At 52.8% G+C, this 55,758-nt stretch carries 56 protein-coding genes, 4 tRNA genes and 4 pseudogenes (2 of these 64 cut by a window edge); 31 read left to right on the forward strand and 33 right to left on the reverse strand.

The window, feature by feature from the left end; genetic code table 11:
- On the reverse strand, window positions 1-213 hold the 5' portion of the coding sequence (locus NP77_RS02040; protein ID WP_003850863.1) for a DNA polymerase III subunit psi. Its footprint begins 198 nt before the window's first position; 213 of the gene's 411 nt are visible here — the first part of the coding sequence; it begins with the start codon at window positions 211-213; its stop codon lies beyond the left edge, outside the window.
- Between the two features lie 106 nt (window positions 214-319).
- Here NP77_RS02040 and rsmC point away from each other — a divergent pair, with 106 nt between their 5' ends.
- The 4 genes from rsmC (at window position 320) to NP77_RS02060 (ending at window position 1,821) form a co-directional block, all read left to right on the forward strand.
- Window positions 320-1,351, forward strand: coding sequence for a 16S rRNA (guanine(1207)-N(2))-methyltransferase RsmC (rsmC, locus tag NP77_RS02045; protein WP_008925528.1), 1,032 nt, complete (start codon window positions 320-322; stop codon window positions 1,349-1,351).
- Between the two features lie 151 nt (window positions 1,352-1,502).
- Window positions 1,503-1,589 (forward strand) — tRNA-Leu (locus NP77_RS02050).
- Between the two features lie 30 nt (window positions 1,590-1,619).
- A tRNA-Leu gene (locus tag NP77_RS02055) sits at window positions 1,620-1,706 on the forward strand.
- Between the two features lie 28 nt (window positions 1,707-1,734).
- Window positions 1,735-1,821: transfer RNA gene (locus NP77_RS02060), tRNA-Leu, on the forward strand.
- 137 nt (window positions 1,822-1,958) lie between these two features.
- Here the strand turns inward: NP77_RS02060 and NP77_RS02065 are convergent.
- On the reverse strand, window positions 1,959-2,243 hold the full coding sequence (locus NP77_RS02065; protein WP_003850867.1) for a DUF1435 domain-containing protein: 285 nt from the start codon (window positions 2,241-2,243) through the stop codon (window positions 1,959-1,961).
- Between the two features lie 231 nt (window positions 2,244-2,474).
- Here NP77_RS02065 and NP77_RS02070 point away from each other — a divergent pair, with 231 nt between their 5' ends.
- The 3 genes from NP77_RS02070 to NP77_RS02080 all read left to right on the forward strand — a co-directional run bounded on the left by NP77_RS02070 (window position 2,475) and on the right by NP77_RS02080 (window position 5,120).
- Window positions 2,475-3,572 (forward strand): diguanylate cyclase, encoded by a 1,098-nt coding sequence (locus tag NP77_RS02070; RefSeq protein ID WP_039658831.1) that lies wholly within the window; start codon window positions 2,475-2,477, stop codon window positions 3,570-3,572.
- Between the two features lie 194 nt (window positions 3,573-3,766).
- Window positions 3,767-4,561 (forward strand): siderophore-iron reductase FhuF, encoded by a 795-nt coding sequence (fhuF, locus tag NP77_RS02075; RefSeq protein WP_039658832.1) that lies wholly within the window; start codon window positions 3,767-3,769, stop codon window positions 4,559-4,561.
- 94 nt (window positions 4,562-4,655) lie between these two features.
- Window positions 4,656-5,120, forward strand: a complete 465-nt coding sequence (locus NP77_RS02080; protein WP_039658833.1) for a YbaK/EbsC family protein — start codon at window positions 4,656-4,658, stop codon at window positions 5,118-5,120.
- Between the two features lie 117 nt (window positions 5,121-5,237).
- Here NP77_RS02080 and NP77_RS02085 read toward each other — a convergent pair whose 3' ends face one another.
- The 3 genes from NP77_RS02085 to NP77_RS02095 all read right to left on the reverse strand — a co-directional run bounded on the left by NP77_RS02085 (window position 5,238) and on the right by NP77_RS02095 (window position 8,741).
- Window positions 5,238-6,233 carry a nucleoside hydrolase gene (locus NP77_RS02085; RefSeq protein WP_039658835.1) on the reverse strand — a complete coding sequence of 332 codons (996 nt, stop codon included), beginning with the start codon at window positions 6,231-6,233 and terminating at the stop codon, window positions 5,238-5,240.
- 12 nt (window positions 6,234-6,245) lie between these two features.
- Window positions 6,246-7,268, reverse strand: coding sequence for a LacI family DNA-binding transcriptional regulator (locus NP77_RS02090; protein WP_003850877.1), 1,023 nt, complete (start codon window positions 7,266-7,268; stop codon window positions 6,246-6,248).
- An 84-nt stretch (window positions 7,269-7,352) separates the two neighbouring features.
- A complete protein-coding gene (locus tag NP77_RS02095; RefSeq protein ID WP_003850878.1) occupies window positions 7,353-8,741 on the reverse strand; it encodes an MFS transporter in 1,389 nt (462 codons plus the stop codon).
- 582 nt (window positions 8,742-9,323) lie between these two features.
- On the opposite strand from NP77_RS02095, the gene NP77_RS02100 reads away from it, so the two are divergent.
- Complete coding sequence (locus tag NP77_RS02100; RefSeq protein ID WP_003850883.1) at window positions 9,324-9,878, forward strand: histidine phosphatase family protein; 555 nt, start codon at window positions 9,324-9,326, stop codon at window positions 9,876-9,878.
- Here the strand turns inward: NP77_RS02100 and NP77_RS02105 are convergent.
- The gene (locus NP77_RS02105) at window positions 9,860-10,825 is read right to left on the reverse strand and encodes a hypothetical protein (protein ID WP_003850884.1); all 966 of its coding nucleotides are present in this window, start codon (window positions 10,823-10,825) and stop codon (window positions 9,860-9,862) included. The genes NP77_RS02100 and NP77_RS02105 overlap by 19 nt on opposite strands.
- Before the next feature lie 503 nt (window positions 10,826-11,328).
- Here NP77_RS02105 and NP77_RS02110 point away from each other — a divergent pair.
- Window positions 11,329-12,342, forward strand: coding sequence for a glycosyltransferase family 32 protein (locus NP77_RS02110; RefSeq protein ID WP_003850889.1), 1,014 nt, complete (start codon window positions 11,329-11,331; stop codon window positions 12,340-12,342).
- On the opposite strand, the gene NP77_RS02115 is transcribed toward NP77_RS02110, so the two are convergent.
- Entirely contained in the window at window positions 12,319-13,236 is a 918-nt protein-coding gene (locus tag NP77_RS02115) for a LysR family transcriptional regulator (protein ID WP_039658836.1), read from the reverse strand. The genes NP77_RS02110 and NP77_RS02115 overlap by 24 nt on opposite strands.
- Window positions 13,237-13,338: 102 nt before the next feature.
- Here NP77_RS02115 and NP77_RS02120 point away from each other — a divergent pair, with 102 nt between their 5' ends.
- The gene (locus NP77_RS02120; protein WP_003850893.1) at window positions 13,339-13,728 is read left to right on the forward strand and encodes a tautomerase family protein; all 390 of its coding nucleotides are present in this window, start codon (window positions 13,339-13,341) and stop codon (window positions 13,726-13,728) included.
- Window positions 13,729-13,949: 221 nt separating this feature from the next.
- Complete coding sequence (opgB, locus tag NP77_RS02125; RefSeq protein ID WP_039658838.1) at window positions 13,950-16,241, forward strand: phosphatidylglycerol--membrane-oligosaccharide glycerophosphotransferase; 2,292 nt, start codon at window positions 13,950-13,952, stop codon at window positions 16,239-16,241.
- An 88-nt stretch (window positions 16,242-16,329) separates the two neighbouring features.
- Here opgB and NP77_RS02130 read toward each other — a convergent pair whose 3' ends face one another.
- Window positions 16,330-17,043 carry a GNAT family N-acetyltransferase gene (locus NP77_RS02130; protein WP_039658841.1) on the reverse strand — a complete coding sequence of 238 codons (714 nt, stop codon included), beginning with the start codon at window positions 17,041-17,043 and terminating at the stop codon, window positions 16,330-16,332.
- A gap of 100 nt (window positions 17,044-17,143) precedes the next feature.
- On the opposite strand from NP77_RS02130, the gene NP77_RS02135 reads away from it, so the two are divergent.
- Window positions 17,144-18,592: a PLP-dependent aminotransferase family protein gene (locus NP77_RS02135; RefSeq protein ID WP_039658842.1), complete on the forward strand. Its 1,449-nt coding sequence runs from the start codon at window positions 17,144-17,146 to the stop codon at window positions 18,590-18,592.
- Between the two features lie 5 nt (window positions 18,593-18,597).
- On the opposite strand, the gene NP77_RS02140 is transcribed toward NP77_RS02135, so the two are convergent.
- On the reverse strand, window positions 18,598-19,683 hold the full coding sequence (locus tag NP77_RS02140; protein ID WP_039658844.1) for a LacI family DNA-binding transcriptional regulator: 1,086 nt from the start codon (window positions 19,681-19,683) through the stop codon (window positions 18,598-18,600).
- 193 nt (window positions 19,684-19,876) lie between these two features.
- Between NP77_RS02140 and NP77_RS02145 the strand changes: the two genes are divergently transcribed.
- From NP77_RS02145 to NP77_RS02160, 4 genes are all read left to right on the forward strand, one after another.
- Window positions 19,877-20,689: an ABC transporter substrate-binding protein gene (locus tag NP77_RS02145; protein WP_039658846.1), complete on the forward strand. Its 813-nt coding sequence runs from the start codon at window positions 19,877-19,879 to the stop codon at window positions 20,687-20,689.
- A 61-nt stretch (window positions 20,690-20,750) separates the two neighbouring features.
- Window positions 20,751-21,557: an amino acid ABC transporter permease gene (locus NP77_RS02150; RefSeq protein ID WP_039658848.1), complete on the forward strand. Its 807-nt coding sequence runs from the start codon at window positions 20,751-20,753 to the stop codon at window positions 21,555-21,557.
- Entirely contained in the window at window positions 21,550-22,311 is a 762-nt protein-coding gene (locus NP77_RS02155; protein WP_039658849.1) for an amino acid ABC transporter ATP-binding protein, read from the forward strand. Before NP77_RS02150 ends, NP77_RS02155 begins: the two co-directional genes overlap by 8 nt.
- Window positions 22,312-22,330: 19 nt before the next feature.
- On the forward strand, window positions 22,331-23,443 hold the full coding sequence (locus NP77_RS02160; protein ID WP_039658850.1) for an FAD-binding oxidoreductase: 1,113 nt from the start codon (window positions 22,331-22,333) through the stop codon (window positions 23,441-23,443).
- 33 nt (window positions 23,444-23,476) lie between these two features.
- On the opposite strand, the gene NP77_RS02165 is transcribed toward NP77_RS02160, so the two are convergent.
- Window positions 23,477-23,992, reverse strand: coding sequence for an RcnB family protein (locus NP77_RS02165; RefSeq protein ID WP_039658853.1), 516 nt, complete (start codon window positions 23,990-23,992; stop codon window positions 23,477-23,479).
- Between the two features lie 126 nt (window positions 23,993-24,118).
- Window positions 24,119-25,372, reverse strand: a complete 1,254-nt coding sequence (locus tag NP77_RS02170) for a serine hydrolase (RefSeq protein ID WP_039658855.1) — start codon at window positions 25,370-25,372, stop codon at window positions 24,119-24,121.
- 241 nt (window positions 25,373-25,613) lie between these two features.
- Between NP77_RS02170 and NP77_RS02175 the strand changes: the two genes are divergently transcribed.
- Complete coding sequence (locus NP77_RS02175; RefSeq protein ID WP_003850904.1) at window positions 25,614-26,282, forward strand: YecA family protein; 669 nt, start codon at window positions 25,614-25,616, stop codon at window positions 26,280-26,282.
- A gap of 211 nt (window positions 26,283-26,493) precedes the next feature.
- Here NP77_RS02175 and NP77_RS02180 read toward each other — a convergent pair whose 3' ends face one another.
- From NP77_RS02180 to NP77_RS02190, 3 genes are read right to left on the reverse strand one after another with little or no spacing between them, the layout of a single operon-like run.
- Complete coding sequence (locus NP77_RS02180; RefSeq protein ID WP_039658857.1) at window positions 26,494-26,985, reverse strand: type VI secretion system tube protein Hcp; 492 nt, start codon at window positions 26,983-26,985, stop codon at window positions 26,494-26,496.
- 20 nt (window positions 26,986-27,005) lie between these two features.
- Window positions 27,006-27,332, reverse strand: a complete 327-nt coding sequence (locus tag NP77_RS02185) for a DUF1493 family protein (protein WP_039658858.1) — start codon at window positions 27,330-27,332, stop codon at window positions 27,006-27,008.
- Window positions 27,326-27,784: an STM2901 family protein gene (locus NP77_RS02190; RefSeq protein ID WP_039658860.1), complete on the reverse strand. Its 459-nt coding sequence runs from the start codon at window positions 27,782-27,784 to the stop codon at window positions 27,326-27,328. Before NP77_RS02190 ends, NP77_RS02185 begins: the two co-directional genes overlap by 7 nt.
- A gap of 531 nt (window positions 27,785-28,315) precedes the next feature.
- On the opposite strand from NP77_RS02190, the gene NP77_RS02200 reads away from it, so the two are divergent.
- From NP77_RS02200 to NP77_RS02215, 4 genes are all read left to right on the forward strand, one after another.
- Window positions 28,316-29,794, forward strand: coding sequence for a transcription antiterminator (locus NP77_RS02200; protein WP_231572313.1), 1,479 nt, complete (start codon window positions 28,316-28,318; stop codon window positions 29,792-29,794).
- A 15-nt stretch (window positions 29,795-29,809) separates the two neighbouring features.
- The gene (locus NP77_RS02205; RefSeq protein WP_050556834.1) at window positions 29,810-30,283 is read left to right on the forward strand and encodes a PTS sugar transporter subunit IIA; all 474 of its coding nucleotides are present in this window, start codon (window positions 29,810-29,812) and stop codon (window positions 30,281-30,283) included.
- Between the two features lie 108 nt (window positions 30,284-30,391).
- On the forward strand, window positions 30,392-31,816 hold the full coding sequence (locus NP77_RS02210) for a PTS fructose transporter subunit IIC (RefSeq protein WP_039658864.1): 1,425 nt from the start codon (window positions 30,392-30,394) through the stop codon (window positions 31,814-31,816).
- Window positions 31,817-31,821: 5 nt separating this feature from the next.
- The gene (locus NP77_RS02215; protein ID WP_039658865.1) at window positions 31,822-32,682 is read left to right on the forward strand and encodes a ketose-bisphosphate aldolase; all 861 of its coding nucleotides are present in this window, start codon (window positions 31,822-31,824) and stop codon (window positions 32,680-32,682) included.
- A 122-nt stretch (window positions 32,683-32,804) separates the two neighbouring features.
- Here the strand turns inward: NP77_RS02215 and NP77_RS02220 are convergent, their stop codons facing one another.
- The 8 genes and pseudogenes from NP77_RS02220 to NP77_RS23260 form a co-directional block, all read right to left on the reverse strand.
- Entirely contained in the window at window positions 32,805-33,389 is a 585-nt protein-coding gene (locus NP77_RS02220; RefSeq protein ID WP_039658867.1) for a DJ-1/PfpI family protein, read from the reverse strand.
- A 290-nt stretch (window positions 33,390-33,679) separates the two neighbouring features.
- Complete coding sequence (locus NP77_RS02225; RefSeq protein ID WP_082040825.1) at window positions 33,680-34,498, reverse strand: CDP-diacylglycerol diphosphatase; 819 nt, start codon at window positions 34,496-34,498, stop codon at window positions 33,680-33,682.
- A gap of 60 nt (window positions 34,499-34,558) precedes the next feature.
- On the reverse strand, window positions 34,559-34,867 hold the full coding sequence (locus NP77_RS02230) for a contact-dependent growth inhibition system immunity protein (RefSeq protein ID WP_003850923.1): 309 nt from the start codon (window positions 34,865-34,867) through the stop codon (window positions 34,559-34,561).
- Window positions 34,868-34,885: 18 nt separating this feature from the next.
- Window positions 34,886-35,311, reverse strand: a complete 426-nt coding sequence (locus NP77_RS02235; RefSeq protein ID WP_039658869.1) for a hypothetical protein — start codon at window positions 35,309-35,311, stop codon at window positions 34,886-34,888.
- Complete coding sequence (locus tag NP77_RS02240; RefSeq protein ID WP_039658871.1) at window positions 35,308-36,009, reverse strand: hypothetical protein; 702 nt, start codon at window positions 36,007-36,009, stop codon at window positions 35,308-35,310. Before NP77_RS02240 ends, NP77_RS02235 begins: the two co-directional genes overlap by 4 nt.
- Before the next feature lie 154 nt (window positions 36,010-36,163).
- Window positions 36,164-36,520, reverse strand: a complete 357-nt coding sequence (locus tag NP77_RS02245; RefSeq protein ID WP_039658872.1) for a putative T6SS immunity periplasmic lipoprotein — start codon at window positions 36,518-36,520, stop codon at window positions 36,164-36,166.
- 566 nt (window positions 36,521-37,086) lie between these two features.
- A complete protein-coding gene (gene symE, locus NP77_RS02250) occupies window positions 37,087-37,416 on the reverse strand; it encodes an endoribonuclease SymE (protein ID WP_039658875.1) in 330 nt (109 codons plus the stop codon).
- A 259-nt stretch (window positions 37,417-37,675) separates the two neighbouring features.
- Window positions 37,676-37,806, reverse strand: a pseudogene (locus tag NP77_RS23260) (restriction endonuclease subunit S); the annotation flags it as partial.
- Between the two features lie 389 nt (window positions 37,807-38,195).
- Here NP77_RS23260 and NP77_RS02255 point away from each other — a divergent pair.
- Together NP77_RS02255 and NP77_RS02260 are read left to right on the forward strand one after the other, a co-directional pair.
- A complete protein-coding gene (locus NP77_RS02255) occupies window positions 38,196-38,969 on the forward strand; it encodes a type IV toxin-antitoxin system AbiEi family antitoxin (protein WP_039658878.1) in 774 nt (257 codons plus the stop codon).
- Window positions 38,962-39,878 (forward strand): annotated as a pseudogene (locus NP77_RS02260) (nucleotidyl transferase AbiEii/AbiGii toxin family protein). The gene NP77_RS02255 and the pseudogene NP77_RS02260 overlap by 8 nt, the downstream one beginning before the upstream one ends.
- Before the next feature lie 330 nt (window positions 39,879-40,208).
- Here NP77_RS02260 and NP77_RS02265 read toward each other — a convergent pair.
- From NP77_RS02265 to NP77_RS02300, 7 genes and pseudogenes are all read right to left on the reverse strand, one after another.
- On the reverse strand, window positions 40,209-40,871 hold the full coding sequence (locus NP77_RS02265; RefSeq protein WP_039658881.1) for a hypothetical protein: 663 nt from the start codon (window positions 40,869-40,871) through the stop codon (window positions 40,209-40,211).
- 297 nt (window positions 40,872-41,168) lie between these two features.
- Window positions 41,169-41,471, reverse strand: a complete 303-nt coding sequence (locus NP77_RS24035) for a transposase (RefSeq protein WP_369700121.1) — start codon at window positions 41,469-41,471, stop codon at window positions 41,169-41,171.
- 72 nt (window positions 41,472-41,543) lie between these two features.
- A pseudogene (locus tag NP77_RS22725) lies at window positions 41,544-42,477 on the reverse strand (tyrosine-type recombinase/integrase); the annotation flags it as partial.
- Window positions 42,478-42,677: 200 nt separating this feature from the next.
- A tRNA-Leu gene (locus NP77_RS02285) sits at window positions 42,678-42,762 on the reverse strand.
- Window positions 42,763-42,968: 206 nt separating this feature from the next.
- A complete protein-coding gene (locus NP77_RS02290) occupies window positions 42,969-44,000 on the reverse strand; it encodes a DUF1176 domain-containing protein (protein ID WP_039658988.1) in 1,032 nt (343 codons plus the stop codon).
- Between the two features lie 150 nt (window positions 44,001-44,150).
- Window positions 44,151-44,537: a hypothetical protein gene (locus NP77_RS02295; protein WP_003850945.1), complete on the reverse strand. Its 387-nt coding sequence runs from the start codon at window positions 44,535-44,537 to the stop codon at window positions 44,151-44,153.
- Between the two features lie 29 nt (window positions 44,538-44,566).
- Complete coding sequence (locus NP77_RS02300) at window positions 44,567-45,028, reverse strand: hypothetical protein (RefSeq protein WP_033762272.1); 462 nt, start codon at window positions 45,026-45,028, stop codon at window positions 44,567-44,569.
- Window positions 45,029-45,405: 377 nt separating this feature from the next.
- On the opposite strand from NP77_RS02300, the gene NP77_RS02305 reads away from it, so the two are divergent.
- From NP77_RS02305 to NP77_RS22735, 5 genes and pseudogenes are all read left to right on the forward strand, one after another.
- A complete protein-coding gene (locus NP77_RS02305; RefSeq protein ID WP_039658887.1) occupies window positions 45,406-46,419 on the forward strand; it encodes an HNH endonuclease domain-containing protein in 1,014 nt (337 codons plus the stop codon).
- Complete coding sequence (locus NP77_RS02310) at window positions 46,416-47,090, forward strand: bifunctional 2-polyprenyl-6-hydroxyphenol methylase/3-demethylubiquinol 3-O-methyltransferase UbiG (RefSeq protein ID WP_003850952.1); 675 nt, start codon at window positions 46,416-46,418, stop codon at window positions 47,088-47,090. The genes NP77_RS02305 and NP77_RS02310 overlap by 4 nt, the downstream gene beginning before the upstream one ends.
- A 381-nt stretch (window positions 47,091-47,471) precedes the next feature.
- Entirely contained in the window at window positions 47,472-47,750 is a 279-nt protein-coding gene (locus NP77_RS22730; RefSeq protein ID WP_231001619.1) for a hypothetical protein, read from the forward strand.
- Complete coding sequence (locus tag NP77_RS02320) at window positions 47,731-47,940, forward strand: hypothetical protein (RefSeq protein WP_033762275.1); 210 nt, start codon at window positions 47,731-47,733, stop codon at window positions 47,938-47,940. The genes NP77_RS22730 and NP77_RS02320 overlap by 20 nt, the downstream gene beginning before the upstream one ends.
- Window positions 47,941-48,499: 559 nt before the next feature.
- Window positions 48,500-48,688, forward strand: a pseudogene (locus NP77_RS22735) (hypothetical protein); the annotation flags it as partial.
- Between the two features lie 381 nt (window positions 48,689-49,069).
- Here NP77_RS22735 and NP77_RS02330 read toward each other — a convergent pair.
- On the reverse strand, window positions 49,070-50,062 hold the full coding sequence (locus NP77_RS02330; protein ID WP_039658890.1) for a YsnF/AvaK domain-containing protein: 993 nt from the start codon (window positions 50,060-50,062) through the stop codon (window positions 49,070-49,072).
- A 16-nt stretch (window positions 50,063-50,078) separates the two neighbouring features.
- Complete coding sequence (locus tag NP77_RS02335; RefSeq protein WP_003850961.1) at window positions 50,079-50,480, reverse strand: YsnF/AvaK domain-containing protein; 402 nt, start codon at window positions 50,478-50,480, stop codon at window positions 50,079-50,081.
- 544 nt (window positions 50,481-51,024) lie between these two features.
- Here NP77_RS02335 and NP77_RS02340 point away from each other — a divergent pair.
- From NP77_RS02340 to NP77_RS02350, 3 genes are all read left to right on the forward strand, one after another.
- Window positions 51,025-51,534 (forward strand): DUF2501 domain-containing protein, encoded by a 510-nt coding sequence (locus NP77_RS02340; protein WP_039658892.1) that lies wholly within the window; start codon window positions 51,025-51,027, stop codon window positions 51,532-51,534.
- 130 nt (window positions 51,535-51,664) lie between these two features.
- A complete protein-coding gene (locus NP77_RS02345; RefSeq protein ID WP_003850964.1) occupies window positions 51,665-52,300 on the forward strand; it encodes a hypothetical protein in 636 nt (211 codons plus the stop codon).
- Window positions 52,301-52,315: 15 nt separating this feature from the next.
- Complete coding sequence (locus NP77_RS02350; RefSeq protein WP_003850965.1) at window positions 52,316-52,984, forward strand: MarC family NAAT transporter; 669 nt, start codon at window positions 52,316-52,318, stop codon at window positions 52,982-52,984.
- Window positions 52,985-53,027: 43 nt separating this feature from the next.
- Here the strand turns inward: NP77_RS02350 and NP77_RS02355 are convergent, their stop codons facing one another.
- Entirely contained in the window at window positions 53,028-54,290 is a 1,263-nt protein-coding gene (locus NP77_RS02355) for a cytochrome c (RefSeq protein WP_039658895.1), read from the reverse strand.
- A gap of 4 nt (window positions 54,291-54,294) precedes the next feature.
- Window positions 54,295-55,758: the 3' portion of a GMC family oxidoreductase gene (locus NP77_RS02360; RefSeq protein ID WP_033762281.1), read on the reverse strand. 306 nt of this gene lie beyond the right edge of the window; only the last 1,464 of its 1,770 coding nucleotides appear in the window; its start codon lies off the right edge, out of view; the stop codon is at window positions 54,295-54,297.

A 55,758-nucleotide genomic window follows, 5' to 3' on the forward strand; every position in this document is an offset into this window, starting at 1 on the left:
CACGGTCATTACCTGAGCGGGTTGCAGATTGAGGGTATGCAGCACATCGCGCATCAGCGGTTCATGCAGACCGGGTGGCGCGTCAGCGACAATAATTAACTGCGTGTCCGGTGCCAGCGTGACGGCAATTTCGCCCTGAAGCACGCGCGGGCGGCGCAGCTGATACTGCGTAATTCCCATTTGCTGTAAAAGCCAGTCGCGCCTGGACGTCATGGTGTTACCTGTTCTGCTAGCTGAATGCGACGCTATGCTAGCAAACCCATCGAACATGCGCCAACAAACCACTATAATCCCCGCTCAGATCTTACAGGAGCCCTACATGTCTGCTTTTACCCCGGCCAGCGAAGTCATTCTGCGCCACAGTGATGAATTTACCGCCCGCCATGTTTTATTTGCTGGCGATCTGCAGGATGACCTGCCCGCTCAGCTGGAAACCGCCTCATCGCGCGTTCACACCCAGCAATATCATCACTGGCAAAACCTGAGCCGCCGTATGGGCGAGCAGGCGCGTTACGGAATGGTTGCGCAGCCGGAAGATGTGCAGGGATGCGATACCCTGGTCTACTTCTGGACCAAAAATAAGCCGGAAGTACAGTTCCAGCTGGAGAACCTGCTCTCGATGCTGCCAGTGGGCTGCGACGTGTTCGTGGTGGGTGAAAACCGCAGCGGCGTCCGCAGTGCCGAAGGCATGCTGGAGTCGTGGGTGAAGCTGGAGAAGATCGACAGCGCGCGTCGCTGTGGTCTCTATCATGGTCGCCTCGACAAACAGCCTGCATTCGATGCCAGCACCTTTGGTCATCAGTATCAGCTGGATGGTCTGACCATTCACACTCTGCCTGGCGTCTTCAGCCGTGACGGTCTGGATAGCGGCAGCGCCCTGCTGCTGTCGACCTTTACCCCGCACACTAAAGGTAAAGTGCTGGATATGGGATGTGGCGCAGGCGTGATTGCCGCCTCACTGCCTGCCCGTTCGCCTAAAGTACGCCTGTGGCTGTGCGACGTGCATGCCGCAGCCATTGAAGCGAGTAAATTGACGCTGGCCGCCAATGGCATCGAGGGCGAAGTTTTCGCCAGCAACGTCTTCTCTGACGTGACCGGCCGTTTCGACATGATTATCTCTAACCCGCCGTTCCATGAAGGCACCCAGACCAGCCTCGACGCCGCACAGGCGCTGATCCGGGGAGCAGTAAAGCACCTGAACACCGGTGGCGAACTGCGTATTGTTGCGAACACGTTCCTGCCTTATCCGCAGGTGCTGGATGAAGCTTTCGGCAGCCACGAAGTCATCGCACAGACCGGCCGCTTTAAAGTTTATCGCGCCGTCTATGGTCGTGGTGCCAAAACACGATAAGGGCTTTTAACGTCATTAATCGCGTTGCCGGGCTGAAAACGTTGCTTTTTACAGCAATCGTTTCAGCCCGACGAAATAGTTGTTGACGCAAAGAGTAAAATCTCTAGAATGCGCCTCCGTGGTTGTAACATTCTCAGGATGTTACGGGTATGCGAAGGTGGCGGAATTGGTAGACGCGCTAGCTTCAGGTGTTAGTGTCCTAACGGACGTGAGGGTTCAAGTCCCTCTCTTCGCACCAAAATCACATGTTTCATATCGCGAGCACTGCGCGAAGGTGGCGGAATTGGTAGACGCGCTAGCTTCAGGTGTTAGTGTCTTAACGGACGTGAGGGTTCAAGTCCCTCTCTTCGCACCATTGCGGTGATATGAACAGACAACTCGATGCGAAGGTGGCGGAATTGGTAGACGCGCTAGCTTCAGGTGTTAGTGTCTTAACGGACGTGAGGGTTCAAGTCCCTCTCTTCGCACCAACGTTGTCATCCTCTGGCTTTCTGCTCGTTTCAGCTGCCTAGTTGCAGTGTCGCTTTATCCCTTTCCTGTTTTGTTTTTTTCGCGTGGCATTCACTTTCCCGGTCGCGACACCCTGAACACCCGCTTTACGCCTGTATTAACTCAGATGAAAATTCACAGAGACTGCCGCCAGTCCGCCCGCTAACGCCAGGCACGAAGGCAATAACAGATAGTGACGCAGACGCTGGTTAAATAGCATGACGACAGTCAGCAGCAGCGCAACTGTCATCACCAGTCGCCACTGGCTGAAGCTGGGTTCCCATAATGCGAACAGCGGCAGCGCGATGCAGGGCAGCAATACGCCCCACGCACTATCCAGTTTTTTACCCAGCGCCCAACTGACGCCCCACAAACCGCAGGCCGCAATAATCGCTATTCCCATGACGCAAACCTCAAATGATAAGCATTCCCATTATCATATGTCAGTTTTGCTTTGCTTGCAGCCTGTTTTTGTCACGCCTGGCAACGAAGATGACAGACCAGTTGGAAAATGCTAGATTGCGACCGATAACACCTTTAATAACAGCACCAGCAATAATTTGCTCACTGTCTGGCACAACCTGTTTATGCCGGCTTGCGCTTTGGTATTTCAGGGTCGTCACGAGTATTTATAATGAAATTACAATCATATGAAAAACTGAAACAGAGTAAATACCGGCTTTCAGTGATGCTTTTTCTGTTTTTAAATATCGCCGTTTCGCTATTTTATCTGCTGCCAATAATGAGCAATGAGAAAATCGATACCACGTTGCCGGTAATTTGTGTCGCGTCTTTTAGCGGCATAATGTTAATTACCCATTTAATATGGTCTAAAGTAAAACTTCCCCTTTTAAATCCTGTCGCGCTGGTGCTGGGCGCGCTCTGGGCCTGGCACATTAATTATCGTTTTCATCAGGTATTCTATTTTGATGGCGGCTTTCTTATTATCAGTTTGATCAGTGTGTTATTTATTAGTGCCATCGCCCTGAGCGATTATCTGGGGGCTTTTTGTCTTCATGTCGCGCCACCGGTGCTCACCGTATTACTGCTTGATAATGGGCAGCATCTGCCGCTGATTCTGCTGACCATTATGCTGCCGCTGATTGGTTTCTCACTCCAGCATCTTATGCGTCGCCGTGCCGACAACTTTACCCTGCGGCTGATGCACCAACTCTATGAAGAGAAAGAGACCTTCAGTGACCTCAGCATGCTCGACCCACTGACCGGACTGTATAACCGTCGTGGCCTGAAGAACCGACTGGACAATATTCTGGAAAACCATGCTGGCAGCCACTATGTGCTGCTGCTGGATATCGATCATTTCAAAGCCTACAACGATAATTATGGGCATGCGATGGGTGATCAGGCACTGGCGCGGGTCTCTGTGGCTATTCGGGATGCAGTCCGTTCACGCGATGTCGTCACCCGCTATGGCGGCGAAGAGTTTCTGGTGTTAATGACCAATGTGAACAGCTCCATCGCCATGAAACTGGCAGAGCGCATCCGTCAGTATGTGCTGGATTTAGAAATACCCCATCTTTTTAATGAGACTGTTTCAACCCACGTCACCATCAGCGCCGGCATTGCGCCTATCTACGATAATGATTTTGATCAGGCGGTAGCCAATGCTGACAGCGCATTATATGTGGCTAAGAATCAGGGCCGGAATACTATTCTTGCCTGGGAAGATCTTCCGCGAAAACAGCATGAGACCTTAAGTGAACCAGCCTGATTAAGCACAACTCGGCTGGTAATAACCCTGACATTGCCACGCTATGGCCGGTTCTGCACTGCGCAGACGGGTTTGTTCGCTGATCGCATTCCCCACCCAATCCCCGATGGCAGCGACGTTTTTTTACGCGACTTGTAGAGTTAATCAATAACGATTATCATTTGCTTTCTTATCTACACTTTTCGCGAGTCGTCATGGCAACCGTTTCAGCTCAGGAACAGCGTTTCAACGCTCAGTCGATGATCTTTCGGCAGAATGACCGTCCACTGGCGGAAAGTCTGCACGAGCGGCTGCAGCAACAGCGTAGTTATCTTCTTGATTCTGTTAAATTCAGCCAGCCCGCTCCGCACGACACGCAGACACTCGTTGCCTGGTCACAATCAGAGGCTTTTGCCCAGCTTATCCAGCGCTACAGCGATTATCTTTATCGCGAGCATCCTGATGCGGTTCGTGAAGCAAAGCCGGTGCTCTCTCTCTGGGCGCAATGGTATTTTGGCCTGCTGCTGCCCCCGATGATCATGGCGTTGTTACAGGAGTCGCGCGCGCTGGACTGCTCACCAGAGCATATTCGTGTCGGTTTTCATGAGAATGGTCATCCGGCCACGTTCTGGATTGATGTGCAGGAGGATGAAGAAGCCCGCTATCTTAACCCTCAGCAGCGTATTGATCGGCTGATTCAGCAGCATCTGATTCCGGTGGTTAATGGTATTACTCAGCATGGTGATATCAACGCCCGACTCATCTGGAACAACATGGGCTACTCATTGCAGTGGTTTCTGGGTGAGCTGAAAAGTCAGATCGATGAGACGCTGGTACTGCAACTGGAGCAGGCGCTATTCTTTAACCAGAAACTGCTGGATGGCAGCGAAAATCCGCTCTACCGCACCATGATCATGCGTAATGGCGAACTGGTCCGTCGCAGCTGTTGCCAGCGTTATCGCATTCCTGATGTCGAACAATGCGGCAATTGCACCCTGAGCGGCAGCTAAACAGACGTAATTACCACGAATTCTCCGTTTATCTCGTTTACAGGCACTGAGGCTTGTGGCAATTTTTACGCCTTCGATCAGCCTGGAGAGAAAGATGAGTCTGGAGTCCGTGCGCCAGTTCTTTGCCGAACACGCCCCTGAAATTGAAATTATCGAACTGGCAGAAAGCACTGCAACGGTCGGAATGGCTGCGCGCGCCCATGGCGTGACGCCAGGAGAGATTGCGAAAACCCTGTCACTGAAAGTGAAAAACGACGTCGTGCTGATTGTGACACGCGGCGATGCCCGGCTGGACAATCGCAAGCTGAAAGCCGCGCTAGGCGCAAAAGCGCGGATGCTGAGCGTTGATGAGGTTATTAACTGGACCGGCCATCCGGTTGGCGGCGTCTGTCCGTTCGGTCTGGAGAATCCGCTGACCGTTTACTGTGATGTCTCACTGCGCAGTTTCGACGAAGTGTTACCCGCCGCTGGCGCTATCCACAGTGCCGTCCGCATCTCGCCACAGCAGATGGCTGAGCTGACCAACGCCCACTGGATCGACGTGTGCGAAGCGATGTAATGCTTTGCATCTCTTGATCCAGCCCTGATGCTGCACACCTCCTGACAGCGTTTATCAGCCTTTGAGGGTCATTGCCGCATCATGCAAACCTATCAGGCGCGCCAGTAAGCGGGTGAGTTAATCGCCCATCGCAGTCAGCCGCTTAAAGGCCTCTTCGATGATCGACAACAGCATCGTGTTATCGACGCGGTGCAGCACATGAACCCATGCGCCGCAGTGCTCAGGTACGCCGACAGCAAGCCGTAGCGGCTGACGATAACGCCAGCTTTTACCGCGCGTTGCACCGGGACGTAGCTCGATATCGACACGGTAATCGATGCCAGACGCGACCCGCTGGTTCAGCAGCCAGGCCACAACCAGTGCATCGTGGATCCAGCATCCCGCCAGTTGACGCGTTTCCATGGAATAGTTGATCCATGGACGCAGCGTGTCTCGCACAAAATCGGCCAGCGGATGATCGACAGCAGTAAGACGGGTGAGATCCTGCTGGGTCAGCAGCGTCTGCGTGGTGACATCCATTGGCACCAGCGTCACGGCGGCACCGCTGTGCAATACCTGATGCGCAGCCTCCGGATCCAGGCCAAAATTGGTGTCTTTGATATAATCATCCAGCGTAAACACGCCACCCATGATGACAATTTCTGCCACAGAGTCTGCCATCGCAGGATAGCGCTGCATTGCCAGCGCCACATTCGTCAGCGGGCCAATCGCCACCAGGGTAATTTCGCCCGGATTGTCGCAAATCAGTTTGCCCATCGCGTCAGCAGCATCAAACGCATCCGCTGCAACATCTGCTGGTTGACGCACGCCCTTCCACAGCTCACTCAGCGCAAGCTGATTGACCCGATTATCCAGCGTTTCACGCCACGGCGCAGGATCTTCCTGTAACGCCTGCGTCGCACCCTGGATGACCGGAACAGACGATCCCAGCCGGACAATCAGATCTTTGGCGACGCGCGCGCCCACGTCGCTGGGTGTATTGCCCGCCACGGTAGTGATTAATTCCAGCGACAGTGCAGGTGAAGCTAATGCCAGCGCAATCGCCAGCCCATCATCGGTGTTGGCACCCGCGATACCGTTGCCGGGATCGCAATCAATAATGATTCTTTTCATATTTTTTATACGTTAACTCTGACTTTGCGGCTGGCAACCGCAGGATTCACCGATTTCAAGATAGTGTGGAAACTCCTTCAATTGCGCTTCGCTCTCGCCCTCTTTCAGCATCTGAATCGCAGAGCGGGCCATGTCACGCAGTGGCTGGCGCACAGTCGTTAATGTCGGGACATGAAATGACGAGTGATTGGTTCCGTTAAAGCAGACCAGCGCCACATCCTGTGGCACCCGAATCTGATGTTCGGAAAAGGCGCGAAGCGCACCAATCGCCTGACCTTCGTTACTGGTAAACAGTGCACGCGGCACACAACCCCGCGCGATCATAGCCTGCGCTGCCTCGTAGCCACCCTGAGGGGTGTAGCTGGCGGGAAACATCAGCGACTCATCAATGGGCAGGCCACGATCCTGCATTGCATCACGCCAGCCCTGGATGCGATCCTGTGCATTGAGCATATCGACCGGACCGCTGATAATGCCGACCTGCTGATAGCCGTGACTTAACAGATGCGCCGTTACCTGCCAGGCGGCCTGACGTTCATTCACCCGCAGCATGTTAACGCCCGGCTGTGGCTCAACCCGCTCCAGCATCACCAGCGGCGTACCGCTGGCTTTAATCAAATCAATGTAAGGATGGCGATCGACGCTGTTGTAAAACAGCCCATCCACCTGACGGTTAAGCAGTCCCTGAATTAACTCCAGTTCTCGCCTGCGGTCATCACCGGCATCTCCCAGCAGCATAACGTGACCGTGGTTCATCGACTCCTGCAGCAACATGTGCGCCATGGAGGCGACAAAAGGATTGCCGATATTAGGCACCACCAATCCAAAGGTCTTGGTATTACCGGATGCCAGTGCGCGTGCTGCGGCATTTGGCCGGTAACCCGTCGCTTTAATCGCTTCAAGTACCCGCTGACGGGTGGCCTCAGCGACCGGACGCGGCCCGTTGTTAATGACATAACTGACGACTGCCACTGAGGTGCCTGCCGCTTTCGCAACTTCTCTGCGGGTCACTTTTCCCGTTAATGACTTAGGCACATCATGTCCCTCCATAAAAACAGGCCGCTTTACACGGCCTGCTGGTTGTCGCTCTCTTCTGGCAGATGAGATCCTCAGGTACTGCTAGATGGCATCTTCAGGCAGATTCAGATTTCGCCCTCGCGTCTCAGGCGCGACAAAGGTAGTAAAGAATCCAATGGCGGCCATTGCCGAGAAATAGACTGCAATCGGCCACCAGTGACCGGTATAAGAAAGCATAGCAGCGGCAACAAGCGGTGCGGTGCCGCCGGACAAAATCGAGCCCAGTTCTTTAGCCACCGCCATTTTGGTATAGCGATGATGAACACCGAACATCTCGACACCCCAGGCCGCCTGCACGCCAAAAATACCCAGTGACGCCAGCGCCATACCGACCACGATTACCGGAATCACCAGCATCGGTTCACGGGTATCCAGCAGCGTAAAAGCAGGCCAGGCGTAAAACATCAGCAACAGACAGAAAAAGCGATACACGATCCGGCGACCAAAGCGGTCAGAAAGCCAGCCCGCTAAAGGAATGATCAGGAAGCCCAGCAGCGACGCGAGAAACACGGCGGTGGTCGGTACAGACTTATCCACCATCAGCACTTTTGCGACGTAACCCACGATGAAGCCCTGCGCCAGATAGGAAGGGCCGTTTTCGCCGATGCGCAGGCCAACCATGGTCCAGAAAGCCCGGGTACGCTGGAAGAAAGGCCGCTGATCGACCACCGACGCTGCCTTCATGCCAGCACGTTCCGCTTCCATCTCCGCTTTTCTGCGCTCAAACACCGGCGTTTCTCGCAAATGACGGCGAATCCACAGCGCAACCAGTGCAATCAGCGCACTGCTGAGGAAAGGAATGCGCCAGCCCCACTCCAGCAGGCTCTGCTGATCCATCTGCACCACCAGCAGCCAAACCAGCGAAGCCAGCAGCGTGCCACTATTGGAACCCAGCGCGATCACAGAAGAGACCAGTCCGCGGCGCTCTGTCGGCGCATATTCGCCCAGCATCACCGTGCCGCCCGATAACTCCGCACCCGCGCCGAACCCCTGCGTAAAGCGCAGCAGAACCAGGCAGGCAGGCGCCCATACGCCAATAGAGGCGTAGCCCGGGATTAAGCCGATAAAGGTTGTAGAAGCACCCATCAGAATAATGGTGGAGATCATGACGACCTTTCGGCCTTTGCGATCGCCAAGCCAGCCAAAAAACAACGCGCCGATGGGCCGGGCAACAAAGCCGACTGACCAGGTCGCGAAACTGGAGAGCAGCGCCATGGCTGGGGTTGATTCGGGAAAGAAGACGTCGCCAAAGATGATACCGGCAGCCAGGCCATAGAGCGCGAAATCCGCGTACTCCATTGCCGTTCCGAGCCAGCATGAGAAAGTGGCGCGCCAGAAATCTTTGCGGCCTGAAGGGGTGTCAAACCGCTCATCGGCGGCTGAAGTGGATGACAGTGATGCCTGCTGCTTAACGGAATTGTGTGCCGTCATAACCCTATCCCTGAATGAGTATGCAGATCGATAAACGCCCGTCCATGGGTCGATTCCCTGATGAAAGCGGAATCCCCCGGTGACGACGTTCAGTGGGCGAACCATGATGAAAGGTTAAAGGATTCCCTGGTGTTGGAATCGTATTCATCGCCCCCTTTCGCCGGTGTATTTTTCACCGGTCGCTTAAACTGAGCGAATATAACTTAACAATCGATGGAGCCTACTGTGCATCGGGCACCGTGAGCAATCACTGGGGACTTAGTGTATCTACGCGCGTAGATAAATCAATAGATCCTGACGATATTTGTTAGAAAAACTTCATTATAACATTCCGTCATCACCCATTTTTTGCGCAAATTCAGCGAGTTAACCGCCTTCTTATTGCACAAAAAAAGTCATCAGCGCCTGTAAGTTATCTGATTCACTAATCATTAAGCACGATAAAAGGGGCAACGTTCCCTTCATCATTTTCAGTTATCGCACGCGCAGATTACCTGCAAATGACACTGGCTGTTTATTCTGAAAAATCACCGTAAACACAGGCAATGCGTTACCCTGACCAAAAGGCCGGACAGAGATACGATGAAAATTATTCTGATGCGACACGGTAAACCTGACCACCAGGCGGCGGGTCGCCAGAGTGTGCAGGCACTGGCTGACTGGTGCGAAGCGTACGATCTGTCACAGGTCAGTGACGGACCGCCGCCGCGCAGCATCGAAATTGCCCGTCAGGCTAAGTTTATAGTCTGCAGTCCCCTGCCCCGCGCGCAATCCTCACTGAGCCAGCTCGGTCTGGAACCCCATGAGGTTGATGCGCTGTTCAGCGAAGTCGCCGTGCCGCTGGTGAAAACCGGTGAGGTACAATTACCGACCGTGTGCTGGCTGGCCCTGCTGCGGCTTTTGTGGTTTTGCGGTTATGCAGGCGACGCGGAGTCGCTGCAACATGCACGCAGCCGCGCTTCGGCGGCGGCAGAAAAACTGATCGATCATTCACAGCAAGGCACGGTACTGCTGCTGGGCCACGGCATCATGAACAAAATGATTGCGCGTGAGTTACGAAAACGCGGCTGGCAGGCAGAGAAGCATGCCAGCAGCCGTCACTGGAGCACTGCGATCTATCATCGTCCGTTTATCTGACCGAGCGGAAAATAGCCCAGTACCTCACAGCCCGTGCCAACACGCGGCGTGGCAATGACTTTACGCTGTGCCAGATCGATCACACTCAGCGTGCCATCATCCTGATTGGCAATCAGCAGCTGTTGCCTGTCGGGCGTGAAGCAGCCATCCATCGGCATGTTACCCACGCTGATATCGCCCAGCGGATTCAGCAGATCGTCAAACAGTGTCACCCGCGGTTCCTGATCCCCTATTGCCACCAGCTGTTCGCCATCGGCGCTGAAGCGAACCACCTGACAAGGCTGCTGATGACCCGGCAACGTAATGCGCTGGCGAATACGGTGGCTCTGCCGATCGATCAGATAGAGCAGCGGCGCGTCAGCGGCACTGGCGACCAGATAAGGGTGTTTCGGTGATGCGGCAATGCCCGCAATCGGGCCAGGAAGCAGGATGGTATCGATCACTCGTCCTTCCGCTTCACAGAGATCCACAACGGTGATGGTCGCATCCTCTTCGTTATCGGTGAACAGCTTGCGGCCGCTGGGTGACAGTGTCAGGCGATGCGCATTGTGAGAAGGAATCGGGATAATTTTTTCTACTTTGTCAGTCTGCGGATCGATCACCGCCACGGCGGCACTCTGCTCACAGCAGAGATAGACTTTGCCATCGCGCCCCAGCTGTCCGCTGTGGGGTGCCCGCAGCGGCGACAGATCGATAAAGCCACTGATCTCGCGACGCTGTAAATCAATGACCGCCACTTTATGACCCGGATGCGGGTTATTACCATGAACGCCGTCGCCATAAATAGGCACATAGGCCTTACCCCAGGGGGCCAGCATCAGGAGTTCATGCGGCCGCGGTGGAAAAGCGTTCAGTTCCCGCTCGACCGCGAAGGTTTCCGGATTAAGAAACAGGACGCGATTACCCTGCTTATCGACCGCCAGTAAACCGTAAGCTTCACTCTGCATGCGCACTCCTTTCTCAGTAAGTTCTTCTTAAGCGTAGACAATCCTCTTCAGCCTGTCTGATGCTGCGGATTGATGAGCCGGGCTTACCCCACCCATTAAGTGCAATATTCACGACTGCGGTGACCAGGCCTTATGTCAGCCCGATAATAAGGCATGATATTAAGATATTCCTTAATTAAGGGTTTCGTTATATTTAAATAAATGATTAACAGCGACCATATTATTATTTCGACAAGATGACCGGATTATTTCCGTATTATCCTAAAATCAAAAAAAGACATAGCTAATGTGTAAATAATGTTTTATTAAAAAGGTGCAGTGCAATTAAACAGCCGTGAGGAAACTTCCGCGCGCTAAACCACTGCGTCGCCACCAGGGAAAACCATTCATTCATTCCCGCACTCATCCGAATTGCAGCCAGTATGCAATGCCAGCCGTTGCCGCCGCACGCGGAACGGGCAGAGCCTGTACTGTGACGGGAAAATAAAAATAACAGGTGCACCATGACTTCACATCGCCAACGTCCAGCGCATAAAATCTGGCGTAACTGGAAAAGAATATCGTTCAGTAGCCAGATGTTATGGAATAAGAAACAGCAGAGACTCTGTCAGGCACCGGAATATGATCCGGGACAGGAAGATAATGTCGTATTGGTCTCGCAGCAGAAAGATCTGCCGGAGATTCCAAAAATTGTCTGGATGGTCTGGCATAACGATCACCTGCCCACCTCAATGGCGCTGAACATCAGTAAAATCCGGCGGGATAATCCCGATCACCAGGTGTATCTGATTACACAGCGCACGCTGTCGCAGTGGCTGCCCGAACTCAGCTTTATCTCTTCGGATCTGACGCTGGCACATAAAAGTGAAATTATCCGGCTTGAGCTGATTCACCGTTATGGTGGCATCGGCATCGACTGCAGCACCCTGCTGTTTGAGAACCTCGCCTGGGTGCATCGCGCGCACGAGGCACGGCCAATGGATCTCATCGGTTACTACCGCGAGCAGTCAACGATGAACCTGCTGGCGCCGGTTACTGAGAGCTGGTTTCTGGCCGCGCCACCGCAAAACCCGTTTATTCGCGAATGGCTGAAACAACTGGCGCCGGTTAAAAACGTCGGTATCCGCAACTATTTCCATGAACTGAAGAAGCGCGATGATTTTCCGCTGATTGTGCAGAATATTGATAATCCCTCGCGCCAGCTCCTGTCGCTGGCACAGCAGGTTGCAATGCGTGAATACCGGCGGGCCAATCTCTATCTGCGTAAAGGCGAAGCCAGCGCCTGGTACTATCAGCGTTTACATGCCGACAGCAGCAGCGCCTTTGCGCAGTCCGTGATGTTTCATCAGCGGCCACAGACGCCACCGCCGATTATCAAATTAACCGGCAACGAGCGGCTACATCTCGATTTCAATCTGCGGCTGGGTTTGTATAACCGCAGCAGTTTGATCGGCGAGATGATGCAGACCACGCCACCTGCGCTGGCATTGCCCTCAGCGGTCAAAGCGCGCGCGTAGCCACTGCGTGAACGTGGTGACCGCGTGGGGGACCTGCGCCGCCCAGGGCCGGACAATCCACAAGCGGGCGGCAAAGGCCTCAACAGGCTGCCACGCCGGCAGCACCTGCCGCAATGTACCGGCTGCCAGCGCCTCACGGGCGCTGAAATCGGGCAGCATCGCAATCCCCAGTCCCTGCAGCGCGGCATCGCGTATCGACTCGCTGTTGTTGGTGGCAAAGCTGCCCTGAATCCGCACCTGCACCTGTTCGCTATCCGTTGTCGTCTCAAACCGCCAGCGCGGTGATTCGATGCCACGTGGGTAGTAAAGACAGTTGTGCTGCTCCAGATCCTGTGGCGACAGCGGTACACCCTGCAGGCTGAGATAGGCGGGTGAGGCCACCAGCAACGTCCGGGTATCGCATAGCGGCAACGCTACGTGGGTTTCCGGTAGCGTGTCACTGTGTCGAATTGCCAGATCAAAGCCTTCGCTGCTCAGTGACACGATGCGGTCGGTCACATCCAGCTGCAGACGCACCTGCGGATAGTCACGCAGAAACTCGCCAATGATTGGCACCAGTTGCTGACGGGCAAACGCCACTGGCGCGGTCATCCGCACCAGACCCCGCACAGGTCCGGCGGTATCCCTCACGCTGAAAAAACTCTGCTCGATGCGGGAAAACGGTTCGCGGAGCTCCTCCACCAGCTTCTCGCCTGCTGACGTCAGTCGCACACTGCGCGTGGTGCGCTGTACCAGCAACACACCCGCCATCTCTTCCAGCTCTTTGATTTTCTGACTCATCGCCGCTTTGCTGACGTCGAGCCGCTCTGCCGCGCGGGTAAAACTGCCCTGCTCTGCCAGTACGGTCAGCCAGTGCAGATGATCCCACAGCGCATCCGTTTTCATCTCTTTCATTGTGATTGTTCACTATAGTGAATAATCATTTCAGGCTACGCGCTTTTTCCCGCCGGATAAAGCGGTCACCATAGCGTTATTAATCATGATGAGGAATTCGCTATGCCACTGCTGCAATTTGATGTTATTCAGGGTCGTTCAGAATCCGAACTTCGTACACTACTGGATGCAGCGCACCGCGCTGTGCTTACGGCCTTTAACGTGCCTGAACGCGATCGCTACCAGATTGTTCAGGAAAACAAGCGCTATCAGATGGTGTTTCAGGATACCGGACTGGGATTTACACGCAGCGATAATCTGGTAATGGTGCGGGTCTATACCAGCCCACGCAGCAGCGAACAGAAACAGCAATTTATGGCGGAGCTGGCACGTGAGCTGCGCGAACATTGTGGTGTACAGGGCAACGATTTAATGATCAGCTTTATCACCAACGACAAAGGTGACTGGAGTTTTGCCGACGGCGAAGCACAATATCTCACCGGCAAACTCTGAAAAACGTCCTGACCTCTGCTCTGCTGACGGTGCGCGCCAGCCACCGTCACGCCTGATAACCTCCCTTCTGGAATGACAATTAACCAATCTGCTCTCCACCGCACAATTCGGGCCGGATATGTTGCAGCCGGATGACAGCCAATATAGATTGTCGAAAAACCATCCCCCGAAGATGGCTGGTTGCGTGAAGCCTCGCGTAACCCTGAAAAGAGGATTTCCCATTGTCCGAATTGGTGTCCGTCGCCTTGTTTCTGGCCGCTATTGCCATTTATTCCTGTAAAGCCGGGCGTAACAAATTCTGGTTTATTGTTGTTCTGATTCTGCTGGTGCTTTTCGTTGTGCTGAACGCCACCCTTTATGCCAGCAACTATTTTACGGGTGACGGCATCAACGATGCGGTGCTGTATACCCTGACCAATAGCCTGACCGGCGCGGGCGTCAGTAAATATGTGGTGCCGGCGATTGGCCTGATCATCGTACTGTTTCTGCTGTTCTGCCTGCTGTCGTGGATTCTGCGTCGGCGTAAGCGTCCCCATCACATGGGCTGGTCGCTGCTTGCGGCTGTCTGCGCGCTCGGCTCCGTGCAGACCACCCCGGCTTTTCGCCAGGTCGCGACGCTGATTGTGTCGCATACCCAACTGGCGGATTCTGACTTCGACAACTTCTACAGAGTGCCGCGTAATCGCATTGAGCAGCCGCACCTCAACGTGGTTTACATCTATGGTGAAAGCTTAGAGCGCACCTATTTTAACCCCATCGCTTTTCCTGGCTTAGCGCCGGAGTTAAGCCGGCAGAAAGAGCAGAGCATCGACTTCAGCGAAACCGAACAGCTGCCTGGCACCGATTACACTATCGCGGGCATGGTTGCCTCACAGTGTGGCATTCCGCTGTTTGCCCCGTTTGACGGCAATGCGTCGGCGTCACTCTCCAGTTTCTATCCCCAGAACGTCTGTCTGGGCGACATCCTGAAAAACTCCGGCTACCAGAACTGGTTTATTCAGGGCGCCGATCTGCGTTTTGCCGGTAAAGATATCTTCCTGAAATCGCACGGTTTCGATCCCGAAAACCTGTATGGTTCGCAGGAACTGAAAAGCCGCGTTGCCGATCCCACCTACCGCAATAACTGGGGTTATTACGACGACACCGTGCTGGATGAAGTCTTTGAGAAATATCAGGAACTCTCAAAGGCCGGTAAACCTTTTGCGCTGTTTACCCTGACCGTCGACACCCATCATCCTGACGGGTTTATCTCGCGCAGCTGCGATCGCCGGAGTTACAGCATTGAGGGCAAACCAAACCAGTCATTCAGTGCAGTTGCCTGTTCGCAGGAGCATGTTGCGCGTCTGATTTCGCGCATACAGGCGTCACCGTGGTTCAAAAATACCGTGATTGTGGTGAGTTCCGATCATCTGGCGATGAACAATACGGCGCATGCGTGGCTGGTTAAGCAGCCTCGTCGCAATCTGTTCATGGTGATTCGCGGCGATAAACCGCAGGCGGAGCTGATGGAGGCGAAGCGCAGCACGCTGGATAATGGGGCCACGCTGCTGGATATTCTTGGTGGTGACAATGCGATTGGTCTGGGCCGCAGCAGCCTCTCCTCGATTTCGCTCTCCACCCAGTTCGACGATATGAAAAGTAAGGTGACGAGCTGGAAACCCGACATCATCCAGTTGTGGAACTTCCCGAAGAAAATAGACAACTTCACGGTGGATCAGGCGAAGAATACCTTCAGCTTCTCAGGTACCACCTTTAAATTGCCGATTCTGTTCCGTATCAGTGACAAGCATGTAGAGCCGATGCCGGAAGGAGAATATTCGGCTCCGCTGCGCTATCAGCTGGCCGATTTCGCCGCCGCTGATAAATTTCTCTGGGTCGATCGCTGTTTTAAAATGGCGCGGCTCTGGCAGCCTTCGCTGGCCCTCTCCGGCGATCTCTGTGTGGCGATGGGGCAGTTCGGTGGCACGCCGTCGGTGACGCACGTCGATAAAGCGCAGTGGAAAGGCAAAGTGAAGTTCCCGGACGGCGCCGTCAGCGATGCGCGTTACCAGCAGAACCTGGCGCAGCTTCGTATTGAAGATAACAATATTCGCTACAGCGCCGACAGCTTTCGACTCGACGTGCCCGGCGCACCGGAGAGTGTTAAAAGCTTTAGCGGCATCTCACGACCAGAAATCTGGGGACGCTGGTCTAACGCCAATCTCGCACCAGAAGTGCATATCGACTATGTCGATGCGCTGCCCGCAAAGTTCGATCTGGTGATCACCGCGCGCGCGTATGGCCCTAACGCACACCGGGCCATTCCGGTTCGGGTCGGCGACCAGCAACAGTTGCTGTCGCTGGGTGAAGAGGTTTCGACGCATACCCTGCATTTTGACAATCCAACTGCCAGCCATCGTCTGGTGATTGCACCACCGGAGCCGCAACTGAGTAACACCGGCAATATCACCGGTCAGGATCCGCGCAAATTAGGCATTGGTATGGTTGAAATTAAAATCGTGCCACAGTCATAACGCCCATTTTTCTGGTCACGCCTCTGCGGATTCCCGCAGAGGCCCATCACCTGAAATCCTGTCTGACTTCACCGGGTCAGTTCCCCGCTCAGGGCCTGTCGCGCAGCGCTTCCAGCTTCTCGCGCTGCTGACCGTCGGCGGTAAAGTTATCTTCGGCCAGCCAGCGCTGCATCCCCTTTTTCACCTGTGGCCATTCGCTGTCGATAATCGAGAACCAGCTGGTGTCACGCGAACGCCCTTTATAGACGATGGCCTGACGGAACTCGCCTTCAAAACGGAAACCAAGCCGTGCCGCCGCTTTTCGTGAAGGGGCATTACAGCTGTCGCACTTCCATTCATAACGGCGATAACCTAGCGTCTCAAAGGCATAACGCATCAGCAAAAAATGCGCTTCCGTTGCCATGCGGGTCTGCTTCAGCCGGGGTGAGAAAGCGACATGCCCGACCTCCATCACGCCATGTTCAGGCTGGATGCGCATTAAAGATAGAGTGCCCACCGCCTGCTCTGTAGCAAGATCGATCACCGCGAAATGCAGTGGATCGCGACTGGCCTCCAGTTGCTTTGCATAATCCTGAAATGCCTGCCGGTCACTAAATGGCCCCATAAACATGTAAGTCCAGTCACGCCCATCCTCAGCCTGCGACCACGCCTCAAACAGGGCATCGCTATGCCGTGCCACGCTGTAAGGCTCCAGCCGGCACGCCTGCCCAGTGAAAATCTGATGCTGCGGTAATGGACGGGGTTGCCAGTCTGATAGAGGCTGACCGACCGGCTGACCATATTGATTAGTATGTTGTGACATGCTGCCTCCCGGCTACAGATGATATCTGCAGATTGCCACTATCATGGTGGGTTAAAAAGTACCACAATCATGAAAAATGATAGATCCACGGGAGCAGACGATGAAGCCACAGATCCCCCCTTTGCTGCTGGCTCCATTGATACCAGCCGGCGGGACAACGCTGCAGCAGCAACTTTATCAGCGGATAAAGCAGGGCATTTTGCAGGGTCAGCTTGCTGCAGGAACAGGGTTACCTTCCACACGTCAGCTGGCACTTGAGCTACAGGTTTCACGTAATACGGTGCTTAACGTCTGGACACAGCTTCAGGCAGAGGGCTATCTGATGAGCGATAGGCAAGGCAGCCGTATCAGCTCACTGGCTTTGCCGGCCCGGCAGGCGGATGACGACACGTTAGCCAGCTGGCCGCTGGCAAAACGGATGGATCCCTTTTATCTAAGTCAGTGGGCCGACACCGGCTCACTACCCCTGCGTCCCGGCATACCCGCCCTGAACCATTTCCCGATGGCGGCATGGCGACGAGCGCTGAGTCAGGTAACGCACCACACACCACCGCAGCTACTCGGCTATGGCGATCCGCTCGGCGATCCCGAACTGCGTGCTGTACTGGCGCAACAGTTGCGGATCACACGCGGTGTACGTTGTGATGCCGGACAGATTGTGATTACCGAAGGTGTGCAGCAGGCGCTTACGCTGTGCGTCGCCCTGCTAAGCAATCCGGGCGACCATGGCTGGATTGAAGATCCGGGTTATCGCGGTGCCAAAGCGGCTCTGCAGGGCGGGGAACTTAACGTGATCCCCATCTCCACCGATCACCAGGGGCTGGCCCCTCAGCCGATACACTGGGAACAGACCCCGCCCCGTCTGATCTACACGACGCCCACCCATCAGTATCCCACCGGAGCAGTAATGAGTGCGTCCCGTCGTTTGGCGCTGATTGCTGCTGCGCAACAGCATCAGGCGTGGATTATTGAAGATGATTATGATGGCGACTTCCATTACCACGGTGAGCCTATTATGGCGATGCAGGGCATGACAGATAATGCCCCGGTTATCTACCTCGGCTCATTCAGCAAGACCCTGTTCCCTGCGCTGCGTATCGGTTTTATGGTGCTGCCCGCGCCGCTGGTCAAGCGTCTTCGACCGGCACTGCATCAGATCCTGCGCGGCGGAAACCGTCTGGAGCAGCAGGCGCTGACCCGTTTTATTCTCAATGGTGATTATCGTCGCCATCTGGGCAAAATGCGTCGTCTCTATCGTCAGCGACAGGCATTGCTGCGAACCGGACTACAGCGCGCTGCGGGTCAGGCGATTTCGTTGCTGGGCGGTAACAGCGGGATGCACCTGGTGCTGCCACTCGATGCGCATCAGGATGACGTCGCCATTACCCGCAAACTGCTTCAGGCTGGCTACGCGCCCACAGCCCTCTCGACCTTCTATCTGACCGAACCGGCACAGCAGGGTCTGGTTATTGGATACGGTAACTGTAGCGACACACAGATTACCGCAGCCACAGGCCAGCTAAGTCGATTACTTGGCTGGCCCGGCTAACGTGATCATTTCGCGCTGATGAGGCTGGCCGGTGCGGCAATCGACTGGCGAATCATCAGACGGGCATCAAAGCGCGGCATCGGCCCGACGGCTTCGCCGCGTATCTCTGCAATCAGGCGTCGTGCCGCTTCACGGCCCATCTCATAGACTGGCTGTGCCACCACCGTCAGCGGCGGGGTGACAATCTCACTCCACGGAAAATTGTCATACATAACAAATGAGAGATCGGCAGGGATTCGCAGTCCGCGCTGCGTCACTTCACGCAGCAGCCACATCGCGACCACGCTGTCAGAAGCCACCAGCGCCGTGGGCGGCTGCGGACGCTGCCACAGCTCGGCCACGATACGGGCGATTTCCACTTCATCCAGCGCGTTCACTTTCACCAGCGTCGGATCAAATTCCACACCCGCGGCGGCAAAGGCCTGCATCATGCCGCCGACGCGCTGGGCGACTGGCGTCAGGCCAAAATCGCCTGGCGTGCTGTAGTCGGTTGCCAATGCCATGCTGGTGATATAGGCGATATAACGGTGGCCTGCCTCCAGTAACCGGGCGGTGGCGTCTGCGGCGACATCAGTAAATTCGCAGCAGATCGCCTCTACTTTAAGGCCATTCACAGCGCGATCAAACAATTTCACTGCTCTGCCCTCCTCCAGAACCTGAGTCAGGTGACTGTTGAGATGGTGTTCTGAACAGCAGGGCGCAACGATAATGCCGTCAACCCGCTTTTCCAGCATCACCCGCACCGCATCCTGCTCAGCCTGCAGCTTTTCATCGCTGTTACTGAGCAGCAGATGGTAACCGGCCGTGCGCGCCACATCGGCCATGCCGCGCAGCGCCAGGCCAAAGTGGGGATTTTCGATATCGCCGACAATCACTCCAATGGTATTGGAACGTCCTGTGTTCATGCTGCGGGCCAGAGCATTCAGACGGTAGCCCAGCGCGGTGGCGGCGCTGTTGACCCGCTCCTGCACTTCATCACTGACTGCCCCATAGCCTCCCAGCGCGCGCGCCGCCTGAGCTTTAGAGACTTTTGCTGCGCGTGCCACATCCGCCACGGTAGGCGCTTTCGATTGCCGTTTCTGACTCGTCATAATTATTTTGAATCACAGGTTGATGACAGGAATATTGACGCCGAAAAAAGGCTGTGCTTAAACTCATTGTAACCCCTTGAGACCGGTCTCACAATGCCCATGTCTTAAGGTGCCACCTGTGTTGAGACCGGTCTCAATTATAATCGCTGGCTCAACAGTCTCTGATGTTTAAACCTGCAAAAACGGATGAGCTATGAAATCGCAAACCCCCCGGGGCAAACTGCTGGGCACACTGCTCGCACTCTGTTCACTTTCGTTCTGTACGCTGGCTGCCAGCGATAACAATCCTTATGGGCTGATCGAACCCGACCAGCTACGCATCGCCAGCGTCGGCGACTCCAAACCCTATACCTTCACGGATGCCAGCGGTCAGTTCACCGGCTTCGACGTCGAATTCTTCAGAAATGTCGCCCACCGAATCGGAATCGATAAGGTCGATTTTATTGGTCAAGACTTCTCGGCGATTATGCCAGCAGTGGCCAATGGTCAGTATGACGCGGCGGTGGCGGCTATCGGCATCACCCCGGCGCGGGAAAAGACGGTCGACTTTTCAACCGGCTATCTGGCGGGATTTCTCACCGTTCTCACCCGCGCTGACAGCGGCGTGAAGAATGTCGCCGGCCTGGCGAAACACCGGCTTGGCGTCGTTCAGGGCACGCTGCAGGAGAGCTATGCCGTCGAACACTTCACCCAGACCGATCTTGTCCGCTTCCCGGATAACAACAGCGCCGTTTCCGCACTCAACAACGGCACGTTAGACGCCATCTTCCTCGACTATGAGGCGGCAAAAAGCTATGCCGAACGCTTCAGGCTGGTCTCTGCCGCCGACATCCCCTCGTTTGATGCACCGGCCGGCATTGCCATTGCCAAAGGCAAGCCCGCCTTCAAGGCCGCACTGGACAAGGCCATCAAAGCCGCCATGCAGGATGGCACCTGGCAACGGCTCTATGAGAAATGGTTTCCCGGATCGCCGATGCCAAAACAGTATCTGCCTGGCGGCCAGTAAAGAGGCGGACGTTCGCGTCCTGAGTTAACCGGGGGAACCCCCGCCCTGCATGGAGACGGCGATGGACTTGCTCACCATTCTTTCCCGCACCTTCTTTGATTTTCCATCAATGATGGAAGTGCTGCCGCAGATGCTGGCCACCGGACTGGTCAACACGGTGATTATCTCGCTGGCGGCAACGCTGCTCGGCACGCTGTTTGGTCTTCTGCTGGCGCTGATGGGCATCTCGCCTTCACGCTGGCTGCGACTGCCTGCCCGGCTCTATACCGATCTGTTTCGAGGTCTGCCCTCTATTCTAACTATTCTTCTGATTGGTCAGGGCTTGGCGCGATTCAGCTATCAGCTGTTCGGTCCGACACCCTACCCACTGGGGATCTTCGCGCTTAGCCTGATCGCCAGCGCCTATATGGGCGAGATTTTCCGCGCCGGTATTCAGAGTGTTGAACGCGGCCAGATGGAAGCCTGCCGCGCGCTGGGGATGAGTTATGGACGGGCAATGCGACTGGTGGTGATCCCGCAGGGGATCCGCCGCGTGCTGCCCGCCATCGTTAACCAGTTTATCGCCATCATCAAAGATTCCTCGCTGGTCTATCTACTGGGCCTGATGACCCAGCAGCGCGAGCTGTTCCGCGTGGGTCAGGATGCGGCGGTACTCACCGGCAATCTCTCGCCCCTGATGCTGGCCGGACTGTTCTATCTGATCATCACCGTACCGCTGACGCACATGGTCAACTATGTCGATGTGCGTTATCGCACTGGTCGCCGTCGCCTGACGGTTCCGCAAAGCGGCTTAAAAGAGGTGGATGAAGTCAGGCCGCCCAGCGGCGCACTGATCACGCATCCCCGCATCGGAGGCAACCATGAATAACCTGAGCAGCACAACGGACGCGACCTGGCACGGTGCCAGCCTGGAGCTGCGCGAGCTGACGCTGGCCTATGGCCCGATTGAGGTGCTGCGTAAGGTCTCGCTGCGGGTTGCGCCTGGCAGCACCACCTGCATCATCGGGCCATCCGGCTCAGGTAAATCGACACTGCTGCGCGGCATCAACCGACTGCATGAGCCGCAATCGGGAGATGTCCTGCTGGCTGACCGATCCGTGCTGCACGACAAGCCCGATACGCTGCGGCTGCGGATTGGCATGGTGTTTCAACACTTCAATCTCTTCCCCGATCACAGCGCGCTGGAGAACGTGGCGCTGGCCCCGTGGCGGGTCAAAGGCCTGCCCAAAGCGCAGGCGATGGCGATAGCGCGTCAGCGGCTGGAAGAGGTCGGGCTGGGTCAGCGCGCAGACCACCGGCCACGCGATCTCTCCGGCGGCCAGCAGCAGCGTGTCGCGATTGCCCGTGCGCTGGCGATGGATCCCGAAGTCATGCTGTTTGACGAGGCGACCTCCGCGCTCGATCCCGAACTGGTGAAAGGTGTCCTGACGCTGATGGCGGATCTCTGTCGTCGCGGCATGACGATGGTAGTGGTGACACATGAAATGGGCTTTGCGCGCAAAGTGGCGGATCAGGTGGTGTTTATGGATGAAGGCGAGATTGTTGAAGCCGGGCCGCCGGGCGCCATTTTTGATGCACCGCAGTCACCGCGTCTGCAACGTTTTCTCTCTGAAATGCTGTAACTGAGTAAGGAACCTGATAATGGCAGTAAAAACTGAAATGAACGTGGTGGTACTGGGTGGTGGCGTCATCGGTGTGTCGACGGCGCTGGAGCTGACAAAACGCGGTGCCACCGTCACACTGGTGACCGAAGCCGCGCTCTGTTCCGGGGCATCGGGACGCTCGCTGTCGTGGCTTAACTCGGCGGGTGAACGCTCCTTGCCCTATCACGCGCTGCGTATGGCGGGCATTGATCGCTATCGCACCTTATTTGCTCAGCATCCTGACCTCGACTGGCTGCGTTTTGATGGCGGGGTCTGTTGGTTTAGCGACGATGAGGCCGGAACGCAGGCGCGGCATGCCTATGAAAAAGCACACGGCTACGACTCACAGCTAATAACCGCGGATACCGTGGCGCAGGCAGATGCGACGATCGATCCCGATGCGCTGCCGTCACAGGCGATATTCAATCCCGGTGAAGGCTGGGTCAGCCTGCCACACCTGACCGATTATCTGGTGAATCAGTTCCGGGCGCGCGGGGGTGAAGTGATAGAGCACGCCGGTAAAACCAGTGTGATCACCGGGCATGGCCGTGCCTGCGGCATCCGCAATGATCTGGGAGAACTGCGGGCTGATGCGGTGGTAGTCGCCTGCGGCCCCTGGACACCGGATGTGGTTGCACCACTGGGCGTATCGATCCCCAACGGATCGCCCGTCTCAATGCTGGTGATCACTGAACCAAGCCAACATGAACTCAAAGCGGTGCTGAACACGCCACGCGCCGCTATCCGGCCCAACCCTGGCAACCGTTACGCTCTGGATCATGACTGGTATGAGGAAGATATCCAGCCACTGGCCGGAGGCGATTACCATATTGATAAGCAGGTGGTGGCGAAGCTGGCGGACGAAGCGAGCAGGCTATTACGTGGCAGCGAGTCGCTCAGCGTCCAGAGCTGGAAAATTGGCCTGAAGCCGATTCCCGGTGATGGCGATCCGGTGCTGGGCCAACTGCAGAAGGTGCCGGGCTGTTTTGTCGCGTTCACGCATTCGGGCGCAACGCTGGCGCTGATTGTCGGAGAATTACTGGCGGAAGAGATCGTAAGCGGTGAGAAGCATCCGATGCTGGCGAGCTTTGGTGCGGAGCGTTTCAGCTAAAAAAAGCCGGTCATTGCGACCGGCTGATTTTATTTAGCCACGGAAGAAGATATCGCCTGATTTACCCATGACGATTTTGCCGGTGTCATTGGTAATAAGAATGTAGTTGGCGTTGATATAGGCCCAGTGGGTATTTGCCTGCGGGGCGGGCAGATTACGCTTTTGCCACTCGGTGATGGTGTACGTTTTATCGGTGTACTTCTCTGGCACGATGTCACCGATTTTGTACTCTTTGTAGTCGATGATGATGGTGCTGAGTTCGTAATTAGGGCGTGCGCCGTTGGACGGTGCCGGAGAAGTCGGCGTCGTCGGCGTAATGCCATCATTAGATTGTGAGCTGGTCTGTGGCTGGTTTTGTGCGGCACCGGCGTCCGGCTGAACGCTGCCCGTATCAGGCGTAGCGGGCTTGGCACCCGGGTTTGCAGGCTGAATCTGCGGTGGTGGCGGAACGCTATCCGTTGCTTCGCCAGCAGCCTGTACAGCGGGGATCAGGCTCAGTGAGCCAACCAGTAATCCCATTGATAAAAGTACACGTTGAGTCCTGCGCATAATGATTTCCACGTTGAATTTTGACAGTCAGGCTAAAATTTATCGCACTTCAGTTCCGGTACGCTAATGCTATGTGTAAGGCAAAACAGCGCGATTCACTTTACTGCGCACAGCTCAGGTAACGGATCACTGTACGACCACTTTATCCTGAGTTGCCAAATCGACCAACAACGCAATGCCTAAATAGTTGCTCCAGTTAAAGCCGTTCTGCAGCACCACGATCGCATTGCCGTTACGTTTGTCGTAGCCGATAAAACTGGCGTAACCGCCGATATAGCCCACCTGATAGGTGATCTGCTGACCTTCAATCGTGTCGGTAACCCAGGCGATGTTTTGCGCCTGTGTACCCTGCTGATACCATGCGCGGTTCACCGCCATAAACGCCCGACCCCGCGCCGTATCATCGGTGGCATCAAGATGTGCGCGCAAATAAGCACTCAGGTCACGCGCATTACTGTAGAGACTGGCCGCCGCCACCATATTGCCGCGAAAATGCCAGTCGGGCGTCAGCGAGCCACGGCGGATAAATTTTGGCTGATCGCCTGCATGGCCCAGCGCACGCAGCGGATAGCCCGACAGTGTTTCCGGCACAAAACTGCTCTGGTCCATCTTTAACGGCGTGAAGATCAGCTGTGACGCCAGCGTCTGAATGTCCTGATGAAAACGGGTGCGCACAATAAAACCGATCAGCGCATAGCCAAGGTTGGAGTAGTGTGGCATGCGTTCCGGAGGTGCTGAAAAATCCGCCAGATAACTCAGCAGTTTGTCGCTGTCGAGATTAATATAAAAGTTTTCGCCCGTATCCAGATAACGAACGAACTGCAGCAGCATCGGCAAATCCATATCCTGACGCGGCAGACCGGAGGTGTGCGTCACAAGTTGCAGCAGAGTGATACGGCGCGCATCAGCACTAAGGTGAACCTCTTTCGGTAGCAGGTCGGCCAGCGTGTCACTCCAGCGCAGCTTACCCTGTTCAACCAGCTGGATAATCACTTCAGCCGTCACGCCTTTACTCAGCGATCCCAGCGCAAACAGGGTATCGGGCGTGACAGGATAGCGATGCACCCTGTCAGTGACGCCAAACGGGTAATAGCGGGTCGGGCCGCCGTGATGAATAACGGCAATGCTGATGCCGGGAACCTGCTTCTGCTGCATGTAGTGATGCACGATGTCATCGACATTTTCGTGAAAGGTGGCGTGGGTCAGATAAACGCGGTCGCCCACCGGGGCGGAGGTTTGCGACAGGGTTCCGCAGCCCGCCAGCAGGAAGATCATGACTGGCATAAATCGCATTATGACTCTGCCGATCCCGTGGCTGCTATCGGCCGGCCGTGCGAGGTATACAGCTAAAGCCTGGCTGCCGGAAAATCCATTTTTCATTTAATAATCATCAGGTTAATTTTATTTACTACGCAGCAGCCTCTCTGTAGCGCAAAAATGTACCACAAAGTGCAGCAGGCTATCGCCTGCATAATGGGGTCAAAATGGTGTTAAACGCGGTTTAACCTCATGCCAGCGCCGGACAGGGTTAGCTGTGTTGAACGCCCACAAGGGTGTACACTGCTGCGGTTTTAAGGCTCAACGCCGCGCTGAAATTTTCACATGCCCGGGAGGCAACCGCATGAAAGAAGGCCCACTGTCCGAGAAAGAGCTGCAATGGCTGGAAGATATGCTGGAAAAATATGGCAGCGAAGCGTCGATTATTGATGTCTCCGAGCTGGATGGTCTGCTGACTGCCGTTCTCTCCGGCCCCACTACCGTTGAACCCAGCCAGTGGCTGGTGGCCCTTTGGGGCGGCGAGAAGCAGATTCCAAAATGGAGCAACGAGCGTGAAATGACGCGCTTTATGTCGCTGTGCTTCCAGCATATGAATGATGTGGCTGATCGTTTATCTGAGTTCCCGGAGCAGTTTGAACCGCTGTTTGGCATCCGCGAGATGGAAGGTCTGGAATTTACCGTGGTGGAAGAGTGGTGCTTCGGTTACATGCGCGGTGTCGCGCTGACCGACTGGTCTGCCCTGCCTGCGGATCTGCAGCCTGCGCTGGACGCTATCGCTCTGCACGGCGTGGAAGAGAATCTCGAAAAGATCGACGCCATGACGCCAGACGAAATGGAAGCCAGCATTGAGGCGATCCGCCCTGCCGCCCTGGCGCTGCACGATCACTGGATCTCTCAGCCGGAAGCGATTCCCGTGCCTCAGAAACCGGTCGCGGCAGAGAAACTGCCTGGCCGCAACGATCCCTGCCCGTGCGGCAGCGGCAAAAAATATAAGCAGTGCTGTCTGCATTGATCGATCAGGCTGCATTCTGATCTGCCGGCTGGAAAGTCTGCCCGGCAGGTTTGAACTGCCCTTTATTCTTTATTTTGGTCGCCTGACTGGCAAAAATCCGGCTGGAGTGGTTGAAGATAATTTCATGACCCGGCTAAAGCCGTTTTTTTCTGGTTGATGTGTTAAGCCTGTTTTATGCAGGCTTTTAGATTTCAGTGACAGCAACAGAGGTTTATGCTGTCGCTGTGGGCCGCTCATTCCACGCATCATGCGCTAACAGATTACCGTCTTTATACAAGTGAGTGATCTTCTCGTAGTTCAGTGCCACCTCTTCCAGATGACCTGTGCCGGGGCAACCGCGCGTGTCATACATGACAGGACTGACTGAGATAACTTTCACATTCTCCAGGGAGATGCGGTAGTATTCAACTTCCTGCCCGGCATCATTAATGTGATAAAAACTGAACTCCGCTGACTTTAGCGTCTGACCTGTTGCAGCAGCTTTAAACAAATAAGGCGAAGCACTATCAAGCTCCTTGCTGAACTGAAATGGGGAATGCTGACGTGTTCCTGTCACCTTTCCAGTCATCGGGTCCGTTGGAATCATCAGATTATGCTGTAGACTCCTCAATTCGATACTTACTTCCCGGTCTTCAACGTCTGAAGAACCGCGAATTCTGGCACCGCCATCATCCTTTAAAAATAAGTGTACAGGTACAGCCATTTCATGCTCCTTGTTAGTGATTAGTCATATAACCATCTACCGGCTTTAGCTGATTCAATCAGCATTTCGATAGTGAAAGCCGGAACATCGACAATCTGTTTACTAAAGGGATTCCATGAGAACTTAACTTCCGGATAGTACGTTTCAAGCCTGAATTTTCCTCGCTCAACACCAAACGTCCTGAAAAATTCGTCAGTTAGCTCTTCAGCGTCATCAACATCAAGTTTCACATCAAAATGAAGGCTGGAATGGGCTGTATAAGTGTCATGTTTCTTTTTTCTGAACATATAAACACCGCTATAGCGAGTAACAAGGGCAATAACATCCTTTTCAATATCATCTACCATAATTTGTCATTACCTCGTGCGATAACGTTATAGTCGCGTACTGAGCAAAACGTTATTTGCGTTACATCAGCAATCAGGATGACCTCTCCTATAAGGGGAATCGTTCGACCAACGAATGTACTGACTTTCCTTACCATTCTGCGTTTTACTGTCCAGGGTGTGTAACCGCCGATCCATGTTGGCATTTTAATACCAAATGGAAACATCCTATTCCCGAGCAGGCCTCTTATTTTTTTAGAGACGCGTGAAGTCCCAGGAATAGCATCACCTGGTTTGGCTCGTGTAACCTGATTGTTGACCCCACTAAATAGTGCAGCAACTGCCGCTATATCTTTAACTCCGAACTGATTGGCAGTATTGATGACGAAAATCATGAAAAAGAGCTCAGAGGCTGTCAGATTAGATCGTCCTGCATAGAAGTATGTTCCGTTAAGTTCCTCAACTGTATCCATTCCACAATTCCTTGTGAACTCTGTGTGAGAAGTCATCATAGTGTCTGCTTTTCACGCGATCCTTGATCTCATCACCTGGTTTAGCTTACTCGCTTCTCATCAGATGTTGCTGGTCACGCCCAAACTGGACTCTGGAAGTGCGCCTTACTGCTGAGCCTGTGCAGAATGAGGAGCCTGTTCTCATCGGACAGTTGACCGCTGACTCTTTATTGACGATCCAAAACGTGGAGACGTGCTCCGGAGCCACATTCCCCGGCATGGTGATTCAATATCCCGTACAGGGGCCATCTGGATATCAGCGACCGCCAGCCCGCAAAATCTGGCTTGATCTCGTTTGGTTATTCATCCACCTCATCCCCAGTTATTTCAAAAATACCTCTTCAGGTGGTCAGCCTGCCCACTCTGTTGTGGCCATGTTTTAATATTTACATGGCTGAGGGCCTTTGTTTAGATGATAACTGACACCTCGAATAACAAATTAAGCGGAACCTGATGATGATGAAGGCGCTGACTGAGCGGCAACTGACGATTATGCGACAGCTTATTTCTCATAACAGTTACGTGAGCCTGCAATTTATTTCTGAAAAAACAGCCATCACCAGCCGAACCTTACGCCGCGACATCGCTGACATTAATGAAAAACTGGCTGACTTGGGGATCAATATCAGCGGAAAAAGTGGGAGAGGGATCACAATTAAATTCTCTGATGCCCAGGCAGAAATAGCTGCGCGCCGGATTTTTTCAACCGAGGTGGATGATTTCAGCAGCAACTTCAGAATGCTAAAAATAGCATCGGATTTATTAATGCTTTCACCAAAAAGTTCATCCATTAGCGAGCTCGCGGATAAATACTTTATCAGCCGTGCGTCGATAGTGAATGATTTAAAAACACTGGAAGTCTGGTTGCATCAGTTTAATTTAACGTTATTGAAAAGTCGCGTCGGCACCAGTATCAAAGGTAGTGACCAGAATATTCGCATGGCGATGAAAGCGCTGGTATTAAAATCGATTTATAACCGTCAGGACATGATGGAAAGCCGCCTGGATGAAAGCACGCTGCAGGAGCTTTCAGAGAAATTTGGTCAGCAGGCTGTCCATTTTACCCTGCAACTCATCAATTTTATTGAACAGCAACTGCACTATACGATTAGCGATCCTTACTACATTAATTTGTTTACCCACATTCTGGTGCTGATTCACCGCAGTCACTCGCCGATGCCCAGGACCGACGCGCGCGCAGTGACCATGAGCAGGGTCAGCGATCATCACGCCTGGCAGGTTTCGCTGGCGGTGGTAGAGCGCATCGAGACCGCCTGTAACACGGTGCTGGTGGCTGAGGAGTCTCACTCTATCTATCAATATCTTGTCTCCTCCGGTAAAGCGGGCGGTGAAGTGCCACTACAGGATAAGTCGCTGATTTCGGAACGTGAAATCCGCTTTGCACAGGCGCTGATTAGCCGGGTGGCGCAGCGCATCAACATTGAAATCACGACCGACCAGAACCTGCAGGCGTCGTTGTCCTCGCATATCAAGCCGATGCTGAACCGTCTGAGATATCACATCCGGATTAAAAATCCGCTGCTGCATGATATCCAGACCGAGCTGGGAACAGTGTTTGCCGCCGTCAAAGCGGTGATCAACCAACTGACGCAGGAGTACAGCCTGGATGAAATCAGTGACGATGAGGTGGCGTACCTGACGGTGCATATCCAGGCGGCTATCGAAAACAGCATCAAAGTTAAGCGGGTACTGCTGGTCTGCTCCAGCGGTCTGGGCACGTCGCAGCTGCTTTACGGGCGGATTATCCGCGCCTTTCCCGACTGGAAGATCATCGACATCGTACCTGGAAAAAATATCGCGGACTCCCTGAAACGCCATGAGTGTGATGTGGTGATCTCTACTATCCGGCTGGAGCCGCTGGAAAAACCGGTGGTTTATGTTTCAGCCCTGTTTTCGGCGAAAGATATCGCAAGAGTCACAGAGTGTCTGGTATCGAATTCAATTAATTAATAATGGAGAAGTAACATGACAACAGCCGTGGCGATTAATGAAGTGCTGAAAGAAGAGTGCATTATTCTCGATGTCGATTGCCAGACGAAAGAGCAGATTATTTCTCAGCTGACTGACCTGCTCTGCCAGACCGGCGCGGTGACCGATAAAGCAGCGTTTCTGAAGGATGTTTATCTGCGTGAAGAATTAGGCTCTACCGGATTTGAAAATCATATTGCGATTCCGCACGGTAAATCTGCTGCCGTCGCAAAAACCCGGATTGCCGTGGGCCGTTTACGCCGCGATATTCCATGGGAAACCATTGATGGCACCAGTGTTCGTTTAGTGATTCTTTTCGCGGTAAAAGAGTCTGATAAAGATGTCGGCCATATCAAAATGCTCGCCAGAATATCTATTGCGCTGGGCGATGAAGATGTCGTCGAACAGTTACTGACTGTCCCGCATCGTGAAGAGATGTTTCATTTGCTGTTATCCCGATCGGGAGCCTGAATAAACCGGAGAGTGTAATGAGATAAAAAGCTTAAGGAGGTATTCCAGGTTGTAGCCATTCCTTCAGACCGAAAAACATAAATATAAAATTTTCACTGGAGAACGTTTATGAACATTATTGCCATTACCGCCTGTCCTACAGGTGTCGCCCACACCTACCTGGCCGAAAGTAATTTGAAAAAAGCGGCTAAAAAACTGGGCCTGAATGTATTAGTTGAAACACATGGCGCGATTGAAAGTGAATATATTTTCAGCGACGACGATATTCATCGGGCCGACGTGGTGTTAATTGCCGCGGATAAGAAAGTAGAGATGGCGCGCTTCCAGCACAAAAACGTGATTGAGGTGCCCGTCACCCGAGCCGCAAAAGATGCCGAAGGCCTGTTAAACGCCATCGTGAACGGTGAGCTGGCTCCCCGCCTGGTGGATTCAGCATCGCAGACGAATGCGTCTGAACCGGCTAACAGTGCCCGTGAAACGTCAGGTTCCCGCTCCTGGATGTCTGAGATTTATGTGCATCTGATCACCGGTGTAAACCTGATGATTCCGTTTGTCGTGGCGGGCGGCATTCTGATCGCCCTAAGCTTTTCATTCGGGATTACCGCGGCCACACCAGGGGACGCGAATTTCAGCCCGATAGCGAAGATGCTCTCTGATATCGGCGGCGGTTCCGCCTTTGCCCTGATGCTGCCGATTCTGGCACTGGGGATCAGCCAGTCGATCAGCGGCAAAGCGGGCATCGTGGCGGGTGCCGTGGGCGGGATGATGGCGATTCACACCGGTTCCGGCTTCCTCGGCGCGCTGATTGCCGGCTTCCTGGGCGGATATATCACGCTGTTGATCAATAACCATATTCACCTGCCTAAAGCCGTCGCCGGCCTGAAACCGATTTTGATTGTGCCGCTGCTGAGTGTGCTGCTGACCGGTGCACTGATGGCGCTGTTGATTGGTGAGCCGATTAAAATGCTGCTCGGCTGGCTGACCGACTTCCTGAGTTCTCTGGGTAACGCTAACGCCGCCCTCCTCGGCCTGCTGTTCGGCATGATGGTGGCCTTTGATATGGGCGGTCCGCTAAATAAAACCGTCTGTATGTTTGCGATTGGACTGATGTCGAGCGGGATCTACGGACCGATCGCGGCCTGTATGGCGGCGGGCATGGTGCCGCCGCTGGGTATCGCGCTGGCGACCACCCTCTTCCGCCGTAAGTTTACCGAACAGGAGCGCGAGACCGGCAAAGTCACCTACATACTCGGCCTTTCATTCATTACCGAAGGCGCGATCCCTTACGCGGTTGCCGATCCGTTGCGCGTCATCCCGGCCATTGTGGCGGGTTCCGGCCTCGCAGGCGCCCTGTCGATGATGCTGGGTTGCGCTTCCCGCGCCCCGCATGGCGGCATTTTCGTCATCTTCATTCCTAACGTGATCAGCCATGTCATGGCTTATCTGTTTGCGATCGCTGCAGGCAGTCTGCTGACAGCGCTGATCCTGCTGTTTCTGAAAAAAGATATCTCCGTTCCTGAACAACAAGGATAAAACCTATGCTTTACAACATGAAAGACTTGCTCAGCGTTGCACAACAGCATCAGTTTGGTGTCGGTGCATTCAACATCGCCAGCGCGGAATTTGGACGGGTGGCGGTTGAGACTGCCGAGAGACTCGATTCACCGCTGATTCTGGAGATCCATCCTGAGGAGATGGCCTTCACCGGCCCGGAGTTTATCGGTTATCTGCGGACGCTGGCGATTCAGGCGCGGGTGCCGGTGGTAATCCATCTGGACCATGGCCGCTCGCTGGAAGAGGTGATGAAAGCGATCTACGCCGGTTTTACCTCTGTAATGATTGACGCCTCGTCTCACCCTTTTGAGCAGAACATTGCGCTGACGAAGAAGATTGTCGAGATAGCGCACACGATTAATGTTTCCGTGGAAGCGGAGCTGGGCACCATCGGTGTGGCGGAAGGCAGCGGTGAAGGCGGCAGTAACGAGATTCTGTATACCGATCCGCAGCAGGCAGAGACCTTTGTGCGCGAGACCGGCACCGATACGCTGGCCGTCGCCATCGGCACCTCGCATGGCCTCTATCCCAAAGGGAAGCAGCCGAAGCTGGATATCGAACGTCTGCAGCAGATCCGTAAGGTGGTGGATATCCCGCTGGTGCTGCATGGCGGGTCAGGCAACAAAGACAGCGAGGTCGCGGAATCCATTCTTTATGGCGTCGGTAAAATCAATATCTCCAGCGATATGAAGAAGGCCTTCTTCGTGGCGCTGGAACAGGAACTGAAACAGGGTGGACACGAGCCTAATTCACTCTTCGTTAAACCGATGCAGGCGGCAGGTGAAGTGGTCGCGGCGAAGATGGCGCTGTTTAATTCGGTGGGGAAAGCGGCGCTGTATCGGTAAGCCAGTCGCCAATGACTAGTGGAACACGGCTGCGATTCAAAGAGACACTGAGGATTCGGTGTCTCTTTTGCTGCTATCACAACACTCAGCGCTCTGTGCGGCTGACTAAAATTCAGGGGCGTTTAGCGAAGCGACCTCTTCAGCCACGGACGGTAATAAATGTGTTCAGCCTGGAAATCGACCGCGCCTTTATTACCGGTGAGACGCTGAGCCAGCGTTAATGCAAAATCGAAGGCGACACCCAGCCCCCGGCCACTGAGCAGATTGCCATCCTCCACCACATCCTCCATTACATACTCGCCATCTTTGACCTCCAGCCCCAGCTCGCCTGAACAGGTATAGCGACGGCCTTTCAGAAGGTTATTGCCACCCAGCACCCGGGCGGCGGCAGAGCAGATAGGCGCAATCAACATACCGGCTTCATCATGCCGCTGAATTAAGGCAGCAACAGCAGAGCTGGCGGCCAGGTTCTTAGAACCTTCAGGCCCGCCCGGCATGATCAGCGCATCGAATAAATGTGCGTCCGCTAATTCTTCAATCAGCGTATCTGTTTTAATGACAGCACCGTGGTAACTGACGATCTCGCGCTGAGGCTGACAGGCAACGGTGGTGACAGTGATGCCCAGCCGGCTGAGGATATCGAGAGTAATAAACGCTTCTGCTTCTTCAAATCCTGTGGCCAGGAGTAATGCTGCATTTTTGGACATATTGCCTCCGATGATTTTCAATAAATGAAACACCGTTTCATTTTAATGGCATTCTACCAGAAGTTTTCCGCTGTCGATGACTCTGTTTAAAAAAGGGAGGGTTTACAGCGTGTGCATGACAGGATGCCACTGGCAGCGCGCGGGGCCGCTGGTCTTTATTCATGCGTGAGCCATGAGCTGGTTTTTCTGCGCGGGTGATCTCGTCCTCTTCAGCCGGGTTCATGCTATCAGAGGGCTTAATTACAGCAGTGCGGTTGGGTTGGTTGAAGGTTCAGGGTGATGAAGATTGGTTACTCCCTGACTGAAACGTCAGCCGGCGGCGCTGAAAGAATAGCGCAGCGTTTATCCAGTAGCGACTCAACGGATGCCCGATTGCCCTTATCCCAGCCGCGCCGGGTGGTTAGCAGGATAAATCCTTTTTCTCCCGAGAACGTCGTGGGGATGAGCGCCACACCAGACTCCGCAAGCTGCGGCGGCGACAGATGGAAATGGTCTGCCACGGAGGAGACAGGATAGATCCCCATCGCCGTGGGCTGTATAACGCGTCGGGCATAGTAGGTGTGATTCAGCAAACGGTCGGGCAAGGGTCGCCAGTCATTATTAATATAGGGGCGCTCGGCCTGAAGCTGGCGATAGACATCCTCCCGCAGGCAGGTCAGATGAATATGCAGTTGATTCTGGCTGCGGCCATAAGCGGAGTTCAGCGCCATGCCGAGCCGCTCCTCCGGCACTTCAGCCCCATAAGCCGCCATCAGACGATAACGCATCAACCAGGCGTAACCGAAATAATCGGGACGTCCGGGCAGCGTCAGCGCAATGCTCTCAATGCCGGACATCGCCACCGTGGGCACCAGAATAAAGTGCAGCCTGTGGCGAGGATTCTGGATGATGCTGTAGCCCTGTGTGGCGTCCTGCGGAAGATAGACTTGCTGGCAGGGAGCCGGATCGCGACGGTAGTGATAGTTATTCATGCAGAAGTCATGCGTGACCGTCCAAAGCGCGTCAGACTGGGCGCATCCTGTCAGCAGCAGCGCGATGACCAGTAGCAGAGACCGGCATCGCCATAACCATTTCCCGTTTAGTGGATTCCGTCCGCTCAGGAGACTCAATGCAGGTATAACCTCATCAGCAAGGGTTTGTATTAGGGAAGTGTTTAGCTGAATGGCAAATCAGCATTCAGAAAGAGATGCACTAACCTTTTGCTTCAAAAGCTTCAGGAATTCTGCAGGCGTCGTTTCCCATAAATCTGTAGAAAATTCCGCGCCATAGCAGCTTTCGAAATCCTGCTCCAGATTGTCAGTCTCCCTCATAAATTGTTCAATATCACCTATCAAGCCATGCCGGGAGGCGGGAGTAGAATCTGCAATCCATGCGTTGATTTGAGCATCTACACTTTCACCACTACCGAACAGGTCATAATCCTGTCCAAAATAGATGGCGATAAGGCTATCCAGTCCGGCTATGTTAATGTTTTTCAAAGTCGTAACCTCGGCGACTCAATTATTCAGAACCTTGGTCAGCTCAACCTCACGGGTTATGGGATTAAAGTATAGATAGAACTGATCCCCATCCAACTGATCAGGCCTTGCCCATATTTCCTTCTCACCCAGACTGCGCTTTTGCTTCGCGTATCCCAGCTTTTCGAGATAAGCGCGCAGCGATGCAGTATCTGCAGCTCCTTTAAATACGATGCTATTTGTAGGAGAATAACCGTCACCAGGGTGCGACTCGAAATAGAACTCGTCCGTTATACGTGGTGCTTTTTCGATATCTGAGTCTGTCAGTGTATGGTATTTAAAAAAATCGTGTTGTGTGTAAACAGTCGCCTCATTTGAGCACGCTGCAACAAACCAGACAAACAGACCGCCACAAATAAGCACGGTAGCAACCATAAGCGCGGACCACTTAAACAGGTTTTTCATTGCTTCGTCCCCATGAATGAGAGTGATGTCCCATCATTGGTAACGACCTTAACAATTCCAGATGTGAAATCGTTCCACGGCCTGAGCCAGGTCATAAAATGCGGAAGATATACTTTATACGGCTGATGTCGCAGGCATTTATCATCCGGGTCGGGAAAAAGAATCGGACGGAATCCATGATTTTTATGGGAACCGATAGCCCCATAGTAGTCCCAGCGCCGAACAGCTGAATCATAGCTGACTGGCTTGAGACGATAGCCATATCGACCCGGTATGATAGCCCGATAAAAACCAAACAGATCGGAAACCAAATCCTCACCACTGAAACCGCTGTCTGTATACCATGAGAATGAACGCAGACTTTGCAGGCTTTCGAATCTGGATGCGGTGTTCATCATCATCGCCAGCATGATTCTGTTAATCTCATCGGTGTCCCGGCCTCGCTTGATTTCCCAGTGAGAAAACTTCCCGACGCCAAACCGCGATTTGAACTTAAAAACGCCCATATCCTGCCGGTACATGACTGGATAAGATGGCTTGCTGCTACGCTCACCTTCAGCGAACTGACGCCTCAACGCAGCCACGTCATTGCCACGGGCATGGCCCATATCAATCCAGCCTAACACCTCGGTGTAAACTATGCCTCTGTCGAGTACGTCAAAGGATGCCCCATCCTTAATTTCTCTTCGGGTGCTCATACTTACATCTCCTTATGTAGTTTGCTCGTGAATGGTATAGATGATTTTTCAGACAGTCCAGCCGGGAAGCTGTTTCATTAGCCTGCTTACCATTGATTAATATTCCAGGTGTGCTGCATGCCGGTTTGGGCAACAAAGCGGGCGCTCCGCCTTCTTATTCTTTGTGATAAGAGAAATCAGCTGTGACTAGATGCGAAACTGACTTAGCAGATTGAACCTCATAGGCGAAATAGTATCGTTCTCCCGTTGTGAATTTAAATCCGAACACAGGAAGGCACTCACCTTTTGGAACATAAACAGGCTTGTCATCAAAAACCCTGTGAAAGGAGTCACTTTTATCGCTGTTGATTTGAATGGCAGTGATACTTTCTTGTGGCTCCAGTGGCGACACTACACAAACTCGATTGTCTTTGAGAAACGCCGTTGTAGATACGCGCCCCACCATTCGATCGCCAGGCCCAGGACATCCCGTTAAGAGAAATACGACACCCAGCAATATTTTGTTTTTCATGTTCAACGCTCCTTCCCTGTTACGACTTTATGGCAATGCGAGGGGCAAAAAACTACTTCACTTATTATAAAATTCGTTTTTTTTATTCATCTTCTTCTCAATCACTCTGACTATGATCTGATAACCGTTGAGGGTTACCACTGTTCTGATGACTATTAGCGTAACCCCCACAAACCTTCAATATCGCGTTGATTGTATAGCTTTGCTAACGCTGTCCAAAAATTCTGCTCTCCCTCTGTAGATTGATCTGATGGCTTTACCAGAAGGAAAGTTATTACGAGCAAGGTGACGGCGATAAGGATTCCATCCCTTGCCGGGACACGTTTCGCTTCCATTTAACACCAACTCAATTGTGCAAAAGACATTAGCCCGTTACGTAATTTTACCTGTGAGGTATAGAGTAATGTCTGCCGAATAGCCATGAAATCAGTTCGGTGTTGTAAAGTGATGTATCCTAAAGACACGCCGAGCGGCGCCGCGAAAATGCAGCCTGAAATTCCCTCGCTCTACATTATTCACCTTGATATTTAACCGCTCCCGATGCGATCTCGGGAGCGGCTTTCCATTCAAACGACTTTCTGTTTACCGGATATAACCTGAATAAACTCCTGAACCTGCTTTTGTTTCCGCGCCGACAGCTTGCATACCTGGCGCAGCGACTGCACTAGTTCGCTCTCCTGCCGGGCAGTGAGCACAATACAGCCTTCCATTACCTTTACCTCTACGGCTGTGCCAGTGACAAAGCCGGCTGCTTCCAGCCATTGTCCTTTCATAGTGATGGCGGGAATCCGGCTGTAATCCGGATAGCGGCTCGCGTAGCCAACCGTCAGCTGGCGGTTATTTGAAGGCGAGACTTCTGGTTCAGACGGTTGTGCAATAGAATGGATGTCAGTCATGATTACTATTCCCTATAAATAGTGATTGTGATTAGCGGCGCGGGTGTGTTGGCGCACATTCGCACCGCGCTAAATACCTGTATACATCATCAGTAAAGCGACAAAAAGTCCAGCTGAAAGCAGCGTGAAATAATTTTTTTATAAAATCATTTGAATATAAATATTAATATTTATCTGGCGGTAAATAATAAGGCACGCACCGGCAAGGCGCGCAATAAAATAATAATCAGGATTTTTTATGTGTTGTTTTTTTAACTATTCAGACTGTACGTTCGGATTTAATTTTTTCCAGTAATGCGGCAGCGCTGTTTTCTCCGCTGATTAATTCAGGGTCTACAGCCGCCACTGCACGGTGAGTTCCCCCTGGAATGCTTTCGCCAGGATTAGTTGTCGGGTTTATTGACGGACTGATAGTCGCGGCTTACGGCGATTCGGCGCAAACCATGGGTCCAGGTACCACGCCAGGCTTATCATTTGATCTGGCTTGATAGTGAAGGGACTGATGTGGCTGGCGGAGCAGATTTTTCTTGTACCAGAGTATGTGTCTAAAGCAGCGGCGGCAGGGATTCGGCTGACAGTATCGATTACGGGCGGATCTATCAAAAAACACACGTGATGCAATCATTCCCAGCCTGACTGAAACAAACTGTTCAGGATTTACCTGCAGGCTATCAATAACTTTCGCTGGCAACATTTATGCTGTGAGAGACACTGTACATTGACTTTTCACTCCCCAGATAGTTTACTTTTTTTATTATAGTTACACCCTGAGTAAATCTATGCCATCAAAAATAAACTGGCTATTGCAAAACACCTCTCCAGGAAGCCTGGTTTTGCAATCCTGGCTAACCCGGAACAACATATCGCCTTCTCTGGCCTATAAATACGCGCAAAGTGGCTGGCTGAAAAAACTGCGGGCTGGCGTTTATGCGCGCGCAGGACGAGAACCGGACTGGAGTGATGCGCTATGGAGTCTTCAAAGCCAGCTTGACGCGCCAGTGCATCTGGCCGGACTGAGCAGCCTCTCCTGGCAGGGCCGTTCCCATTACCTGCAACTTAAGCAGAGTCAATGCTGGCTTAGCGTTGAAAACAAAACAATATTGCCTAAATGGTTTAAAGAATTTCCCGGCGTTGAGTGGCTGATAGTATCAGCTCTGAAGCTTCCTCAACTGGATGAGAAGTTCCGAACCGAGCTCGACGTTAAAGGAAAAAAATTAACTGCCAGCGTACCAGAGCTGGCAGCCTATGAGCTGTTAAGCGCAGTCCCTCAGGTAATCTCATTCGAGCACGCTGCCGAGCTTTTTCAGGGACTGGTCAATCTCAATCCACGTAAAGTCGAGAAGCTACTTACGCTCAGTCAGTCCGTACAAACAAAGCGATTGTATCTGTTTTTCGCCAGTTTTTATGATCATGCCTGGTTCAGGCGCGTAGATACCAGCAAAATCGACCTGGGATCGGGCAACCGACAAGTTGTTGTTAATGGCAAGCTGGACACGCAGTACATGATTACTGTGCCCGAAAATTTTACCAGGAAGGAAATAAGCCATGGATAAAACCTCCTCCTACTACCGCCAGGTCTCCCTGCTGGTTAGAGCATTACCCTATGTCGCTAACGAGACCTGTTTTGCGCTGAAAGGGGGAACCGCGATCAACTTATTAATTCGCGATTTTCCCCGATTGTCCGTTGATATCGATCTGGCTTATATCCCACTGGAAAGCAGAGAGGTCGCCTTACCCAACGTGCGGGAAGCGCTAAGCCGCATCGCCGCTGAATGGAAACACAAGCCGAGATCAGTGCAGTGCTGCAAACCCATAATCCCGATGAGATGCGTATCATAGCCACTACGGACGACGCGCAAATTAAAATCGAGGTTTCACCCGTTGCCCGGGGAACATTGTATCCACCGCAAGAACGCGACGTCGTGGAAGCTGTGGAAGAAGAGTTTGGTTTTGCCGCGATCCCGGTAGTCTCACTGCCTGATCTATATGGCGGCAAGCTATGTGCTGCGTTAGATCGACAACATCCCAGAGATTTCTACGACGTTAAAATGCTCCTTGATACACAAGGAATCGACCGCGCAATATTCAATGGCTTTATCGCTTATTTGCTTAGCCATAATCGCCCCTTATCCGAAGTTCTTAGCCCACGCTGGAAAGATATTAACGAACCCTTTCAAAATGAATTCAGCGGCATGACCCTTGAGGAGGTCTCACTGGAAGCGCTGGGAGAGGTCCCGGAAAGAATGCTTAGCGCGCTGAAAGCGCATTTCACTCAACAGGATTTCGACTTCCTGATGTCATTTAAACGCGGAGAACCTGACTGGAATTTAGCACCAGAATCCCACATTCAGAATTTACCAGCCGTTCAATGGAAGCTGCGAAATATAGGACAGATGAATGAGGAAAAGCGCGTGCAGTCGCTGGATAAACTGGAAGAGGTCATGACAGAATGGCTTAGCTAGTTTACTTTTTTTGTTATAGTTAGACCAATAGTCTAACTATATGATTTTTGATAAACCAGAAAAGCTTTGTCAGGATAATTTTTCCTTCGACATTTAAAGATAAGGTTGCTGTTGGCCTCGCAGGCGATATGGTTTTCGGGATCTGCCGGTTTTTGATGCAGGCCATAAGTCCGGGTTTGTTTATCATCATGTCAGACAGTAACGGGATTAGCAGTACGTTTTTCGCCCAAAATTACATAGAAATACCAGGAACGATAACGAGTTGAAATGGCCATATCTATCGCAACAGGACGTTCTCAAACCAGATGTGAAAGCCCAATAACTAAAAAATCATTCAGAGGAGCTATTATATTGAGTCTGTAGAATCTCACTTAACACTTTGCATTCCTTAGGCAGCGGTATCATTCTCAAAAAGGCGATAAAGAAAAGAAACAAAATCACAGCAAAGGTGTATAGCATTAAATGCTCCCAAAAAGGAATGTATTCATGCCTGTAAATAGACAGTATTAAAGATAAAATAGCAAGAAACAGGAATTGAAGTGAAAAAAGAGCATACATAATATTCTCAAACCAGAAAGAAAATCCTTTTTTGAACACAAGATTTCCATCTTCAATATGTAAGAACGTTCTAAACTTCTTGAAGAAGCTGACAGGTATTATATTTCTATGCCCTACGAACAACCGTAAAACAATCTTTTGACTGGCGACATCAGAAATCCCTGTCATGCGATAACTGGTTATTCTTAAAATATCTTCTTCGATACAAATATTCACCTCCTTCGATAGCTTGTAGCTATCCAAAAGGTGCTGCAACTCGTTTAACTTAGAGTTTCTGACTTCATTAAAAAATTCGATAATCCCTCGTATTTTCCAGATAATAAGAGCAAGCGGCCCCGCAATAAAAATAAAAAGTAGAACCTGCTCTGTCTGCAATGCTCCACTTGATACGGCAGCCGCAATCCATCCGTTTACTATATCCAGTATTTTATCCATAACCTATTCCCAAAAAATCCGATACAAGGATAAACAACCCCATATAAATCTGGTAGTTGTATTTTCAATTCCAAGCTGAAATCCAGCAGACCATCACAGATGAGTGCATTGATACGCTCACTGATGACTTCATTATCATTCACGGCACTGAGTTGAGCAGCCTGCTCAGGATGAAGTACAGCCAGTTGAACGGAATGGCTCAACGCATGCACCGGTCGTTCTCAAAGGCACGAACGATGCCGACACGCTGTACCGAACATCTATCCTGAACCTTATTAAGCACTGGACGGTTGTAAATCAGCTGCTGATGTTCCGTGCTGAGCGTGAGCGATGCGCATCCTTTCCGGGGAGCCAGAACCGATCGCAACAAGCGTAAACTCTTATGAGCCGCAGACAAAGAAACTCAACAAAGCCCGGCATGGCCCGGGCTTTTTTACGTCCATTACGTGAGTGCATGTCTATGCTGCCATACTTCTTGCGACAGATGTAAAAGGTGGCGTCGGAAATGGCGTGCTTACGGCAGAATTCACGGGCAGAAACCCCAGCTTCAGCCTCGCGGAGAATACTGATGATCTGTTCGTCGGAAAAACGCTTCTTCATGGGGATGTCCTCATGTGGCTTATGAAGACATTACTAACATCGGGGTGTACTAATCAACGGGGAGCAGGTCACACCCACAAAAATCAGCTCACGGTTTCCACTCATACTTTTGTTCTTTTCCAGAATGGCTAACGCCTGCCGCGACAAAGGAACAAGGTCAGGTGTCCGCATCTTCGAACCTCGCTGAGAATGTTTAACACCTTCCAGTGGTTCACGTTCCCCTGGAATCGTCCACATAGCCGTTTCAAAATCTACTTCAGACCAGCGAGCAAAACGCAGTTCGCTTGAACGGATGAAAACTAGTAACGTGAGTTCGACAGCCAGTCGGGTTAACGGTCTGCCAGAGTAGTGATCGATTCGGTGAAGTAATTCAGGAATGCGGTTAAGTTCCAATGCAGCACGATGCTGTCTTTTCGCCGTAGCAACCGCACCGGCAATTTCTTGCGCGGGGTTATAATCGATTAGGCCGCTCTGCACAGAAAAGCGCATAATCGCTGTAGTACGCTGCTGTAAACGGGCGGCGACTTCAAAACGCCCGGATGACTCCACCGCTTTGATGGGGGACAAGCAGATCCCGTGTATTCAGAGTAGAATTGTTCCGCTAACCGATAGCAGCAAAGAGATTATCCTTCCGGCTTTTCAATACACGAGCACTATGCGATGTGGGCCACTTCTGATTGCTGGTGTGCTAGTCTCTGACGACCACTTCAAACGTTATCGCCAGTTGTCCCTGCTCTACCTTATCGGCTTTCTTGTTATCACTGGGATCGACGCCGTTAGCTAACTACTTACGTGTTTCGTCTCGCCGTGCCCCTGGCAGTCACTAAGGATACTTCAGGGTATTTCCCCAACGCCAGCATCTTTCTTTGCCGCGAAAGCGATAACGCAGTAGCCAGTATTTGGAGCCGTTAGGGTGAACCAGCAAAATCATACCGTTGCCGTCAGTAGGTTTATAAGCTTTTTCTTAGGGATTAGCCGAACGAACCTTCACATCACTCAGAGCCATGATGAGTACCCTTTCAAGGGTTCTGTATGGGTACAAACATTATCGAGCCACGATATACCCGCAGTTTTACCCGCATCAGTAAGTTGATGTAGATTGAATCAGGTTGGCTTAAGTTGAGTGAAAAGAGAGGAAAGGCTTGCGGATACTGGCTTCCAGACACAAAAAAAGCCGCCCTTAAGCGACTCTAATTTGCATACTGTTGGTGCCGAAGGCCGGAATCGAACCGGCACGCCTCGCGGCGGTTGATTTTGAATCAACTGCGTCTACCGATTTCGCCACTTCGGCACTAAAGGGTATGCGGAAAACGTTGAGGATTATACCGTTAACCCCTGTTTCCGCAACCCTTATCCGCAGGCAGAGATGCAACTGCTGAAAAAACCGTCTTTCAGGTTCTCCGGGACGCAGCATGACATCCTTGTCAGAAATTCTTCACTCCCCTCGCCCACTGCAAAGCACTCACGTCAGCCAGCATGTTTCACTGGCATTACGATCTAACCCGAAACAGGCTTCACATCCGTCACCAGCGTCGGCAGATCCCAGGTGCCGCCCGCATGGATATAACGGCACATGCCGGTCCCGCCGTCATAGCTTTTGCGGAAAGCCTTGCCGTCCCATACCCAGTTTTCCTGGCTCATGCAGTCGCCGATGCCACGGCCTTTCTGCACGCTGGTAATCTCGCCCTTGTCGTAATCCGACCCGGAAATGGTCACCAGCTCAGGCTTGCCTTTTAGCTGGTTATCAATGACCCAGTAGCCATAGCCTTCGTTATACGCGGCCCGCCAGCAGAGCGATGAAAGCAAAGCATGTGTATCATCCAGTGGCGTAAGCGTAAGTCCGTCAGTTTCAGGATCGCTGTTTTCTGCCGGTGAATAGAGGCTGTCGCACGTGTCATCGTCATTGTGATTGACCGTTGCAAGCAGCCGGGTTTTCAGTGCGTCGCTTTCCGAAGCGGTCAGCAAACGGGGTTCGCCGCCGAGGGTTTTAGCCGCCTGAATAACCGGTTTAGGCACAGCCTTAGCCACGCTGCTTTCCGGTTTATTGCCCTTTTTAGTAAGCGCACCTGGCGTGCCGATACGGCCCTGCACGTCGTCCGCTTTCAGCAGCACAGCGTAAGCGCCCTCACCGGAAAGCAGAAATGGTTTGGTGCCGCCTTTAAACTCGACTTTACCGCTGCCTTTGACGGCGCTGATGACCGCTGAGGTCTGACTTGCCGACATTCGCCAGTTGTCGTCAGCCGCCACCAGATCACCTGCTGATTTCCCGTTAATCCAGAGCGTCAGCTTTTCCGCCGGTTCGCTGTCATCTTCGGTGTCGCCCAGCGTCACTTCTCCCACTGTCTCAGTTCCAGGTCCAGCGGCACGGGTGAGCAGGATGGAGCCGGAGGGATCCTCTTCTTTGCCATAACCCGCAATGCGGCAGGTCAGGGTGTTATCACAGACAACTTCCCAGTCTTTGTGCTCAAGCGTTTTTCCGCTCTGGGCGGCCTGAGCCGACAGGGAGAGCATCGCCAGCACAAAAAGCATCGGTTTACAGTTCACTTTATTTCCTTATGTTTTATTTCTGACATCAGCACTGGTATCACTCTTACATCACGAGTGCGAGAAAACCAACAGCCATTGTTAATTGCCGCCAGGCTTTAACGAAAGGCTGAGCCACGTTCCTGGGCGATGCAGCTATAGGGTAACTCTCTCTTTTTTGTTACGCGCTTCAACCAGCACACGGTGCAACTGGCCGACTGAAAGGTCGCGGATAACGGGCGCAGGAATGCCGCGCAGACGTCTGCAAAGATAAACAATGCCCAAGAAGTCGATGCCTTCACTATGGAAAAGATATTCGTTTTCTTTCAGAGAGAACGTCTTACGGAAATCCTCTTCTTCTGTAGAAAAACTCACGTCGAAAATTTTTTCCGCTTCCTCCAGCAACTCAACACCATCATCGCCGGTAATCCCCAGATCCTTTTCCAACCAGGTATTTTCATTGATGGTTTCACGTTTACATCCTGCAAACTCGCGAACAAAAGCGATAACGTCCGCCATTGAGGGTTCCATATCATTGCTCATGCTAAAGCGCTCCGCGCTATCCTGCCAATTTACAGTCGTCCTAAGGTCATTTCCTGCACCTCAGCCGCTGGATTGGCCTCTTTCACGGCGGCAAGAAAACCGACAAAATCCCGATTAAAAAGGGTGTAGTTGTTCAGGACTCTGAACTCCCTTTCGGTGCTATAAGACCCGGTGACGTAACGAACAAGCCATACCCGGCGATTGCTGACTTCAGTTCCGGTAACTTTTATCCTGATAATATTCTTCAGCGGAACTTTGCAAATCGTTTCGCCTTCGCGCTGCTGATACAGGAAGTCGCAGTCATAGTAATAATCTTCCGTGTTCATGCCCAATTTTTTCAATATCGGCGTATTAGCCGATATCTTTTTCATCTCGCCTGGAGAAGGAGGGAGCCCTTTTTTGAGGGGCAAAGGCTTGAAGCAATACCAGATGAGCAAAATGAAGAAAACTAACGACAGCAGTGAGAAAATAAAATAAACAAACTGATGCATTTAAATGACCCGATCTGTTCGGATAGCTCCTGATTATATCGAAGAAGATATGACGCCGTTATCCGTTTTTATTGCCCTGCCAGCTCATCTTTCAGTGCACTACGATCTGTCTGGCGAGTGCCAGAGACAGGCAGTGCCGAGCGCCAGCCCCACAACTGAGTTGCCTGAATAAATCCGGCTATGGCCCAACGTTTTAACCTGAGCATCCTCCCTCAACTTATCTCTTACGCTGATGTTGTCTTGATTGTCTTACAGCGCCTGCTCGCCTTTAAAAACTCCCAAATCCCTCCCCACCTTTACGGTTTACATTTACCTGCATTTGTTATGTGATCCTGTTACATGAATTTCTCGAGCTGTCTCGCAAAACAGGATCCTGCATGCGCTTTTACCAGGCCGATCCCCGCCTCGAAAACTACTGGCGCGGCGTTATTCTTTTTGGCAAAAACGTCGCGTCCTATAAATTTGCGCTTGCCCATGCGCTATACGACCTGAAGCAGCCGGACAACGATTTGATTACGCTGGAAGCGCTGGCCGTGCCTTTTGTCCGGCATTTGTGCGCTCACCTGCGTCATGCGCCAAAGCAGATCACCAGCAAAAGCAGCGAGTTTCTGGAGGCGTGCAGGCAATTCAACGCAGGCGAAATCAACGAAGAACAGTTAATCGCTATTACCGTTAAGCGCGGTTTTGTTAACGTCATCGATGCTTTTCATAATGTGAATCATGCCGAGATCGACAAACGCTTTTTCCTGGATGAACGGCGAAGTCATAAAGGCATACGACTTACGGATAATTTTTATCAGCTGACGGAAAACGAACAGTTCGCCAGTCTGGAAGCGGAAACGGATGCAAGATGGCGGCTGGTTGAAGAAGCCTGGGCGATGAATGTTTCACGCAACCTGATTGCGGTTGATTATGACGATAATGACAAAATGCTTTTCAGCCGCCAGAGTGGTCGCCGCGTCGATATTACCAGCTGTCGCAGCAGCCTGAACGGCTACCAGAAAGGACTGTGTTTTTACTGCTTCCGCGCCATTGGCGTGACGGGCGGCGAAGAGAACCTGGCGGATGTCGATCACTTTCTGCCGCTGATACTCAGCGAGCAAATCGGCAACCTCAACGGCGTCTGGAATCTGGTGCTGGCCTGCCAGACCTGTAATCGTGGCGCTCAGGGTAAGTTTGCGCGCATCCCGTCAATAGCGCTGCTGCAGCGACTGCATGATCGAAACGAATACTTTATTAACAGCCATCTGCCATTGCGGGAGACGTTACTCCGCCAGACCGGCGCAACGCCGATACTACGGCACAGCTTCCTGCAAAACAGTTGGGATACGGCAAAATTTTCCCTGCTCCACGAGTGGCAGCCAGCGGCACAGGGAGGCAGCCAGTTTTGAGCAACGAAGATTATTACCGTCAGAACGCTCAACAGTTTTTTACCGACACGGCAAGTGTGGATATGTCTGCGCTTTACCTGACATTTACCGGTTACCTGCCGCCAGGCGCTCGCATTCTTGATGCAGGCTGCGGTTCAGGTCGTGACGTCAAAGCCTTTAGTGAAATGGGTTTTGACGTCGAAGCCTTCGATGCATCAGCAGAGTTGGTTGCGCTGGCTCGTCAGTGGTCCGGAAAGCCTGTAGCGCAGATGCGCTTTCAGGATGTTGATGCGGTTGAAAAATATGACGGTATCTGGTGCTGCGCATCGGTGCTGCATGTTTCCCACACTGAACTCCCTGACGTCATGGCAAAGCTGGCCACAGCGCTAAAGCCTGGTGGCGTCTGGTATCTCTCCTTTAAGCATGGTCACGGCGAACGGGAAAAGGACGGGCGCAGATTTACTGATATGGATGTAACTGGGTTTCAGAAACTGGTTGAAGGAATGAATACTCCCGGCAGGGCCCCCCTGGCTAAAAATAAGCTGGGGATCATAAAAGAGGCTGGATCTAAGGACGCAACGGGGAACAGGTTCGCTTTTGAAACGGCAAAAATCTGGCAGACCGGTGATGTACGTGCGGGACGCAGCAATGAGATCTGGCTGAATGCGATTATCAGGAAAAGTTTAATTTGATAGCTGGCCTGGGAAATCCCTGACTCCTGCTACAACCTTAATCACTCACCCAGCCCCCAAACGCAAAAGAGCCAACCTCGCGGTTGGCCCTTTCTTGCATCTTGCATGCTCAGCATCGAGTATCAGCGGTGCCCGTTTACAGTTCACTTTATTCTCTCGGGTTGTATTTCTTTCCGGCTAGCACGGATATTTTGTGACTATATCGAAGAAAACAGGTCACGGTTATCCGTAGAAACTTTACAGAAAGTTTTTACATAAAATCATTAGCAGCTGTCCTTTCAGTTCAGCCTGCACTGCCAAAAATTTGCCATGACCATTACAATATTTTAAAGTTAATTCATCAATGGACGCGATTTCCGGGGAAAAGCAACGGACGCAACAATGTTCCCCAGCTCAGTCTTATCGGGCATGGTTTCAGTACCGATGGATTTATCTGGGGCTGGAGCGAACCCTCAGGGCGTAATTTCCCGCGCCTGTGAAGCCTCCAGACGACTTCAGATGCAAAACCCTGAACTGTGGAGAAAACTGCGGGTTAACGACTACGACATGCTCTATTTCATGTTTGAAGAACCCCTGCAGAACTTCATCAAAATGGGTGAAATGTTACGTAAAAACCCCTCAGCCTCCAGAGAATTTATTAATGCTATCGAAACTTATTAGACTTCTTCGTAAGCTCATCGCCGAAGTGTCCGGCGGTCTGGTATTAATGGCTATGGTCGTGGGCATATTTTTGGCAGCCACGCTGAATGAAGGTGCCATGCGCATCATTGTTCCGCTGCTCGTTCTTGTCGCTGGACTGGTGGTTTACGGCCTGACCTGGTTGATTGCTGAAAAGCCAGACCGTCGTTAACCCCGCACTGACTTCAGCCCGGACAACAAGCGTAAGTCGTCATGAGTTCAGACCAGATACCTAACGAACACGCTGTCTTTGCCTCTTGCACAATAGGTCAGACAGGACGTGAATATGGCGATTTTTGCAAGGCTGGATAGTAAAAACCTTCCATCCTCAATTTAATTACGGCATTAAATCCATCAACGCGATTATTATTTCCGTGATGATAAAAGTAAAAAAACAATGAAGACAGTTCGGCAAATATAATTTTAAAGATAGACATTAACCAACCCCAGGCAATCGCTAATAAAATATACCGTAAGAAAAGCGGAAAATTTAATTTAAACCAGTATAATCCATGATAGAAGCAGCAAGGATATTAAAAAATTTATTATATGGGCGTCCTTATCACTGACTTCAGAAAATCACTTCACAGAATAATAACACCCACAACCACCTGAATATCTTATCACTTTTATTACTGAAGATTCCCAAAGCGCTATTTAATGAAGAAAGTCAGGAACGTTCAGCTCCTCAGCTTTTTAGGAAAACTGAATAAGCACATAACGAGGTTGCGATGGAACAAGCACAACGCCGTCCGTGGGGATGGGGACTGGCGGCACTTCTGGTCGCAGGCAGTGCATCAGCGGCGAGCTGGCAGGATCATCAGCTGAGCAGTACAGCGTCGCAGCTCAGCACCGGCACCGGCACCACACAGCAGAATAGCGGTATATCGCTCTCTTCTATCACCAGCAGGCAGCCCGGCCTCAATCAGCGCGGGCCACTCGGATAAGGCACGGATCTGCCAGCGCGATACATTCAGTAAGCTTTCGCCAGCGATAGCGCTCAATGCCAGCATCAGAAGCGTCATGGTCAACAACAGTGTGGCGGCTAAAAAAGCTTTGGAATGATCGCCAGTCCGGTAAATGGCAGACAGGCCAGAAACAGAATTGAGGCGACCGCGTGTAAAGGCAGCACCACGTTTACAAGCCGCAACCATAACCGCTCCCCCCCAAACGCAAAAGAGCCAACCTCACGGTTAGCTCTTTCTTGCATCTTGCATGCTCAGCATCGGGCATCAGCAATGCTCAGCATCGGGCATCAGCAATGCCCATCATCATCATCTGTTGTTGTCAGGATGAGCGCCTCAATGTGAGTGATCATGCAACTTACTTTCAACCTTGTCCTTCACTTCGCTGGCTTTCTCGCTCACCTTCTCAGTCAGGCTCTCTTTGTGGTCGCGATTATGCGCACCGGGTGACTGCGTCGCTGCACCCGCTGCGGCAGGTCTGCCCGCTGCTGTGGTACCCGGCAGTTCGCTCTCCAGACCGCCTCGTGCATGGTCGATATCCACTTCCTGACGACGCACCGTGTCATTAATGGTCTCGGTACGATCGCTGCCGTCGGTACGCACCACCACTTCTTCTTTCACGTGGGTCGTTTTGTTGATCACCGGCTGCTCATGGGTCTCAGCAACTTCGACGGTTTTCTCGGACCAGTCCACTTCTCCCGCCAGCGCCGGTTCATTCACCGAGCGACGGAAGATGTCAGCGTGCTGTTCATGCAATGAAATATTTTCAGAGACGGTATCGGTCACGGTATAGCGGCGTACGCGGGTGGAGCCTTCGCTTACCAGACGTTTACCCACTTCTACCTGCTCTTCGGCCAGACGCAGAATATCGGCTTCGTTCTCGTCACCGGTCAGTGAGGTGCGTCGCGGTTCAACCTGGCGGTCGTTGGTCTCACCGGCAAACTGCTTACCTGCTGTCGGGTTGATGCCCGGCGCGCTGCTGCCATTATTAACTGAGCTTTGCATGCGTGACGGCACATCTACCGAGTCATGAGAATGGAGAATCGTCATGGCGCGGGCCAGTTTCTCCTCCTCAGTACGGATGGTCAGCACGACGCCGCCCTTATCCATGGCTCTGGTGTAGACCTCCGCCTCATCTTTATCGACGTCGTGCCCAAACAGACGCTGCCACAGGCTCGGATGGCGGACAGACTGCCCTTCCTGCTGCAAACGTTCTCCACTGATAAGACTGATGTCCCGATCAGAAAAGCCTGCTTTCACGAGATTTCTTTTCGCGGCCTCTGCCTGAATTGCAGAATCGAACAGTGTTACGATTTTTTCCTGTGCCATGATAGGTTCCTCTCTGTTAGCTAATTTGATCGTCATCTCTTTCAACGTTCACCTGCTGCTTACGTCGGGTCACCACTTCCTGAAAAGGAACATTCTCCTGCACTTTTCGGATGTGGATCTCCTCTTTAAGCACCAGCTTTCTGACAATCTGGATTTCTTCCTCTACTACCGGGACAATCAGTACACCGTTCTCTTCCCTGATTTCGGGCATCGTTTCAACGGGATGCGCTTTTGCTACATGCTCAATCTCAACCTTCTCCCGGTTAAGCAGTGTACTGATGACCTCGTCATGCTCAGTTGTGGAACGGGTAACACGGACATGTCCATCCACAATCTTTTGCTTCGTCAGGGCTATTTGCTCTTCAGCGAGTTTAAGCGTGACGTCTGCATTATTATTGTGCTCTGGCTGTCCAGCCATAATATCGCTCCCGTTAAATTAAATAATTACCACAACTGCCTGACACAGTGATTAAGCATGAACACTCTGGCTGATTTCGCAAGCCGGAATAATAAAAAACTCCGCTAACTCAATTTAATTACGGCACAGACACTTGCATCAAAAACAAGCACCCCGGTTTAAATTACCGCTACGTTAAATATAAAAATTACATAAAACACATGATGTTATATTAAAATAGTTTCTCAGGTAAATATTACCAACCCAGACGCAAGCGCTTAGAAAGCACTCTATAAGCAAAGCGGTAAATTTAATTTAAACCAGGGCGATTCCTGATAAAAAACGTGAGGATATTAAATAATGTTTCAGCGAGAGCCACTTATTACTGCCTTCAGCAAATCACTTCACAGAATAATAACACTAACAAGCATCTGAATATTTTATCGCTTCTATTACAGAAGATTCCCAAAGTGCTATTTAAGACGCTATTTATAAAAGGAAGTCAGGAACTTTCTGCTCGTCAGCCTCTCTTAGCAAAACTGAATAAGAAGATACTGAGGTTAAGATGAAGCAGGCACAACGCAGTGCATGGGTTTTGGGCGTGGCAGCACTTCTGGTGGCAGGCAGTGCATCAGCGGCAAGCTGGCAGGATCAGCTGAGCAGTGCAGCGTCGCAGCTCAGCCAGCAGAACAACGGTAGCACCAGCACCACCACGCAGCAGAATGGCGGTCTGTCGCTCTCTTCTATTTCCAGCATGCTGGGCGGCGGCGACAAAGCGGTCAGCGCCAACAGCATGACCAATGCCGCAGGTGTGATGCAGTACTGCGTCGAACACAACGTGGTGAAAAACAATGTGCAGTCGGTGAAAGATCAGGTGCTGAGCAAGCTCGGTCTTAACACCACCACCGCGCAGGAACAGAAAACCGATTACACCCAGGGCGTGGCAGGCCTGCTGAATACCGGAAATGGCCAGCAGCTGAATCTGCAAAGCCTGAGCAACTCACCGATGGGTGAGAAGCTGAAAACCAAAGCCTGCGACGTGGTACTGAAGCAGGGTAAAAACTTTATCTCCTGATCCCCCTCTTCCTCTCTCCCCTCGCAGCACTGAGGGGAGCGTTAAACCCCGCCATGCTGTGATGCCTGACATTCCCATAACCTGGGGTTGAGCGCTATAGTGTTGTTTTGGTTTCTACAGGACAGCACGCATGAAAGGCATCAACATCGCACTTTACTTCGACCCCGATCAGATTCAGGCCTGCGTTCACGAACAGGATGACAGCTATCTCAGCAAAAAATTCGAGTATGACGATGGCGTGATAGAAGAGATCTACCAGTGGCTGGAGCAGTATGAACCCAAACGCACGCACATCTGCCTGATTGAGAACGAAACGGCCGAACTGCTGGCCGATGAGCTGGTCGACAGTGGATTCCGCGTCCATCAGGTCACCATGCATCAGCTGTTGAGCTGGTTCGCCACCGAGCCGCCGTCCACGCCAGACGGCACGCCTATGCGCGCCATGCTGCGCTTCCTGGAAGATGAACATCCGCGTGAATATGAGTCGCGCACGCCGCAGACTGAAGCACTGATGGAGATGTTCGACGAGCTCGATGCACTGGAGATGGTCGATGACGCCGACGACGAAGACACGCTGCCAGGCGATCTGCTGCGCGCCATGAAGAAGCACAAAATCACCGCCAGTGCTGCAGCTCAGCGACTGTTGCCGGACGTCAACGAGCGTATCCGCGAACATCTGATGCAGTATCCCGAACTGATGACGCCGGAAATCCTGCAGGACTTCTTCCCGGAGCTGCTTGAGGCGCTGGAGCGCCCGAAACACTAATCAGGGAGTGCAGACATGCTGGAGCTGATTAAAGCCGTTAGTCTGGGGCTTGTCGTGATCCTGCCGCTCGCCAATCCACTCACCACCGTGGCGCTGTTTTTAGGGCTGGCGGGTGATATGAATTACCAGCAGCGGAACCGGCAGGCGCGCCAGGCGTCAATCTATGTTTTTGCCATCATGGTGGTGGCGTGGTACGCAGGCAGCGCGGTGCTGCATACCTTTGGCATATCGATACCGGGCCTGCGTATGGCCGGTGGGCTGATCGTTGCCTTTATCGGTTTTCGGATGCTGTTTCCGGCCAAGCCTGCGGGCCATTCGGTTGAAGCAAAGCAGAAACTGGATGAGCTGGATGAAGCCAAAGAGCCGGTGAATATCGCCTTTGTGCCACTGGCGATGCCGAGCACGGCGGGACCCGGGACCATTGCGATGATCATCTCGTCCGCCTCGACGGTAAGAAGTGGCGTTGATTTTCCCGCCTGGGTGATTAGCGTGGCGCCGGTGCTGACGTTCCTGCTGGTGAGCCTGATCCTCTGGATCTCACTGCGCAGTTCGGGAGCCATCATGAAGCTGGTGGGCAAAAGCGGCATTGAGGCGATCTCGCGCCTGATGGGATTTTTGCTGGTCTGCATGGGCGTGCAGTTCATCATTAACGGCGTGCTGGAAGTGGTGCGTACCTTTCACTGATCCGGAATGTCCCCTCTCCTGACCGGCAGAGGGGACTGCCTGATTACTTCAGCGTTTTACGCACCTCAGCAACCTGATCTTTACTCACCGCTGGCGCGGTGTTGCTCCAGCCCTGGCGAATAAAAGTCGCCAGCTGCGCGACTTCATCATCGCTCAGGCGCTGGGCAAAGCCCGGCATCGCCAGCGTAGACGGTGCTTTCGCCGTAGAAGGCTGCTGCGCACCGGCCAGAATGGTATGGATCAGACCGGTTGGATCCTTCGCATTCACGATGGTTGCCCCATCCAGCTCCGGGAAGATCGCGGGTGCGCCTTTGCCGGTCACGAAGTGACAGGCACCGCAGTTATCCAGATAGAGACGCTCCCCTTCGCTGAGGTTCTTCGCCGCCGTGAGCTTCGCTTCCGTTGCCTGCTGCGCCTGCACGCTGAACGCCTGCAATGGCGGATTGCCGCCCAGGAACTTCAGGTAGGCCGCGATGGCTTTCAGATCGGCATCAGTCATGTGTGAGCTGCTGTGCTCAACCACCGAGGTCATCTCACCGCCCACTGCCGCTTTATCGTTACGGCCGGTCTGCAGGTAATCAACGATCTCCTGCTCGCTCCAGTGCGGCACACCGCGCAGTGACGGCACATCCCAGTTGTTCAGGCTGCCGCCTGCCAGGAATTTATCATCACCGCTGTCCAGCGCTTTCTCGTTCATGCCCAGACCGCGCGGCGTATGGCAACTGCCGCAGTGGCCCAGACTCTCCACGATATAGGCACCGCGATTAACCTCGGCTGATGCGCCACCAATCGGCTGGAACGGCTTATCTGACGCGAACGCCCAGTTCCAGAAGCGCATGCCCCAGCGCTGGCTGAACGGGAAGCTCAGATCGGTTTCCGGCGGCTGTTCTGCGCTCGGCTGCACGCCTTTCATGAAGTAGACGTAAAGCGCGTGGATATCGGCATCACTGATTTTGGCGTAATCCGGGTATGGCATCGCCGGATAGAGATGCGATCCGTCCGGTAACACTCCCTTGCGCACCGCATCAGAGAACTGCTGCTCGCTGTAGTTGCCGATACCGTGCTGCTTATCGGGCGTGATGTTGGTAGAGAAGATGGTGCCAAGGTTCGACTCAATCGCCAGTCCGCCTGAATAAGCAGGTTTGCCGGGCAGTGAGTGGCACGCCATGCAGTCGCCCAGCCGGGAGAGATATTCGCCCTGCTTAATCAGTTGCGCTTCATTTTCGGCGTGAGCAGGCAGCGCAAATCCGCTGGCCAGCAGCACCGCGTTGGCAAAAATAAAAGACTTCAGTTTCAGCTTATTCATGCGCTTATGCCTGTACCAGTGGGCCGGGATTTTTCAGGTAGTGATCTTTGATCGCCTGCGCCGCCATCAGGGTAATTGCACCGATGGTATCGGTCGGGTTCGCCTGGAAGTTCTGCGGGAAGGCATTACCGCCCGGCACAAAGACGTTATGCACATCCCAGCTCTGCAGATACTTGTTGAGTGCAGAAGTTTTCGGGTTATCGCCCATCACTGCGCCGCCCACGTTGTGGGTAGAGACATATTTAGTGAGATCGAAATCCGCGCCCATCGGCAGGAAGCTCATACTCATGCTGTCCGGGTTCAGCTCTTTGGCGATGTTGCCGACGATGCCTTTCAGATGCTGCTGCAGCTTCAGCTCGTTCTCTTTCCAGTTAAACGTCATGCGCAGCAGTGGCAGCCCACGGTGATCGTTGTAGTTGGGATCGAGATCCAGATAGATATCGCGGTAAGACTGGCAGGTGGTGGTGATGCTGATCTTCATCGAATGACCGTACCACTCTTCCAGACCTTCCTTGTAGCCCATGCCCCAGGATGGCGTGCCTTTTGGCAGCGCGGTGCTGATTGGCGTACCGGTCGCCTGGGAGCTGTGAATCTTCGCGCCGCCCAGGAAGCCGAGCGAAGGACCGTCGAAGTTGCCTGGCGAGATATCGTTAAACATCTGGCCGGTCGCACCCGCCGTGGCGTATGGATTGAAGTTTTTATCTTTGAAGAACAGCGTCGCGCCGCCGTTCGACAGGAACGCGTAGTTACGCCCTACCACGCCCTCTTCGGTAATCGGGTTATAAGGCTTGCCGATGCCGGAGAGCAGCATCAGACGCACGTTGTAGAGCTGGAAGCTGCTCAGCACCACGATTTTCGCGGGCTGGAAGCACTCGTTGCCCTGCGCATCAATGTAGATCACGCCTTTCGCGGTTTTCTTATCATCGTTCAGCACCACCTTGATCACTTCTGCATTCACTTCATAAGAGAAGTTCGGCATGCGCTTCAGCGAATCCATGACTGCGGTCTGCGGCGACGCCTTGGAGTAGTTCAGGCAAGGATATTTACTGCAGTAGCCGCAGTAGTTGCACGGGGCGATCTGGTTGCCGTACGGGTTTTTCCATGCACGCGACACACAGGCTGACGGGTTCGGGAACGGATGGTAACCGAGTCTGGTCGCCACCTCTTTGAACATCACGTTGTTTAACGTGTCATCCAGTGCAGGCAGCGGATAAGGCTCAGAGCGCGGGCCTTCAAACGGATCGCCGCCTTCCATGATTTTGCCGCGCAGGTTGCCGGTGTTGCCCGACTGGCCGCAAATCAGTTCGAATTTGTAGTAATAAGGTTCGATCTCTTCCCAGCTGAACGGGAAGTCCATTACCCGCATATCATCCTGCAGAATGCCCGGCTTATACGCCTCGTCGACATAGGTCTTCAGTTTGATATCGGTTGGCGTCGGACGGATCAGTACCGCTGTCCAGTGCAGGCC

Source organism: Pantoea sp. MBLJ3, assembly GCF_000816655.1.
GTDB classification, from domain to species: domain Bacteria; phylum Pseudomonadota; class Gammaproteobacteria; order Enterobacterales; family Enterobacteriaceae; genus Pantoea; species Pantoea eucalypti.

Coding starts and splice junctions, on each gene's coding strand:
- rsmC (WP_008925528.1), top strand. CDS start 320: ATGTCTGCTTTTACCCCGGCCAGCGAAGTCATTCTGCGCCACAGTGAT.
- NP77_RS02065 (WP_003850867.1), bottom strand. CDS start 2,243: ATGGGAATAGCGATTATTGCGGCCTGCGGTTTGTGGGGCGTCAGTTGG.
- NP77_RS02070 (WP_039658831.1), top strand. CDS start 2,475: ATGAAATTACAATCATATGAAAAACTGAAACAGAGTAAATACCGGCTT.
- fhuF (WP_039658832.1), top strand. CDS start 3,767: ATGGCAACCGTTTCAGCTCAGGAACAGCGTTTCAACGCTCAGTCGATG.
- NP77_RS02080 (WP_039658833.1), top strand. CDS start 4,656: ATGAGTCTGGAGTCCGTGCGCCAGTTCTTTGCCGAACACGCCCCTGAA.
- NP77_RS02085 (WP_039658835.1), bottom strand. CDS start 6,233: ATGAAAAGAATCATTATTGATTGCGATCCCGGCAACGGTATCGCGGGT.
- NP77_RS02095 (WP_003850878.1), bottom strand. CDS start 8,741: ATGACGGCACACAATTCCGTTAAGCAGCAGGCATCACTGTCATCCACT.
- NP77_RS02100 (WP_003850883.1), top strand. CDS start 9,324: ATGAAAATTATTCTGATGCGACACGGTAAACCTGACCACCAGGCGGCG.
- NP77_RS02105 (WP_003850884.1), bottom strand. CDS start 10,825: ATGCAGAGTGAAGCTTACGGTTTACTGGCGGTCGATAAGCAGGGTAAT.
- NP77_RS02110 (WP_003850889.1), top strand. CDS start 11,329: ATGACTTCACATCGCCAACGTCCAGCGCATAAAATCTGGCGTAACTGG.
- NP77_RS02115 (WP_039658836.1), bottom strand. CDS start 13,236: ATGAAAGAGATGAAAACGGATGCGCTGTGGGATCATCTGCACTGGCTG.
- NP77_RS02120 (WP_003850893.1), top strand. CDS start 13,339: ATGCCACTGCTGCAATTTGATGTTATTCAGGGTCGTTCAGAATCCGAA.
- NP77_RS02130 (WP_039658841.1), bottom strand. CDS start 17,043: ATGTCACAACATACTAATCAATATGGTCAGCCGGTCGGTCAGCCTCTA.
- NP77_RS02135 (WP_039658842.1), top strand. CDS start 17,144: ATGAAGCCACAGATCCCCCCTTTGCTGCTGGCTCCATTGATACCAGCC.
- NP77_RS02140 (WP_039658844.1), bottom strand. CDS start 19,683: ATGACGAGTCAGAAACGGCAATCGAAAGCGCCTACCGTGGCGGATGTG.
- NP77_RS02145 (WP_039658846.1), top strand. CDS start 19,877: ATGAAATCGCAAACCCCCCGGGGCAAACTGCTGGGCACACTGCTCGCA.
- NP77_RS02150 (WP_039658848.1), top strand. CDS start 20,751: ATGGACTTGCTCACCATTCTTTCCCGCACCTTCTTTGATTTTCCATCA.
- NP77_RS02155 (WP_039658849.1), top strand. CDS start 21,550: ATGAATAACCTGAGCAGCACAACGGACGCGACCTGGCACGGTGCCAGC.
- NP77_RS02160 (WP_039658850.1), top strand. CDS start 22,331: ATGGCAGTAAAAACTGAAATGAACGTGGTGGTACTGGGTGGTGGCGTC.
- NP77_RS02165 (WP_039658853.1), bottom strand. CDS start 23,992: ATGCGCAGGACTCAACGTGTACTTTTATCAATGGGATTACTGGTTGGC.
- NP77_RS02170 (WP_039658855.1), bottom strand. CDS start 25,372: ATGAAAAATGGATTTTCCGGCAGCCAGGCTTTAGCTGTATACCTCGCA.
- NP77_RS02175 (WP_003850904.1), top strand. CDS start 25,614: ATGAAAGAAGGCCCACTGTCCGAGAAAGAGCTGCAATGGCTGGAAGAT.
- NP77_RS02180 (WP_039658857.1), bottom strand. CDS start 26,985: ATGGCTGTACCTGTACACTTATTTTTAAAGGATGATGGCGGTGCCAGA.
- NP77_RS02185 (WP_039658858.1), bottom strand. CDS start 27,332: ATGGTAGATGATATTGAAAAGGATGTTATTGCCCTTGTTACTCGCTAT.
- NP77_RS02190 (WP_039658860.1), bottom strand. CDS start 27,784: ATGGATACAGTTGAGGAACTTAACGGAACATACTTCTATGCAGGACGA.
- NP77_RS02200 (WP_231572313.1), top strand. CDS start 28,316: ATGCGACAGCTTATTTCTCATAACAGTTACGTGAGCCTGCAATTTATT.
- NP77_RS02205 (WP_050556834.1), top strand. CDS start 29,810: ATGACAACAGCCGTGGCGATTAATGAAGTGCTGAAAGAAGAGTGCATT.
- NP77_RS02210 (WP_039658864.1), top strand. CDS start 30,392: ATGAACATTATTGCCATTACCGCCTGTCCTACAGGTGTCGCCCACACC.
- NP77_RS02215 (WP_039658865.1), top strand. CDS start 31,822: ATGCTTTACAACATGAAAGACTTGCTCAGCGTTGCACAACAGCATCAG.
- NP77_RS02220 (WP_039658867.1), bottom strand. CDS start 33,389: ATGTCCAAAAATGCAGCATTACTCCTGGCCACAGGATTTGAAGAAGCA.
- NP77_RS02235 (WP_039658869.1), bottom strand. CDS start 35,311: ATGAAAAACCTGTTTAAGTGGTCCGCGCTTATGGTTGCTACCGTGCTT.
- NP77_RS02240 (WP_039658871.1), bottom strand. CDS start 36,009: ATGAGCACCCGAAGAGAAATTAAGGATGGGGCATCCTTTGACGTACTC.
- NP77_RS02245 (WP_039658872.1), bottom strand. CDS start 36,520: ATGAAAAACAAAATATTGCTGGGTGTCGTATTTCTCTTAACGGGATGT.
- symE (WP_039658875.1), bottom strand. CDS start 37,416: ATGACTGACATCCATTCTATTGCACAACCGTCTGAACCAGAAGTCTCG.
- NP77_RS02255 (WP_039658878.1), top strand. CDS start 38,196: ATGCCATCAAAAATAAACTGGCTATTGCAAAACACCTCTCCAGGAAGC.
- NP77_RS02265 (WP_039658881.1), bottom strand. CDS start 40,871: ATGGATAAAATACTGGATATAGTAAACGGATGGATTGCGGCTGCCGTA.
- NP77_RS24035 (WP_369700121.1), bottom strand. CDS start 41,471: ATGAAGAAGCGTTTTTCCGACGAACAGATCATCAGTATTCTCCGCGAG.
- NP77_RS02290 (WP_039658988.1), bottom strand. CDS start 44,000: ATGCTTTTTGTGCTGGCGATGCTCTCCCTGTCGGCTCAGGCCGCCCAG.
- NP77_RS02295 (WP_003850945.1), bottom strand. CDS start 44,537: ATGAGCAATGATATGGAACCCTCAATGGCGGACGTTATCGCTTTTGTT.
- NP77_RS02300 (WP_033762272.1), bottom strand. CDS start 45,028: ATGCATCAGTTTGTTTATTTTATTTTCTCACTGCTGTCGTTAGTTTTC.
- NP77_RS02305 (WP_039658887.1), top strand. CDS start 45,406: ATGCGCTTTTACCAGGCCGATCCCCGCCTCGAAAACTACTGGCGCGGC.
- NP77_RS22730 (WP_231001619.1), top strand. CDS start 47,472: ATGTTCCCCAGCTCAGTCTTATCGGGCATGGTTTCAGTACCGATGGAT.
- NP77_RS02320 (WP_033762275.1), top strand. CDS start 47,731: ATGCTATCGAAACTTATTAGACTTCTTCGTAAGCTCATCGCCGAAGTG.
- NP77_RS02330 (WP_039658890.1), bottom strand. CDS start 50,062: ATGGCACAGGAAAAAATCGTAACACTGTTCGATTCTGCAATTCAGGCA.
- NP77_RS02335 (WP_003850961.1), bottom strand. CDS start 50,480: ATGGCTGGACAGCCAGAGCACAATAATAATGCAGACGTCACGCTTAAA.
- NP77_RS02340 (WP_039658892.1), top strand. CDS start 51,025: ATGAAGCAGGCACAACGCAGTGCATGGGTTTTGGGCGTGGCAGCACTT.
- NP77_RS02345 (WP_003850964.1), top strand. CDS start 51,665: ATGAAAGGCATCAACATCGCACTTTACTTCGACCCCGATCAGATTCAG.
- NP77_RS02350 (WP_003850965.1), top strand. CDS start 52,316: ATGCTGGAGCTGATTAAAGCCGTTAGTCTGGGGCTTGTCGTGATCCTG.
- NP77_RS02355 (WP_039658895.1), bottom strand. CDS start 54,290: ATGAATAAGCTGAAACTGAAGTCTTTTATTTTTGCCAACGCGGTGCTG.